The organism is Wolbachia endosymbiont of Rhagoletis cingulata (assembly GCF_048537655.1).
GTDB classification, from domain to species: Bacteria; Pseudomonadota; Alphaproteobacteria; order Rickettsiales; family Anaplasmataceae; genus Wolbachia; species Wolbachia pipientis.
This window is the reverse complement of record NZ_CP175927.1, coordinates 1499457-1556768: the sequence shown is the minus strand read 5'-3', so window position 1 is coordinate 1556768 and position 57312 is coordinate 1499457. Positions and strand designations below refer to the sequence as shown.

The following is a 57312-nucleotide window of genomic DNA, read 5'->3' as shown; positions in this document are numbered from 1 at the left end:
ATACCACACCAAGAAAAAAGCAATAATTAGAAAAATATAAGATAATCAATAGCTTACTGCAAAATGAAAAGCTAATACTACTTAATACATACTAAAAATTATGGTGATTTTTTGATGGGTTGTAAAGGGTATAAAAACATTAAAATTGATCATTTTTATTTCAAAAAAATGAAAAATTTGTAAATGTCGCTTGTATCGAGGATTAGAAGCATGCTATTAAAAACAGTAATACATTATGTATAAATAAGATGTTAAATTTACTGGCAAATAAGTAAAGTATTCATATAAATATAGCTAACCTAATATAGATTTACTGAAGCAAATTTATGATTATATTAAGTAATTTGAGTTGTTATGCTGTATTCGGTATTGAACTAGAGTTTTACATTGAAGGAATAGAAAAAGAATACTTATTTCTGAATAGCATCAAAAATAAAATAGCATCTCTTGAATTTTCTTGCGAGAAGGAGAATTCTACACATCAGTATGAGATAAAAAGTGGTTGTTATACGAACTCCTACAATTTAATTAAGCATTTTGAGTTAGCAAAACAATCACTTACTGAAACAGCACAAAAACTAGGTGGGAATGTTTCTTTTAAAGCAAAGCCTTATTTGGATAGAGCAGGCAGTGCATTAAATGTGCATGTTAATCTCGTGAATTCAAATAACGGTAACTTATTTTATATCAATGAGCAAAAGTACAGTGACTATCTGATTCATAGTATTGGTGGATTATGTGCAATGATGAAAAAACATATGTTGTTTTTTGCTCCAAATGATGATTCATATTTAAGATTTCAGTATCCGGATATTCACACTCCAACTACGATTAGTTGGGGAGTAAATAACAGAACTGCTGCGATAAGAATTCCCTATTTTGGCAACGATTCCAAAAGATGCCGCCTAGAGCACCGTGTTCCTGGAACAGATTGTAACCTTGAAAAAGTACTCACAGCAATAATTGAAGGTATAGTTTTTGGTATAGAGAACAAAATTGCTCCGCCAAATAGAGTGTATGGCATTGCATCTGATCCTCAATATAAGATGGAGAGTTTGATATAGCAACTACCTGTTAAACCCTAACCCATTAAACTCCTTTGAGGTAATTGGCCATTCTAGCACTTTCCTCACATCATTATTTACATTCCCATACTGTAATAGCAAGTCTGCAGCAGATAGTTTCTGCGTACTTTTAGATGATCCAAGCCCTATATTGGTAAGGTTGCTCGGTGGCTGCTCAGGAAGTGGATTACCAGATACATCCATGTGTTCAGGGAGAGATTTCATCTGATTCTTTATAGAGCTAGAGTTATTTTGTGCAGGATTTCTATCATCTGACATGTCAAGAATAATTTTCTCAGGTACTACCATAGTTTTTGTATAATCAGCAGAATGACTGCCTTCAGTGTTCTTAAATTCATCAAGAATTGGTTCGCCAAACGCATTTATAGGGCCACCAAGTGATCCTTTCTCCATGCGCTCTTCTGCTCTTTTCCTTATTATTTCTTCTGCTAGCTCAGTTTCAGTTCTTTTTGGTTCTTTTACGGTACCTTTTTCTTCACCTTCATCTCCTGAAACACCAGTAATTTCAGCAGGCTGTTCTTTTTTAGTTCTTATTTTATGAATCAGCGAAAGTAATAAGTAAGTAACTGCAGCAGCAGAAACGATAATGGCTATCTTTGCGGCAATGTGGATTGCTGTTAAAAATATTAAAGCTGATAAAGCTCCAGCTAATCCAGACACAATAACTTTATTTTTGCCTTTTGTTATATTTAGAATTGCCACCATAATAACCTCTCAAATACTGCTCTAGAATTATTATACAGAAATTTTCTTATACTTGCAATTTTGCAAAAATTTTAATTATTTGCGTAAAGTTTTAAAGCTACACAAGGATTAATTAATATGCAATGTATCTCGACTATAATATTGTACAAACGCACATATTCAGCTAACATTCAACATGCAGAGCTTACTCATAGAGCGAAACAGGGCGGTGGTATTATTACTTAAAGTAATTTTTATCTTCGGTTCATACGTTTATGTAAAAATGCCAAGGGAAAGCAATCCTGGTATACAGATTCCTATAATCAGCGTGTTTGTTGGACTTCCTGGGATTTCTGCTCAAGATAGTGAAAAGCTATTAGTGCTTCCTATAGAAAATGAACTAAGATCCATCGAAGGTGTAAGAGAATTGAGAGCTTTTGCAACTAATGATGGTGCTCACATGATACTCGAATTTGGAACAGAGTATGATAATAAAGAAGTGCTCGATAATGTCCGTTCAAAGCTTTCAAACATAAAATCGAAGTTACCTGTTGAAGCGGAATCTCCGATAATCAATGAAATAAACTTGAGCTTATTTCCGATACTCAATGTCGGCTTAATTGGTAATTTGCCAGAAAGAGCCTTAACTGAAATAGCACGCAAGCTAAAGAAAGAAATAGAATCTCTGCCAAATGTTCTCAAAGTTGAAGTGGCAGGTATGCGTAAAGAAACAGTGGAAGTGATAGTTGAGCCCACAGTTCTAACAAAATATAACATTCAATCAAACGAAATATTCCAAGCTATATCAAGCAATAACAGACTAGTGGGAGCTGGGTCACTGGAAAATGATACCGGTAAATATTCGATTAAAATATCAGGGTTATTAAAAGATATAGAAGATATTATGAATATTCCTATTAGATCTCAAGGCGATGCAGTTTTGAGAATCAAAGATATAGCAAAAGTATACCCTAGGTTTGAGGATCACCAAGGATTTGCTCGCATTAATGGATTACCTAGTGTCGTGCTAGGAATTTCAAAACGTAACGGAAAAAACATAATAGACACAGTAAATCAAGTAAAATACTTAATGGATAAGGCAAAAGATCAATTACCTGAAAATTTAAAAGTGGTGTACTTAAACGACCAGTCAAAAAACGTCCGCGATGTGCTTGATGACTTGGAAAACGGCATAATATTTGCTGTGTTGTTAATATTGATCATAATGATGCTTTCTATGGGAACAAGGATTGCTATTCTTGTGGCACTCTCGATACCCGGTTCCTTTCTCATTGGGATAATAGCTCTTTACTTTATGGGTATAACCTTAAATATCGTTGTGCTCTTCAGTTTAATTATGGCTGTTGGCATGCTGGTTGATGATGCAATTGTGATCAGCGAATATGCCGATAGAAAGATGATCTGCGGAATGGACAAAGTAGAAGCTTTTTACACTTCAGTTCGTGATATGTTTTATCCGGTTCTATCATCAACGTTAACTAAATTAGCAGTGTTTTTTCCTCTATTATTCTGGCCTGATACTGTTGGTAAATTCATGCAGTACACACCAATTACAATAATCCTAACTTTGACTGGATCGCTCATTATGGCTTTGGTTTTTATACCAACACTTGGTGCAATATTTGGTAAGCCTTCGATAACTTCAAAAAAAGAAATAAAAAAAATGAGTGCTATAGAAAGTGGTGAAATAAAAAATGCTGGGCCTATAATAAGAGCTTACGTACGCATGCTAGAGAAGGTTTTGGATCATCCTAAAAAATTCGTATGTGCTACTGTATTCGTTTTGTTTTCATTTAGTGTGCTGTACTTTACTTTTGGTCCTGGAGTAAAGTTTTTTCCGAAAGTGGATTCAGATAATATTTTAATCAGTGTTAAAGCAAAAGAAAGCTTATCAGCCAAAGAACGAGATCTGATACTCAAAGAAGTGGAAGAACGCATTTTGAGCATTGAAAAAGAAATTCATGTTTCTTATGCTAGATCAGGAGCATTTTCAGACAACGTTATCGCCAGAATACAACTAGAACTTATGGATTGGCGCTTCAGGCGCAAAGCTAAGCACATACTAAATGATATAAGGAGCAGTGTGCAAGACATGAAAGGAATAATAATTAATGTTCAAGAGGAAAAGCCAGGACCGTCGGCTGACAAGCCAATACAAATTAACCTCAGCGGGAGTGTATCCAGTTTGAATTTAGCAGCAGAGAAAATTCTAGAAATTATGAACCAACCTTCATCCGGGTTTATAAATATTCAAGATAGCAGATCAGCACCTGAAATAGAGTGGAATATGAGTGTTGATAAGAGTAAGGCTACAAGCTCTGAAGTAAGTGTTGCAACCATTGGCGATTTTATAAAGATGGTTACAAATGGAGTATTGATTGGAAAATATAGACCAAATAACACGGATGAAGAAATCGATATTGTACTCCGTTTCCCCAGAAAGGACCGCAATATGAAGACTATAGACAATCTTTTTATCAATACAGTTAATGGCCCGTATCCTATGAGCAACATAGTAAAATATGCTCCCGAAAAAAAGGTAAACAAACTAAACAGGATTGATGGATTACGCACAGTGACAATCTCTGCTGACGTTGATACTGGCTATCTTGTTGATGAAAGAGTAAAGTTCATTCAGAATTCTATTGCCCAGGATTGGGACAAGGGAGTAAAAATTGATTTTAAAGGCGACAAAGAAGATCAACAAAAATCAGGAGCATTTTTGTTAAAGGCTTTTATATTAGCGATTACACTAATGATATTGGTATTAGTGACACAGTTTAATAATGTATACCATACATTTATCGTAATGACAGCAGTGTTTTTATCCACAACATGTGTGTTTTTTGTTTTCTTTCTTATCCAACAAGTTTTCGTAGTTGTTATGTGTGGAGTGGGGATAATTGCTTTGGCAGGAATTATAGTGAATAATAACATACTATTGCTTGATGCCTTTCATCATCAAATTAAGGTACACAAAAATGACATCAAGCGATGTGTAATAAACGCTGCAATTTCTCGCGTTAGGCCAATATTGCTTACCGTTGCAACCACAGTTCTTGGTTTAATACCGATGATTACCAGGTTAAATATCAATTTTTTTACGCTACAAATCACATATGATGCTCCATCAAGCCAGTGGTGGGTTGACATTTCAACAACCATAGCAAGTGGAATATTGGCTGCAACGGTTTTAACTTTATTCTTTACTCCTGCGTTGCTTGTTATACAAAAACATGAAAAAACTTGACTTAAATTAGCAATCATTTAACATTTAAGATAGTGTTCTTTGCCCGTTGGAGCTATAATTATAACTAATTACATTGGATTTATTTATTATGATTGCTAATCGTAAAAGCAGTGTTAAGCAGAAAAGTAACAAGAATAACATAGTTGGAAGCCTTGATGTAATAAAAACAGCAGGAGAGCTTTCACTTCAAAAAGGTTTAGATTTTGATGTTGTAATAAAGGCACTAGAAAGTGCTATAGAAGCAGTGGCTCATCAAAAATATGGTAGCAAAAGTAAAATTGTAGTTGATATAGATAGAAACACAGGCAAAGTTACTTCATATAGAAAACTAAAAGTTATTGATGATGAATCAAATGAAAAAGAGAATACTGAGTGTGAATCAATTACGCTTACACAAGCTAAATTAATAAAAGGAGATGCAAAAGTTGGAGATACTGTTAGTGAATTGCTCTCTCTTAACACTGATCTTGCTTCAGCAAGAATTGCCCAGCAAAAGATTGCTCAAGTAATTAAAGATGAAGAGTCAAAAAAGCAATATGAGGAGTTTAAAGATAAAGTGGGAGAAATAAGGTATGGTATTGTTAAACAAGTAGAATATTCAGATCTTATTATAGACATAAATGGCACTAGGGCATATCTTCCATTGCGAAATTTAACTGGTGGTGAATCATTTCGTGAAGGTGATAAGGTTAAAGCTTACATACAGACTGTTAAGCGCTCTGATGATGGACGTCAAATTATTCTTTCTAGGACTCATGAAGGCTTTTTGGAGGCATTATTAAATCAAGAAATACCAGAAATTGCTGACGGATTAGTGACAATTAAAGGTATAGCTAGAGATGCTGGTTCAAGGTCTAAGGTTGCCGTTTTCTCTCCCGACAAGAACATTGATCCAGTAGGTGCTTGTGTTGGAGTTAAGGGAGATAGAATAAAAACTATTATACACGAATTAAATGGTGAAAAAATTGACGTTATAAATTACTCCTCAGATTTGGGTCAATTCGTTATTAAAGCCATTGCTCCTGCAGAAGTATCGAAGGTTATTATTGATGAAAATGAAAATTGCATAGAGTTAATAGTTGCTGAAGATCAATTGAGTTTAGCGATAGGAAAAAAGGGCCAGAATGTAAGATTAGCTTCAGAGCTTGTTGGATGGAAAATTGAGATATTAAGCACTCAGCAAGAATCAGAAAGGCGAAGTAAAGAACTTAGTCAATGTTCAGCTTTATTTGCTGAAGCTTTAAACTTAGAAGAGATTATGGGTCAGCTATTGGTAACAGAAGGTTTTTCAAGTGTAGAAGACATATCTAGCGCTTCAATTAAAGAGCTTGCTTCAATAGAGGGCTTTAATGAAGATATTGCAAACGAACTTCACAATAGAGCAAATAAGTACCTGAAAGCAGAAAATGATAGAAAAATAGAAGAGCTAAAAAGTTTAGGTATGGAGGATGATGTAATCAATTTAACTTTATCAATAGACAATAAAATTGCTCTTAGTAAGCATGATATTAAGACTTTAGAGGACATAGCAGATTTATCAAGTTATGAGTTTTGCAGCATACTCTCTTCCTCATCCGATAGCAAAGAAGATCTAAAAGATACAGTAGATTCAATAATCATAGAAGCACGTAAAAAGCTTGGATTAATATAATAAAATAATATGAATAATGAAGATATCAGTGATAAAAAATTAACGCTCCAAGGTTTAAGCAAGCTTAAATTAGACCTCAATTTAAACTCTTCAGCTAGCCCAAGTACTGGAGCTACAGTAGTAAAAAAAAGAAGAAAAAAATCTCATGATGCAGAAGAACATAATTTATTTGACGAGAGTAAATTATGTTCTTTAACAGAGAAAGAACAAATTTTTCGCATTAATGCTGTGCAGAATGCTGCTTTGCTGAAAGAAAGAAATCAGAGAGAAGAAAAAGAGAAAACAGCAAAAGAAGACAGCAATAAAGAGATTGACGAGAAAAATGAAGCGGACGCTTTATCTAAGGAAATAAATAAGCAAGTTTTAAGTAATACCCACTTAGTTGAACCAAAAGAAGATAGTATTGACCATGAGGACAACGATAAAAAGTCTTTTAAAGTCAACAAAGATATATATTCTAAGCATTCTAAACTGGTAATTGCACAGGCAATAGATGAAAAAACTGAACAACCCCCTGTATTTAAGCAAAGGTTTGGTATAAGAGGTAGAAAGTCAAAGTTTACTAAGGGTAAAAATATATCAAGAGAAGTTATTATACCAGACAAAATAACTATCAGGGAGTTATCTATTCGCATGGCAGAAGATAGCAAGAGTGTGCTAAAAATGTTCAAAGAAGAAGTCGGTGAGAGTTATAGAGTAGATGATCTGGTGGATCCAGATATAGCATGTGAAATAGTGGAAAAATTTAATCATACGGCTAAACGAGTGAGCGATACCAACAGAGAAAAAGATTTATTTTTTATAGAAGGCAGAGAAAGCCTGCCTAAAAAACCTAAACCACCAATCGTCACTTTTATGGGACACGTCGATCATGGTAAAACCTCATTGCTCGATGCATTTCGTGAATCTAATGTTGCAGAAAGAGAGTCAGGTGGCATAACTCAACACATAGGTGCTTATCAAATAACGACAAAAGATAAGCAAAAAATTACCTTTATTGATACACCAGGACATGAAGCGTTCACTGCGATGCGTGCACGTGGTGCCAATATTACTAATATAGTTGTAATAGTAGTTGCAGCTGACGATGGAATCATGAAACAAACAGTTGAAGCAATAAATCATGCAAAAGCAGCAAATGTTTCCATTATAGTTGCTATTAATAAAATTGATAAATCTGAGCCTGGTGATGTAGAAAAAATAATTAATAGTTTGCCTCAATATGATCTCATCCCTGAAGGGCTTGGTGGTGATGTTATGATTATGCCAGTATCAGCAAAAAAGAAAACTAATTTAGATAAACTAGAAGAGGCGATTTTGTTAATCGCTGAATTAATGAAGCTAGAAGCAATAGAAGATTGTCGAGCACTTGGATGGGTAATAGAATCCAAAATAGATAAAGCGAAAGGAATATCAGCCACATTGATAGTTGAGGAAGGAACGTTAAAGGTTGGTGATATATTGGTAGTTGGTACAACATACAGCAAAGTACGTAGTATGGTTAATCACCTCGGTCAAAGAGAAAAAGCAGCACTACCCTCCGCTCCAATTGAAATTACTGGTCTAAATGGTGTACCAAATGCTGGAGATAAATTTGTTGTTGTAAATTCTGAAAAGCAGGCGCGTGAAATTGTTGAATACAGGCTAGAGTTAATCAAGAAAAAGAAAGAAGATTTGGGCGACAATAATTTAGATATATTCAGTCGTAATAACAGCGAAACAGAAGAACTATCTGTAGTTTTAAAGTGCGATGTAACTGGTTCTATTGAAGCAATATCAAGTTCAATTGATAAACTCGGTAAAGACCAAGTGAAATTAAATATCCTACACAAAGCAGTAGGAGGGATAACAGATTCAGATGTGCTGCTTGCAGAAGCATCAAGTGCAGTAATTTTAGCTTTTAATGTAAAAGTGGACTCAAAAATAAGGGACTTGGCAAAACAAAAAGGTATAGAAATACATACTTATAACATAATATACGAGCTCATTGACGACATGAGAATGTATTTAACTAAAATGTTAAAGCCTGTTACACGAGAGGTTCGTGTTGGCTTTGCATCTGTGAGGCAAATATTTAACGTATCTAAAGCTGGTAATATCATTGGATGTTACGTAAGTGATGGAGTCATAAGAAAAGATTCTTTAATTAAGGTAATGCGTGGTGGCAAATTGGTGCATGAAGGAAAGTTAAAAGCACTACGTAGATTTAAAGATGATGTTAAAGAAGTAGGTGTAAACTTTGAATGCGGAGTATCACTAGAGGGTAATGTCGATATTAAAGTTGGAGATATTTTGGAAGCTTATCAATTAGTGCAAGAAGAAAGGGTGTTATAGTAGCTGGATATGAAAAAGGAAATTAGAAACCTAAAGATAGCATCGGTATTGCATAGAGCAATATCAAGAGTTCTAATGGAAGGTAAGGTGTTCAATAAAAATGTAGCGGTATCTGACGTAAAATTAAGTAAAGATTTGAAAAAAGCAGATGTATATATTGTGTTATCTTCATTGAATATTCAAGTAGCTGACTACTTAGATCCAGAAAAAAGACGCACTGGAGATCCTTCTGAGAATAATTGTGATATTAACACTGTTGTTAATGAAATGAACCAGTCTGCATGGTCAATACGTAAATCTATATTGTGTTATGTTGATTTGCGATTTATACCTGAGTTAGTTTTCAAGCCTGATTTAGCGTTCGATAATTTTGTTAATGTAAGCAAAATATTACATAATCACACTTAATTAATGTATTTCAACCATTACTTTTCATTAATGAGGTTGCACAGTTTAACAGGTTTGTGGCTTGTGCTATTTCCCAGTTTGAGCGGTATTCTTTTAGCCTCAACTTCTCTATCGTATCAGGTTCTTTTTCTCCTTGTTTTGTTTACTATAGGTGCATTTTTAATGAGACCCGCAGGGTGCATAATCAATGATATCTTCGATAGAAAAATAGATGCGCACGTTGAACGAACAAAATATAGGCCACTTGCAAGTGGTGCATTAAACATAAAGCAGGCTTTAGCTTTACTTTCACTGTTACTGTCTATTGCCCTGGTAATCTTATTATTAACTAATAAAACTACACTCATACTTGGAATAATCTCAATGTGTATGATAGCTACTTACCCTTTATTAAAGCGGTATGTTTGGTGGCCACAATTGTTCTTAGGGTTTACCTTCAATATGGGATCGCTCATGGGCTCAGCAGCAATAACAAACCAGATCAGTATAGAATCCTTGCTGTTTTATATAGGATGCGTCTTTTGGACACTTAGCTATGACACCATATACGCCCATCAAGATAAAAAAGATGATGAAAAACTCGGGATGAAATCTACCGCATTATATTTTGGTGATACAACAAAATCTTGGTTGAAAAGATTTTATTTAATATCTCTTATGACGTGGCTATATGCTGGTATCTTATCATCATTAAATAACATTTTTTATATTGCTCTACTTGCCGTAGGGTTCATATTTCACCGCCAATACAAAAATTTCAATCCTGACGATCCCAGTCAATGCATGTCCATATTTAAAAATAATTCCTACGTAGGGTTGCTTCTCTTTTTTGGCATCCTTTTAGATAGAATTATCACCTAGGTCTCAAGAGTTTTGGCTCTAATGAAGTCAATAAACTCAGGTACTCGCAGAAACGAAAATTGCTTGACAAACTCCGCCAGCCCTCTTATCATGAAACTGAAGCTATTGTATTTGCTTTCGCCAATCTGCAGATTAAAAGGTAAGGATTACTTAATGTATCGGCGTCTTATGTTCAATTTTTTGCAGTATATAGATACTGTATGTCTTTACAAAACTTCATCTACATCTAGATTTTTATCTAAATAAGCTGAACGCGCTTATAAAGCGTTACAAGACATCAAAAAATGCCAATACTCGACAGAGATAGTAAAAGACTAGCTAACTCGGGGATTCTTTGTCTTTTTTTCTGCTTAGTAAATTTCTTAAACATTTGCAGCGTAAGTTAGTTGCAATTAAAAGCGGCTGAATCTCGCTTGTCAAGCGTTTAAAACATAAAAAACGCCAATATTTTAAAGCGGATAATAACCCCAGGGCTTCTTTTGCCTTTTTTTTCATTTGGTAAATTTCTTAATATTTACAGCTAAACAACAACCGTCATCCCTAAGTATCCCGCTGCTTGTTAGCGGCTGAGATACCGCGAATGAATCGCGGTATGACGGTTCGCGGCAGGATGACGATAAGCTCGTCATCCCACTACTTGTTAGCGGCTAAGAGATACCGCGGCGGTATAGCTATAGGATGACAAAAAAAGGGCACTGTGACGAACTTAAATCACAATTATCAGTTAATGCGGCATTATAAAAAACGCCAAACTTTTTTCTGCTTTTATGCAAGAAGTCTAGTCCATATATTCCTCCCACTTCTCCGCGACTTTCCTTACTATTTCCTCACTCATCTCAATTTTCTTTCCCCACTCTCGTTTGGTTTCAGGCGGGATTTTATTTGTCGCATCAAATCCCATCTTACCTCCAAGTCCACTTTCAGGGGAAGCAAAGTCTAAATAATCAATAGGTGCATTTTCTATCATGATTGTATCACGCACAGGGTCCATCCTTGTTGACATTGCCCACATCACTTCCTTCCAATCACGTACATTTATATCATCATCAACAACGATAATAAACTTCGTGTATAAAAATTGCTTTAGAAAGGAAAGTATGCCCATAACAATTCTTTTTGCCTGCCCTGGATAGGATTTTTTTATCGACACTACCGCTATTCTATATGAGCAACCTTCCGGTGGCAGATAAAAGTCCACTATCTCTGGAAATTGATTGATAAGAATGGGCACAAAAATTTCGTTGAGTGCTTCACCAAGAATCGATGGTTCATCAGGTGGCTTGCCAGTGAAAGTGCTGAGATAAATTGGATTTTTGCGCATAGTAATTGCAGTAATATTAAATTCAGGAAATTGCTCAACAGAATTATAGTAGCCAGTGTGGTCTCCGTATGGCCCTTCGTCTTGATAGCTATCCAAACTCACATAGCCTTCCAGAACGATTTCTGCGTGAGCTGGCACTTGAAGTGGAATAGTCTTACAATTTACAAGCTCAAGCGGCTTCTTTCGCAGTAGTCCAGCAAATTGGTATTCTGACAATGTTTCTGGCACTGGAGTTACCGCAGCAATAATCGTTGCAGGATCACTACCGATCACAGCAGCAGCAGGAAATTTCATATCTCTGCCTTCTTCCTTCCAACGCTTATGGTGAGTTGCGCCACCTCTTTGTGCAAGCCAACGCATTAGTGTTGTTTTTTTATCTATAACCTGCATACGATATATTCCAAGATTAAAATTATCTTGCTTTTCTTTCGTGGGTCCTTTTGTTACCACAATCGGCCAGGTGATAAGTGGTGCAGGTTCATTTGGCCAGCATGTTTGAATGGGCAGTAGACTTAGGTCCACTTCATCTCCGGTTAGCACTACCTCTTGACATGGAGCCTTGCTCACGACTTTACTTCGCATCGATAACACGACTTTCAACAAAGGAAACATTTTTATAGCATCCTTAAAGTTTTTTGGCGGCTCAGGTGATTGCAAAAATGCTAAAAGTTTACCAAGATCTCTTAGTTCATCAGGATTTATGTTCAACCCCAATGCAATCCTCTTAATAGTACCAAATAAATTCACCAAAACTGGAATCGAATTTTTGCCATTTTCTGTGATAACATTTTCAAAAATGATCGCTGGCCCTTTGCTTGACAAAACTCTGCGATGAATTTCTGTCATTTCAAGAACTGTTGAAACTTCCTCCTTAATCCTAATCAGATCTTTTTTTTCTTCTAAGGCTTTGATGAAGTCGCGTAAGTTGTTGTACATATTCCAGTTTTTAAAATTTTAAGTTTATATCTAGTTTTCAAGCACTTTATTGAAATTTGACCTATGCACTGTCTAGCGAGCTTTCAGTTAATTTGAGATCAAATCTTCATATTGCTTACTAAGTTTGTATTTCCTTCCTCTATTGGAAAAATCTACAATCTTGATAAACCCCATTTCCACCCACTTTTTACAAAGTTGCGCACTGGTACGAGGCTTAAAATTAAATAGTTCGCCAACCTGACTAGCTGTAATAGCGGAAAACTCCTGGAAGAGCTCAAGAGCTTTGCGTTGTTTAGGATCAAGCTTACGTATAAGATCAGTCTGATCAGTGTGGTATTCTTCTTCATTTATACGTTGTAAAACGTTCTCAAATGAATTTGCCATACCTTCTACGAAATACTCCACCCACTTAGTGATATCTGCTTCAGCTCGTCCCATATAATAATTGTGCGATGGACCTACACTGATTGCCTCATAATAAGCTCCTAGATTCTTAGCATAATATTCTTCCAATGAATAAAGTCCTTTTAGGTCATACCCACCAAGGTGTAAAATTAATGTAGTCAACAATCTTGCAGTACGACCATTACCGTCATAGTAAGGGTGAATTGTTACAAATTGATAATGCGCAATACCTGCAATAATTGGGCAAGGCACTTGCTCACTGTTACGAATCCAATCAATCATACTGCTCATGAGCTTTGGTACATCCTTTGCTTCAGGTGGCATATAAATTATTTCACGTGTAAGACTATCGCGGATAACATTTTGACCATCACGATAAGGTGTTGATTTTATTTTAGATTTTCCACTTGCTATTACTAGAGCATGTAGTGTTTGAACAGCTTTCTCAGTAATGGGTATTCTCCTTGCTGCCCATTGTTCAACTTGAGTTAAAGCTGCATAATATCCTTTAACCTCATTTTCATCTCTCCTATATTTTGGAAAGTGGCTTTTACCACTTAAAACCTCTTCAATCTGTTTAGGTTCAAGTCGATTTCCTTCAATCATAGTAGAATAGTGTGTGGTATAAAGCCGTGCAGTTTCACGAAGAGACAAAAGCATTGATACAGTGAGCGGCAAATGTAACACTTTTTCTTTTGCTGCTTCAATCCTTATAAGACAACTAGCAATTTTAGAAGTAATCGTATAATTTGGCATCGGCATAATATCTGCATTACATTACTTCTATATTATGCTGATAAAATGCAGATAATACAACATTTACACGACGCCGACCATAAACAGCAATAAATTCGGCTGATTGAGAAAGAAGTTTGTCTTGTAGAATAGCTATTTCTTTTTCTCTACCAATTATTGGCTCGTTCATATGTCTATTCCGCGGAAAATTATACACAGCGGAAACAACTTAAATCTACGCTCCGCGCGCCTCTGCTACCAAGTCTTCTGATGAACTTTGTGGTAATGTGCTTGAGTTTTATTGTGTAAAGTTTGCATTTGAGGCAAAACTGGTTATAAAATACACTTGATATAAATGTTTTTATATATTAACATTAGATGCTTCTTTTAATATATAGATAAATGTGTACTAAAAGTTTTATATTGTAGGTTTTTAAATAAATTGTATGTCTAGAATATCGTTTTTATTAATTTTAATAATAGCAATAGCAAGCTTGCCGATAATAAACAATTGGCTTTCAAATCGCAGCCAAATGCTAAACGATGATTATATAGGTGAGAAATTAGATAATTATATAAGCAGAAATTTTGATAAGATCGTAAAAACTCTCAAAGAGGAGTCGATTAAAAGTAGTTACGCTGCTCGAGATAATGTAACCAAAAGTAAAATTTCACAATACAAGGATCAAATATTTGACCTTACTTATCCTTACTCCGGAAATGAAAATAGTAGTGTTATAGCTGTAGGCTTCCTTGACTATTCTTGTGGACATTGCAAAGCTATAAAGAATGATATAAAGCAGTTAATTAACGACGGCAAAATTAAGTATATCTTTAGGGATGCTCCAATACTTGGTAACGCTTCTTTAAAGGCAGCAAAAAGTGCTTTAGCTGTCTATTTTCTCGATAAAGAAAAATATTTCGATTTTCACCATGCTGCTTTAAGTCACAAAGGAGAATTTTCAGACGAAAGCATATTGGATATAGTGAAAAACATAGGGATTGATGAGGACGATTTTAATGATTCCATAAAAGATAACGCGGACAAAATTGAGCAAATGATAAACAACAGTAGGCTTCTAGTAAGAGATTTGGGAGTAGGTGGTACACCTTTTTTAATAATTGGAGATAGCCTGTTTGTAGGAGCAACTGATTTGAATGTATTACGCAAAAAAGTAGATGAATTAAGTCACAAGCAAGGCTAGTTACAGTTTGCCATAAAATTTTATTTTTTTGCTTGACAACTCAAATGAACCTGAGTATAGTAATTGTGGGTGTGACAGCAGTTTAACTCAGTAGTCTCATCCACTTTCCATAGCGTCATTTACTATGTGAAACGCTTTCAAATTACAACATTTTCTTCAACCAAACTATTTTACTTTCACAGGAGGACATATGTCATTCACAGAAATTAGATTTCCAGAAAATATATCTTATGGTTCCACTGGAGGACCGGAATTTTCCACTGACGTTGTAACAACTCACAATGGTTGTGAACAGCGCAACATCAATTGGTCTCATGCACGCACTAGATACAACATAGCTCACGGGGTCAGATCAAACGAGCAGCTACTAGAACTAATAACATTTTTTCATGCACGAAAAGGTAAAGCAATAGGGTTTCGTTTTAAGGATTGGTCGGATTTTATAGCCATCAACCAAGAGATTGGTATAGGAGATAACAAAAAAACGACTTTTCAGCTAATCAAAACTTATGTAAGTGGGGAAGATAAGCATATACGTATGATCAAAAAGCCAGTGCATGGGACAGTAAAGATTTATTTAAATGGTAAAGAAGAGAGTGAATATTCAGTAAATTATTCAACGGGAGAAATAACATTCATGAAACCGCCAGTAAAAGATGCAATAATCACTGCGAGCTTCGAATTTGATGTGCCCGTGCGCTTTGATACAGATTACTTAAACGCTTCTATTGATGACTATGGAAGCAATAGCTGGAATAATATCCCCTTGGTGGAAGTGAAATTTTAGTTATAAGCGAGCATAGATCCACATCATAGTAGGGCTACTAGTCTACCATAAATTGAAAAATTAAGCACCACTGAGGCTCTATACCTAAATGAGCCTCAGTATATGCAATTATTTTAAACTTTATCACCAGCTATATACTACAATGTTGCTGAGCTTTGCTAACATTTACACTTGAAGCTTGGGGAGATTCTAACTCAGTGCTTTTTTCTTCCTGCAAAATAGAAAGCTTCAACAACTCCTTTAGAGTTGATTTTGCAAGTGTTGTATCATCTTTGTTTAAGATGTAGTCTAGCATGCCGTTTTTCTGTAAGAGATTAACAAAATATCTATCTTCCTCATTAAGAACCTCTATCTTGTTAATACAAGATAATACTAAATCCGAATTCTTTGTTGCTAAAATTCCATTCAAAAAGATATCTAATTTTGTTTTATCTTCAGTTAAGTCTTCAGCTAACCTATTTCTGATATTCTCATTGTCAAACACAATGTACTCGAGGTACGAGGAAGGCTCAATAAGTATAAAGTCCTCTAAAGGCACTAGTTCTGGATAGGTGCCAGCGTAATCAAGTATGCCACACTCAGTAATACACCCTCCTTTTCTTATAACACAGCAATTGAGACGACCATGATACATTGATAACAAAGAAAAAAGACGTATTATACTTGTACCTCTATCTTTCATTTCCTCGAAAAGCTTCCTATCATTTATTAATTTGTGCAAAATGTAATCCATAGCAGGACCTGATTTGCGGAAACGAAACATATTATTCTCTTCAAAAATGGCCTCAGCTAATTCGATAGATTCTTTATCCTCATCTACAAAAGCTTTTTCATTTCTATTTAACTGTATGATCTCAGCTTTGCTATCTCTGCGTAGACCAGTTCTCCTTATTAACATCTCAAATATTTTTGTATTCATATATATCCTATATTAATTAAAGTAAATATTAATAATGTTTACTTTTTAAATAAAAATAAATGAAAATTTTAATAAAAATTAATTTTTTTTTAATAGAATAAAAATCTTTTATATTTGCTTGAGTACCAAAAGGGCTTTATTGGTGTAATGCGTTTTCTATTGCGCCTGGCTGCAGTGCCCAGCGTCAAGATCTGATGAACAATGTTCGCTTGCCAGCTTTCGCTTCAATATTTGCACAATTGTGCTAGATCCCCTGCATAACCTGCTTTAAAATCTCCTCCTGCTGCTGAGTGTGAACACTAACATAACCACATGCAGGAGATGCAGCAGCAGGTCTTGCGATACACTTAGGTCTTTTTGCTTGGATATCGAGATTAGATAACACTTCTTCTATCAATGGGTTGACAAAAAACCATCCTCCCATATTTTTTGGTTCTTCTTGACACCATATAATTTCAGCGTTTTTGTACTTTTCAAGTTCATTACTTAGTTTATCTGCAGGAAAAGGATAGAATTGCTCCAAACGTATTACTGCTATATCGTTTATTTTTTGTGCTTCACATATGTCGTAATAAACTTTACCACTGCATATTACAACTTTACGTATTTTATCATTCGAAACTAAACCTGTTCTACATTCTGGAATTACTGTGAGGAATTTTCCTTCAAAATCAGATAGGTTAGATACTGCTCTTTTGTGGCGCAGTAGCGATTTAGGTGTAAACACTACCAGAGGCTTACGAAAGTCTCTATGCATTTGTCTGCGTAAGACATGGAAGTAATTCGCCGGAGTGGAACAATTAACTACCTGCATATTATCCTCTGCGCAGAGTTGCAAAAATCTCTCTATACGTGCGGAGCTATGCTCAGGTCCCTGTCCTTCATAACCATGAGGCAGCAATAAAACTAGACCGCTTGATCGCAACCACTTTGTTTCTGCAGATGCGATAAACTGGTCGATCATAATTTGCGCACCGTTTGCAAAATCACCAAATTGTCCTTCCCAGAGCACCAGTGAATACGGAGAATCAAGACTATATCCATATTCAAAGCCCATTACAGCATACTCAGATAGTGCGCTATCTATGACCTCAAAGTGAGCTTGCTTTTCATTTATATTGTTTAGCGGAATAAATGCTTCTTCTGTTACCTGATCAACAAGCCTTGAATGACGGTGCGAGAAAGTTCCACGACCAGAGTCTTGTCCTGATAAACGCACTCCTATTCTTTCTGTGAGCAGTGATGCAAACGCAAGACTTTCGGCAGTTGCCCAGTCTATATTACTACCAAAATTTATGCTGTCTATTCTGCCATCGAGTATTTTTCTAACCTTATTGTTAATGTTAAAGTTACTTGGGATATTGCTATTTATACGCACACCTAATTTTTTCAGCTCATCTGGCGGAACACCAGAATCCGTGTAGTATTCGCTCAAATCGTTCAGCTTTGCTCTTCTTAATTTTGACCACACTCCACCGAACCAGTCAGCTTTTTTTGGAGTGTAAGCCGCTGATTCAGCAAGACTTTTATCTAATTCTGCCCTGAATTCACTGCGCAATTTATTTACTTCATCGCCATCTAATACTTTCTCTGCAGTCAATTTTTCTTCATACAATGTTCCAGGAGTTTTATGCTTTGATATCGCCTTATACATAAGTGGCTGAGTGAAATTCGGTTCATCACCTTCATTATGGCCATATTTGCGGTAGCACATTATGTCAATTACTACGTCCTTTTTAAATTTCTGCCTATATTCCATCGCCAGACTTGTAGCAAAACTCACAGCTTCCGGGTTATCTCCATTGACGTGAAACACTGGAGCTTCTATTGATTTTGCTATATCAGTGCAATAAAAAGAGGATCGTGCGCAACATGGGTTAGCAGTAAAACCAACTTGGTTATTAATGACAATGTGCACAATGCCATCCACTTTATAGCCTTCAATATTGCTTAAGGTTAAAGTTTCAGCAACCACTCCTTGACCGATGAAAGCCGCATCACCATGAATTGATATGCCAAGCACAGATCTTATATTCTGTTTTGCTCTTATTCTTCCAGCCAAAACCGGATTTACCGCTTCAAGGTGAGATGGATTAGGGCATAAACTTAAATGTATTTTTTTGCCACCTGAAAGTGCTCGATCAGAAGAGTAACCAAGGTGATATTTAACATCACCGGACACCTCAAGACCACTTGGGTATGCAAGATTGCCTTGAAATTCAGACAGCATTGCCGCATATTCTTTCCCCATCACTTTGGTTAGAACATTGAGTCGTCCGCGGTGAGCCATGCCAAGGACTATTTCTTCAATACCAAAAACCGTAGAATCACTAATGATTTTTTCAATTGCAACGATAGCTGATTCTCCACCTTCAATAGAAAAGCGTTTATATCCAGGAAATTTCATATGGAGAAATTGCTCGAACATCTCAGATTCGATCAAGTGCCTCAGTATTTCCTTTTTATCTTGTGAACTCAGCGTATAGGTTTGATTTTCGATCTTTTCCTGCAGCCACATCCTCTCCTCATAAGAGGAGATATGCATAAATTCAAAACCGATGTTCTTGCAGTAAATATCTCTATAGATTCCAGCGTCACTTGCCGGATATAGATTCGAATATTTCTGATAATCTACTTCCTTATTCACATTGGGTAATAACGGATTAAGATCCGCAAAAAAATGACCGTAAGATCTGAAAAAATTTGCTAAACTAGAAACTGAATCATCCACCTTAGTTACATGTTGTGCACCGCAGGTCTCCGCTTTATTAACTTCTAAATTGCTTGAAAAAATTCTATACCAATCCTCCCCGATTGATTTATCACCCTGCAAATAACGGCTATACATTTCTTCCACAAATTCTGCATTATCACCATAAAGGCAGCTTAAACTCGACATAATCACTATAAAAAGTATCAAATACTTATAAGTATAACTTAAGTTTTTTAAAAAAGAACTTTTTTAGTTTCTATACGTCATACCGCCGCGGTATCTCTTAACATAGATCCCGCTAACACGTAGCGGGATGACGATTGTCAGGGTGTCATCCCAGTGCGTGACACTGGTTCACTCTATAATGGCAGCGCCCCTATGGTGTCATCCCAGTGCCCAGACTACTTGGATCCAGAAAAAAGAATGGTGTCATCCGAGTAGCTGACACTGGGATCCAGAAGACTTAATTTCAACCAAGTGGCTGCATAATAAAGGCTAGATCCCAGTGTCACGCACTGGGATGACAAGGTATAAACCTTATCGTCACGCCGCCACGAACCGTCATACCGCGATTCATTCGCGGTATCTCAGCCGCTAACAAGAGATCCCGCTAACAAGCAGCGGGATGACAACAATCCTACGTCATGCCGCGGTATCTCTTAGCCGCTAACACGTAGCGGGATGACGATTGTCAGGCCAGCGCCCCTATAATGTCATCCGAGTAGCCGACACTGGGATCCAGATTGGATACTGAGTTGGTGAGTATAAAAGTATAGCTTCTACGTCATACCGTGATTTATTCACGGTATCTCACATAGATCCCGCTAACAAGCAGCGGGATGACAGCAATCCTACGTCATGCCGCGGTATCTCTTAGCCGCTAACACGTAGCGGGATGACGATTGTCAGGGTGTCATTCCAGCGCGTGAAGGTGGAATCTAGTTTCACTTTATTATGGTGTCATCCGAGTAGCCGACACTGGGATCCAGATTGGATACTGAGTTGGTGAGTATAAAAGTATAGCTTCTACGTCATACCGCCGCGAACCGTCATACCGTGATTTATTCACGGTATCTCACATAGATCCCGCTAACAAGCAGCGGGATGACAACAATCCTACGTCATGCCGCGGTATCTCTTAGCCGCTAACAAGCAGCGGGATGACGAATTACTTAACCATCATCTACACCGTCATACCGCGATTCATTCGCGGTATCTCTTAACATAGATCCCCTACTATACCTTAACATAGATCCCGCTAACAAGCAGCGGGATGACGAGCTTATCGTCACGCCGCCGCGAACCGTCATACCGCGATTCATTCGCGGTATCTCAAAGCATAGATCCCGCTAACACGTAGCGGGATGACGATTGTCGGTGAACTTAAGTTACTTTAGCCATAAATATTTAAGAAATTTACCAAACGAAAAAAAGGCAAAAGAAGCCCCGAGTAGCGAGTTTTGACTCTATATTACTGTAAGTGGCGCTGTAATAATGTGCTGACGCTTAGTTTAAGCGCGGTTTGGCTGAATGTAGAAAAAATTTAAAAGACATGCAGCCGCTATAATTTTATGTAATCCGCCAAAAAATACCCTGAGTTTTTTACTGAATTTTGTCATTGAGCCTGCAGGTCAAAAACAAGTTTTGAGTCATAAATACCCTTAATACTATAATAAGGGCGCTGGAGGAGTTTGTCAAGGAAGTTTTTTCGTTTCTATGAGCTACTTGGATGACGAGAAAGGAGCACTTACATATTTATGGCAACCTCATTACCTACGCTCAAAAAGTTTTTCAATATCACTGAGTTTCATTTCTATATAAGTTGGTCTTCCGTGGTTGCATTGCCCGGAATATGGGGTTTTTTCCATTTGTCTAAGCAGCACATTCATTTCTTCTAATCTCATTTTTCTACCCGCTCTAATTGATCCATAACAAGCGATAGTGGCCAATATTTTGTTCACTTTATCTTCTACTGGCAATGTATCTTCTATTTCCGTTAATCTATCGACTATATTAATTAGCATCTCTTTCACATCTATTGCTCCCAAAATTGCAGGGATTTCTTTTACTATCACTTTATTTTCTGGTTTGATCTCAATATCAAAACCCATTTCAAATAACTTATCTTTATAGATTTCAATCATCTCCATTCCGGCTTGATTTTTGATTTCAACCGTTTCAGGAAGAAGTAGTTTTTGTCTTTTTACACTTGATTTTTGTTTTAAGCATTCATATACTAGCCTTTCGTGGGCTGCATGCTGGTCGACTATAATCAATTTGTCTCTTACCTCGGCAATAATGTAAGTATTATAGACCTGACAGCGTGCAAACCCGAGCGGGTGGCTCTCTATCAAATCAACTTGCTCTAACACCTTTTTTTCTAGAACCATAGTCTCCGCTTGTGATGGAAATTTCTGTATGCCGGTATAATCAAACGATTTTGACTGTTCTGATAAGCCTTTTGCTTTTTCATTTGGAGAAGCAAATTCTTTTATTAGTTGATTTTTAAAAGGACTTGGTCTTTTTTCATAAAATTCTTTTTGAACATTAGGTTTATCAAAAGGATCCGGCAATGTTGAATCCATTTTCTGTTCATGCGCTGGAAAAGTGCCTATCCTTCTTGACAATGCTTTAATTAATCCTCTTGTCATTATCTCATATATGAGCTTCTTATTCTGAAACCTTACTTCTGACTTATTTGGATGCACATTTACATCTACTTGATCATAAGGTATCTCTAAATGTAACGCTGCAAAAGGATACCTATCGCTTGGAATAAAATCATGATATGCATACCTAACTGCGCCAATAAGTAAATTATCTTTAATTGGCCTTCCATTAACAAACGTATAGATCTGAGTGGACTTACCACGATTGACGGTCGGCTTACAGATGTGTCCCGTAAGTTTAATGCCGTCTTCTTCTTCATTGATCTCCAAAGAATTGCCCTGAAATTCTTCTTCTACTTCACACAATCTATGAAATAACGAAGTCTGCTTAGCGTATTTTAAGAGCTTTTTATTACCTGAAGTGAGAGTAAACCCTATATGATAGTTAATCATTGCTAGGTTGTTTACAATATCAACAATGCTTTGAGTTTCTGCTCTTTCAGTTTTTAGAAATTTTAGTCTATTTGGAGTGGCAAAAAATAAATCTCGTACTTCAATATGTGTGCCTTGTGATAAAGAGTAAGGAGTTTGCTCCCCTATTTTCTCTCCACCCTCATAACTTATAGACCATGCTTCATTTGCTTCTCTTGCCTTAGACGATAATTTTATCCTACTTACTGCTGCTATTGAAGGCAGAGCTTCTCCTCTAAAGCCAAGATGCTTGATTTCTATCAACTCATTGTCGCTCAATTTTGAAGTAGCATGGCGCATAAACGCAAGTTCTAAATCGTTTTTTTCTACTCCGTTACCATCATCTGTCACAATAATAAGGTTACGCCCACCACTTTCTATTTTAATCTCTATTTCTAAACTTCCAGCATCTATTGCATTTTCCACTAATTCCTTTACTACACTTGCTGGCCTTTCTATCACCTCCCCCGCTGCTATACGGTTTATGGTTTTTGTGTCTAAAAGAATTATTGCCATAGATTTATTATGAAACTGGTTTTTCTTTTACTTCTTTGGTCTGCTTCTCTCTCCACTTTTTTAACCTACCTGCAATTTCACTGTTAGAAATTGACAATATAGATACGGCGGTAATGGCAGCATTATGTGCTCCATTTTCCCCTATAGACATGGTTGCAACTGGAACACCCTTTGGCATTTGAACTATAGAGAGTAGGCTGTCCAGCCCATTTAATTGTTTACTATGCACAGGAACGCCGATAACTGGTAAACAAGTTAGTGACGCAACCATACCAGGTAAATGAGCTGCACCTCCTGCACCAGCTATAATAACCTTAAAACCTTCTTCTTGTGCAGATTTAGCAAAATTGAAGAGCCTTTCTGGTGTTCTATGTGCAGATATTATGAATATATCATGTGAAACTTCTAATGCTTTTAACATATCAACAGTATGGACCATAGTGGTGTAATCTGACTCACTTCCCATAATAACAGCAACATCTTTTTTTATTTTTGTCATATTCAACACAATTTTACTTACTAACTAAATAATGTTCCAGCTAAAAAGCAACAAATATTTAAATTATATTATAAATATAATATATAGAATTCTCGTTAAAATAGAAATTTTAAAAATTTAAATAAATATTTATATTAAGATATAGAGATATAAACTTCTTATGTAAGATAAATTTATAAAATAATTATTTTTGTATTTCAAGCTTTGTAATCTTAGCTTGTTCTTTCTATAAATGGTTTTTTCAGATAGACTGATGGTAAAATGGTAATTTAAAATTACTAGAAATTTGATAAAAATATTAATATATAATCAACTTAAAGTTTTAAATATTGATATCATATGATTATTGACAAGTTACATGATATTAATATCTTGGTATATTAAATATTATGTTATAATATTTAATAAAGTTAATTGATATGTGAGTGTAAGAATTATGGAAATAATATCGTTAAATAACTTAGACAGTGCAGGAATAAAAACAAAGTTGCTTTATATAATAAATAAAATTATAGAAAAAAATGCTTGGACTCAGGCTTTTGCAGCTGAGAAACTTGGTATTGATCAGCCAAAGGTATCGCAAATTAAAAATGGTAAAATAGATGGTTTTTCTTTAGAGCGATTGTTAGGATTTCTAAAAAAACTTGATCATGAGATAACAATCACGATGACAGAAAGCCAAGAAATAAAATCTGAGGCAGAAAAAGTAAAACATGAAGTTGAATCGCAATAGATACAAAGTTGACAACTTGTTTTTTGTGATATAGTATAAAACTTATTAAGGTAGTATCTTATGGCTGAGTCTATTGTAGAAAAGTGTATAGAACGGGTAAGTAACCGTTTCAAATTGGTTCTGTTGGCAAGTCAAAGAACACATGATTTAAATACAGGGGCAAGTAATCCAATTCAAGCAGCTAAGTTTAAAGGTCATAAAAATACCATAGTTTCCTTACATGAAATAGCAGGAAAACAGGTGGATACTCATGAGCTGTTTAGCCTTTTGGTAGGTAGATGCAAGGAATACATGAAAGGAAATATGAATAATGTTTACAGCAGTAATACAAGTAAGCTAGCGAATTTATTAAATTTTTCTGATAACACAGATCTTGATGCAAGTCAAGAAAGCCAAGATTATGAAGTGGATGGTGAAATAGATGATGAAATAAATGATCAAGATGGCGATGAAGAAGTATCCGTTTAGAAATCTACTGAAGTCACATAGTCTTTAAATGATTTGCATTGCTATCTATACACTGTTGTTCTGTATGAGTGTAATGTTGTGTTGCATAGTGTCTAAGTCAAATGATGTGTACAATAAGGTTTTAGCGTTCAATAATTTCTCAACGCAAGTAGTTGTACTTATAACAGCAATATCAATCATTCTGAATAATTTTTTTTTAATTGATATAGCATTGTTGTATGCTAGCGTTAGCTTTATATCAACTATAGCACTAATGAGATTAATGTTGTTTTGATAATTTATGATAGGATCCATTTTCATATTTTTAGGTATTTGTTTGATAATTATTTCAAATATAGGGGTGATCAGATTTCCTGATTTCTATACTAGGTTACATGCAGCAGGTATTACAGATTCTAGCGGTGCAACGTTATTGTTAATTGGTTTTGCTTTGCAGAATGGATTTTCAATCAATACTGTTAAAATAGTATTATTAATTTTTATAATATGGGTAGCTAACTCAACTAATAGCTATATTTTAGCGCGCACTCATTATAAAGTTAAGAAAAAAACTGTTAAAGAAGGCTAAGGTGTTAGAAATATTAAATGTAGTGTTACTTTTGTTGTTACTAACAGTTACGGTTTTTATAGTTTTCTCGCGACATTTAGTCGTAAGTGCTGTTCTAATGTGTGTATTTAGTTCACTGATTGCGCTTATATACTTAATTATGAATGCACCTGATGTTGCAATTACTGAAGCTTCTGTTGGTGCGGGGCTCAGTACAGTTTTTACGTTTGCAGCACTCTCCTTGATAAAGAATCATAAAGTAAATCTATCTCATAACCCTATAACGCTTTTTTTTATGTTATTTCTGGCTGTATGTTTGTCATATTTTATGATTCAATTGCCAGATTTTGGCAGCCACAATGCTCCGATCCACTTGCATGTTGCTCCTTATTATGTGGAAAATACCGAAAAAGCTACCGGTATTCCTAATATAGTGACAGCTATTTTGGCAAGCTTTCGTGGTTATGACACGTTTGGAGAAACTATAGTAGTTTTTACTGCTGCGCTTTGTATAACGTTGATATTAAAAGAAGAAAAAGAAAATGATTAAAGATCCGATATTAAATGCAGTAACATTTTTGATGATACCTTTTATCATTTTATTTGGTTTATACATACAATTTCACGGTGATTACACTCCGGGTGGAGGTTTTCAAGCAGGAATAATTATTGCCTCCGGGATAATATTATATTCAATGCTATTTGGTGTATCTACAACTCTAAAAGCAATACCTTATTCTGTGATTAGATTGACTAACGTGTTAGGTATTTTAATTTATGGAGGAACGGGCGTTGCAACAACTTTACTTGGCCAAAATTTTTTATCTTATGATATCTTGTTAACCAATAATAGAACCGGTCAAAAATTAGGTATTTTTTTGGTGGAATTAGGTGTAGCATTTACTGTCTGCTCCTCTATGTTAATTATATATATAAATTTTGCTCGTAGGAAAAAACAATGACTTTATATAATTATACGATTATTATTATATTAATGGTGCTAGGTTTATATATTATTATAAACGATAAAAATTTAATCAAGAAAATGATAGGGGTAAGCGTCTTCCAAGCATCTGTTTTGTTATTTTACATATCTCTAGGATATATAAAAAGTTCCTTGCCTCCTATATTGGTTTCAAATTTTTATTCATATAGCAATCCTATACCCCATGTTTTAATGCTTACTGCTATAGTGGTTGGAATTGCAACATTTTCAGTTGGATTATCCATAGCAGTAAAAATGGAAGAAAAGTATGGAACAATTGATTAAGACAAGTGTACATAAATTAACAGTATCTTAAACTATATGAAGTAACAAATAGCCACAAGTTAAAAGTAAAATTATAGACTTGCTCGTTGTAAGTTTGTTTGTTAATAAGAAATAAAATTATAAACTATAAAGGTAATGATGTCAACTATTAATGATGCAGAAGATAAGAAAAAAATTATCAAAGATCTGGTAACTAAGAGTATAAAAAAGGGTGGTTTTATCACCTTTGATGATATAAATGATAAATTATCAGATGAAAATTTTTCGTCTGACTTTATAGATGATGCTATATCTTTATTGCAGGATTCCGGAATTAATGTGCTTGAAAGTAGCGAAGATGAAGAAGATATTCCTTCCAACAGTGATGATAGTAAACTTGATGATGATGACACATCGCCAAATGTTACTGCAACTTTAGTACAAAATGATGATCCAGTGAGGATTTATTTACAAGACATGAGCTCCGTAAAGCTTTTATCAAGGGCAGATGAAATCGAGATAGCAAAAAAAATTGAATCTGAAAAGCATAACATGTTACGTGCAATAATTGAAACATCAGTAACATTAAAGGTGATAAAAGTATGGCGTGATGATTTAAGTAATGGAGCTCTCTTACTGAGAGAAATTATAGATCTGGATGCAATTTATAACTCTGATTTTAATGTGGTACCCAAAGAAGAAAGTGAAGAGAGTGAAGAAAGTGCTGAAGATGTTGAGGATTCTGAGGATGTTTCTGAAGATGCTGAGTACTGTAGTGATGATGAGAAAGATAGTAAAAAAAGTGATGATGAGAAAGACGGTAATAATGAAGATATAAGTTCAGTCAATTTAAATGTTTCTATTCTTGAAATGGAAAGTGACTTATTGCCAAAGGTCATAGTTGCATTGGATGAGATAATTACTTTAACAAATGAAGCGTTGATATTAAGAAAAAATTCTAAAAATTTCTCTAATGAGCTAGAAAATTTGTATAATCAAATATGGTCTATAGCATTACAAATTAAGTTAAGTGATGCTGCTGTTGCCAGAATTACACAAGAACTTTATAAGATAAATAGATCCATTACGCTTGAAGAGGCTAATCTTATTGCTGAGGCTAGAAAATACGATATCGATAGAGAAAGTTTCTATAAAGTTTATGATGACGTGCTTTTAAAGCACGAATTGAAAAAGATAAGTCTTTTAAAGATCAATGAAAATCAGTCCTCTTTTACAGGTGAATTAAAAAACAAATTTTTAAGGTTTATAGACGATAACTCTGAACATATAGCTAGTACCTTGAACGGTATTAAGCAGCATATACAGGAAGATAACGTACAAGAATTTAAGGAGCTAATCAAGAGAATACAAAAACACGAACGAGAAGTCTCTGAAGCAAAGCAAGAAATGATTAAGGCTAACTTAAGGCTAGTAGTTTCCATTGCTAAGAAGTATTCAAAAAGAGGCCTTGATCTGCTTGATTTGATACAAGAAGGCAATATTGGTCTTATGAAGGCCGTGGATAAGTTTGATTACAAACGTGGATATAAATTTTCAACTTATGGCACTTGGTGGGTAAGACAATCAATCACTAGAGCAATACCTGAGCAGTCTAAAGTAGTTAGAATACCAGTTCATATGGTGGAAATTATCAGTAAAATCAACAGAGCATTAAGAAAGATGACTCATGAGATGGGAAGAGAGCCGACGTTAGAGGAATTGAGTGTAGAACTGACAATGCCACTGGAAAGAATACGCAAAGTTATGAAAATAGCAAGGGATCCAGTAAGTCTTGAAGCTCCAACAGGAAAAGATGATAGTAGTACCTTTGGTGATTGTATAGAAGACAAGCGAGTCTCCAGGCCAGAGGATGCTGCAATACTTGCTGACTTGCGTGGCATTACAACCAATGTTCTTGCAACTTTAACACCAAAGGAAGAAAGAATTTTAAGAATGCGTTTTGGCCTTGGTAAAGATGGGAAGGAACATACCTTAGAAGAAGTAGGAAAAATTTTTAATGTAACACGTGAGAGAATTAGGCAAATAGAGGCAAAAGCACTGCGCAAGTTGAAACATCCAAGCCGTGCTAGAAAACTTAGAGGGTTCTTTTAAGTATACGTGTCAAGTTAAGAAGAAGCTGATTTTGCCCGGAAAAAGTGGAGAGCAAGTTAGGCCAAAGTTGTATAATTTCACCGCTATTTTTCTTTTTCTATGAATCTAATGAAACAACATGCTAATCTACGGTAAATATTATGACAAACAAAAATGACAATTCTAATTCAAAGTATAGAAATTTTTATGTTCTGGGTGATAGCTTATCCGATAATGGCGCAATCATTGGAATTTTAAATAATTTATCCTTTGCAAAAAGCGTAAAATTTGATGATCCTTTTTATCAAGGAAGATCTTTTAGCAATGGCCCTACTGCTGTTGAATATATAGCAAAATATTTAGATTTAGATGAATTTAAACCTGGGTGGAGTTATTCATTTTTTGGGAGATGCCACGAACAGCAAGGTCAGAATTACGCAGTTTCATATGCAACAGCATCTGAAATTTTTGACCCTATTTTTTCTTATTTCTTCAATAAATTTCGTTTAGCTAACCAGCTAGATGCGGTAATTAAACATCATCCAGATATAGGTAAAGAAGATTTATTTTGCATCATAATCGGCGGAAATGATGTTATGGTTGCCACTGCTTATGACGATACTAAAGCGGAAGAAGTGTTGGAACAAGCAGTGAGTGAAATATGTAATGCACTTAAGGTTCTAAATGAACATGGTGTTAAGCATGTAGTTGTTGCAAATGCACCTGAAGTTGGCTCAATACCAGCTTTTAATAGAGATGAAGAAGCAAGGGAACTAGCTACAAAGCTCACGGAGAGTTTCAATGCAAAACTGGCTAAAGGCTTAGATTATATGAAGAAAAGTACAAATCTTGAAATAAAAGCATTTGATCTTAACTCTAAAATGAGAAGTATGTTTAGCGAATACAAGAGCAAAGGTTTAAATTGTCAAGATGCATGCACATCGAACATTGCAGACCAAGTTGGGAGATTTAAAGAAAATATAAAAATACTCTTAAAGTTGATATTTAAAGGGGAACTTGACGTTCACTATAACCCTGGGTGTAGCAAAGAAACACTAAAGGATTATTTCTTTTTTGATTATTTCCATCCAACTGCGGAACTTCATCATGAAGTTGGTAATGAAGTGTATGAGTTGATTTGACACAGTTTTTTGAACATATCCTTTTAAATAGTAACCAGACTGCATTCTGTGATTTTTAGCAAAACACGATCTTTCATTTGAGCTTTCTTCAATTTAAAATAAATACAGAAAATTGCTGCCTATAGCTAAACTGACTTAGATTTACCGATAATTTGAAAAACCGTCATCCCGCTACTATATAGTTATTGATATATATTTTCTTTTAAGCTCTTGGTTTTGATCGATAAATGTAATCATTTCATCTTCTAAAGTTTTAATTTGATTACGTAAAATTGCAAGAAGTTCCTCTATTTGTTTGATTATAGATGTATCAGTTACCTGTTGGATTTGGGTTTTTTGTATTTTTGCTATTTCTACAAGTTGGTTTCTACGAGATAATTTTTGTTTCAAGCAATCAATATTACCATTACTAACTGTTAAAGGAGTAACACGCATATCTGTATTATTAATATAACGTGAGATGATACTGCAGTCTATTTTATCAGTTTTTGTAGTAATACCAAGGCTTTTAGCATAGTCTCTCCCACCTTGGTTGAATGACGTACACCTCAAAACCATTGCTTAGTAAAGTATAGGCACATAATTTTTCGTATCCACCAGTTGCCTCAAGACCAATTTTGGTTACATTATGCAAACGTAAAAAGTCCAGCATTTCATCAATGGATTGTACATTGTTTTCAAATATTTTATAATGCTCAAGTGGGTGAATGTGGAGATCTAATTTACTTTTGCTAACATCAATGCCAGCAATAATGTTTGATGAATTCATAATTCCTCCGTAATAATAACATATACTGCATTTTCCAGCCTTATATACGAGCCTAAAAGCTCAATCAGTTGTTCGGAACTTTCAGTATAATAAACCAGAGAAGAGAACCTTGCTGAACAACGATTCTTATAATCAAGGGGCGTGACGATTCCTCTTCTCTGTGTGTCTTTAATCTCACTACTTTGATATTTATAAAGACTTGTTCTTAACATATAAGGGAAGTGTCCTCTAGGTGAGATTGTGGAGCATTCGTTGCAGCATTTGGCTGTTCAATTACGCTAGTTGATTCTTTAGGTATACTATTTCCTTCAAAATTTCCATCTTTTTATTATGTTCTCTTTAGCATTTTGAGAGTGAATTATTCTAGTTTTGATATTTAAACGTTTTGTATCTGCTGTAATGATTTCACTTCCAGTTTGCTATTCTTTACATATTGAATTGCAAGCACTAACGCTTTACTTCCGGAAGCTGTGGTGCTGTAAGCTATATTTTGCAAAATAGCAGTTCTCCTGATATCTTTGCTGTCTGAGACTGACTTTACACCTTTTGAAGTATTAATCACTAGATTTATTTTTCCATCTTTGAGCATATCAACTATGTGGGGTCTGCCTTCTCTTACTTTATTTACAGCTTGTGCAGCAATGCCGTTATTGTTCAGATACGAAGCTGTGCCTTTGGTGGCATATATTTCAAAACTCAGTTCTTTCAACATTCGTGCAACTGGCAATATATACTTTTTATCATCATCTTTTACTGAAACCAGAGCTGTTCCTTCTGTTGGTAACTTGTATCCTGCAGCCATGTGCGTTTTTGCAAGTGCAGCTTCAAATGATGAGTCAATTCCCATCACTTCTCCTGTTGATTTCATTTCAGGACCAAGTAAAGTATCAACTCCTGCAAAGCGGGTAAATGGAAAAACAGCAGCTTTAACTGCAAAATGATTGAAAGGCTTGTTTTCCTGATTCAATTTTTTACCCAAAATAACCTGAGTGGCAAGCTTTGCAATAGGAATATTGATTACCTTGGAAATAAAAGGAACGGTTCGACTAGCCCTTAAATTCACTTCAAGTATGTATACATCACTAGACCTCTTGCATAACTCGATTTCTGAAGGCAATTTTGTCGTCAAAGCTTGTCTGCGCTCCTCAAATACATTCGAGTATTCTGTGGTGCTCATCTGCACTTTTCCTAAAGATTTCTCATCACAAACAGGTTCTGCAAGAGGTCTATTCTCTTGAACAGCAAACTGAATGTTTATCAGACCTTTCACTTTTAATGCTAATGCTATTCTCTCAGTTTGGAGCTCGATCTCTTTTATTACTTCGTCACTCAATGTATTTGTCGGTATTGAGCATGTTGAATCACCAGAGTGGATACCAGCTTCTTCAATATGCTCCATGACCGCTGCAATGAAAACTTTTTCCCCATCACATACAGCATCAACGTCAACCTCAACTGCATTGACTAAAAATTTATCAAGAAGCAGCGAACCATGCTCAAAGATTTTAGTTTGATCTAAGACGTACTCTTTAAAGCTCTGAGTATCGTGTCTAATCGACATAGACTGACCGCCGAGGACATATGATGGCCTGACTACTAGTGGAAACCCCACCTTTTCTGCGTTGGTTAACGCTTCTTCTACTGAATGGCAGATAGAATTTTCAGGTTGTTTTAAATTAAGTTGCAAAGCAAGGTTTTTAAACCTCATGCGATCTTCTGCAAGGTCAATAGAATCAAACGAAGTTCCCAGAATTTTGAAACCTCTCTCGTTAAGCACTTTGGCTAACTTTAAAGGTGTTTGACCGCCTATTTGAACTATTACACCAACCAGTGTGCCATTTTCTTGCTCTTTACTTAGTATTTCAAGCACATCCTCTGCAATGAGTGGTGCAAAATATAAACGATCAGCGGTATCGTAGTCAGTTGAGACAGTTTCGGGATTACAGTTGATCATTATTGTTTCATACCCCATTTCTTTGGCGGCAGAAGCTGCATGTACGCATGCATAATCAAACTCAATACCTTGACCAATGCGATTTGGACCACTTCCTAAAATGACAACCTTTTCTCGGTCAGAAATATTCGCCTCACATTCCGTTTTATTTTCAACATCACCCTCATAGCAGCCATACATATAAGCAGTGCTCGATTCAAATTCAGCTGCACAGGTGTCTACGCGTTTATAAACTTGTTTAATGCCAAATTTTTTTCTTATTTCTTCGATTTGTTTTACTCGATCTCCAGCGTGTAACGCTGGCTGGATCCCAGTGTCACGCACTGGGATGACATTAGAGGGTACTGGAATGACAGAGGTAGGTCTATTACTTAACTTTGCTAATCTTGCATCTGAAAATCCCATTTTTTTCAGCTCTAACATTTCGTACGCAGTTCCAGGAAATCCATTTTCCTTGATTTTTTGTTCAGTTAATATAATTTGCTGTATATTTTGCAGAAACCATAAGTCATATCCTGTAATCGAATTTATTTCTTCTATGCTAATTCCGTGGCGCATTGCGTCAGCAGCAATCAGTAATCTGTTTGGTAGCAATTTTGCTAATTGAGATTTTATGTGATCAATATCAATGTTCTCAGGAAATACTTCATCAAGTCCTGTAAAATCAGTTTCAAGTGAACGGAAAGCTTTCTGTAGTGACTCATTAAAAGTGCGGCCTATAGACATCACTTCTCCCACTGATTTCATGGAGGTTGATAATTCACAATTCGTCCCCTTAAATTTCTCAAACTCAAATCGAGGAATTTTAGTGACGATATAATCAATCACTGGTTCGAATGCTGCTGGTATTATTGGAGCACAGTCGTTACGTATTTCGTCGAGCGAATAGCCAATAGCAAGTTTAGTTACAACTTTTGCAATAGGATAGCCTGTTGCTTTCGAAGCAAGTGCAGAAGAGCGAGAAACCCTTGGATTCATCTCAATCACAACGAGGCTTCCATCTTCTTTAGGATTCACTGCAAATTGAACATTTGCACCACCGGCACTAACATCAATTTCTCTCAGCACTGCTATAGATGCATTTCTCATCTGTTGGTATTCTACGTCACGCAGAGTCAAAGCAGGAGCAACCGTAATACTATCTCCGGTGTGCACTCCCATCGGATCAACATTTTCTATCGAACAGACTATTATGCAGTTATCTTTACAATCGCGGATAACTTCCATTTCATACTCTTTCCAGCCGATAATTGATTCATCTATCTGAACTTCATTTATTGGCGAAATTTTGAGAGCACTTTCTGCGATATTGAAAAACTCCTCTTTATTATATGCTATGCCACTACCTGCACCACCAAGAGTGAATGATGAACGAATGATTGCTGGTAATCCAACGTAATCCAAAGCCTTTTTTATTTGTTCTTGATTTTTTATAATGATACTTTTGGGGTATTTCAGTCCTATTCTATCCATGGACTGACGGAATAACTCTCTATCCTCTGCTTTTTTTATTGCTTCTCTATTTACCCCTATTAATTCTACGTTGTATTTGTCTAACACTCCATCATCTGCAAGTTTTATTGCACAATTGAGCGCTGTTTGCCCGCCCATTGTTGGCAATATTGCGTCTGGCCTCTCCTTAATTATAATTTTCTCTATGATTTCAGGCAGTACCGGCTCAATATACGTCGCATCAGAAAACTCAGGATCTGTCATTATAGTTGCGGGGTTGGAGTTAACCAAAATGACTTTATAACCTTCGCTTTTTAATACTTTACAGCTTTGCGTTCCGGAATAATCAAACTCGCATGCCTGACCTATAACTATTGGGCCTGCTCCTATTACTAATATAGATTCTATATCTGTGCGTTTCGGCATAATTACAATAACGGTCTCTATTCAAGTAATGTTACCAATCTTTCCTGTATATGTGAATTTTTATTAAACCTATTAGCTAATTACTTTTAGGCTTGACGCATAACTGTACGAACATTGCAATTTGCGTGGCAGATTCCAGTGCTTGACACACAGCTGTACAAACATTCATTTTTGAAGGTAAATTGCACAGCAAATGATGTCATTCAAGTAGCTGACACTGGTTCCTTTATGACGGCAGTGCCCAGAGGTGTCATCCCAGTCTGGGATCCAGAAAACTTAACTTTAAATAAGTGGCTGCATAATAAAGACTAGATTCCAGACTGGAATGACACCATAGAGGCACTGGGATGACATCCTTCCTAGTGGAGATTACTCTCAAATCACAATGTTCATACAATTGTGGGCTTAACGGTATCTTTGCAGATACTATGGTAATTTATTCGGGAGATTTGCTGAGCGGTAAGATTTTTCCTGATATGCTGCAGTCTTCAGAAGCTAATTCCACAAATTTATCTGTTAGTTTATCAGGTGACACCAATTCAGATCCAGGAAATGCCTGCTCACTACCCACAGGTCCTTCCGTGTATACAGCATTTACACATAATTTTGTATGTTTTGTCTCAGATGCATATATCTGCACCATTATTTCTAGTGCAACTTTACTTGCAGCATACGGCATCCAATATGGATAAGAGGAAGGAGAAAGTGTCACTTCTGAGGTCATGAATATCGCTCTTCCAGCATTAGACTTTTTTAGCATTGGATCTAAGTTTTTTAGTAAGTACCAATTGGCAGTAAAATTTGTATTCATTACGTTCTGTAGCTCTTCAATCTCACAGTCATGAATGGGGTTCAGTTTGCCTAAAATTCCAGCACACGCAACTAATATATCAAGTGCTCCAGATTCTGATAATTTCAGGCTTTCTATCATGTTTGTCAGTATCTTTACATTCTCAAAGTCTAAAAGATCAAGCTGAATTAGTTTCACAGAGCCTTCTTTAAATTCTTCAAGCTCTTCAATTTCATTATATAGTGGCTTGAGATTATCAAGAGATCTTGAAATCAGAATCACACATGCACCTTCTCTTATAAACCTTTTTGCAACAGCAGAGCCTACTCCACCTGAAGCTCCGGTGATTAAAGCTACTTTACCTTCTAACTTACCCATTTCTTTCTCCTTAGCGAGATTCATTGAAATATTTTAGCTGAAAATTGAATTTTGCTCCATATATAAAAATCAAACTTAGCATATAAAAAAATAGTAATGACACTACCACACCACCTAAACTTCCATATATCAAATCCAGTTGGTCAAAGGAAGCTTTTAAGTATTGCTTAAAAGCTGAAGCAGAAATCGTCCAAAGAATAACAGCTACACAAGATCCAGGAAATACGTCTGATAAATTTTGTTTTATGTTTGGCAACATAAAATATAGCCAAGAGACTACTGTGAAAAGTACAAATTCAATAAGTAAATACCTAGTATAACTTAGTCCCTGATAGGAAAAATCAATTAGCATTGGTACTAGTGTAGAAAACACTATAGTTAGAGTTATAATAAGCGTGATTACTAAAAATTGTAATATACTTAGTACTCTTCTTAATATATAAGGCGGCGAAACCGGAACTTTATAGGCCTTATTGAGTATTGTTCTAAGCCCTTCAATTGTCGATGAAGCGGTCCAAACAGCACCTACAATTGCTAAAGTTAGTAAGCTTTGCGGCGGGCCTGATATTATCTCCCTAATACGCGGCATCAAAGATGATAAAATATCCTGTGGCATGTTATCAATGATAAATACCCAGCCAATGTTGTACTGGTCTAAAAAATTTGCAAATGTTGACGCCACAGCCATTAAAACGATGAGAAAAGGAAATATTGATAACAGAATTAAAAATGATAAATACCCTGCATGCTCCACTCCATCATTATAAATTGTGTCAATCAAAGCACGATAAAGACAATAAACGATGCTGTAAAATTTCTGTGGCACTGTAATATAAACGAACCAAGAAAAGTATTCTAAATGAAATAAAGGATACTTTTAAGCAAAAAAATCCTCACCATTTACTTAAATTTAATCAAAATGGTAGATAATCCAGCATTAAATAGAAATTATCGGAGGCATAATGAAAAATTTTCTTCTACTTGTGGCATTAATTCTCTCCTTTGCATTTGATGCAAATGCTCCTCCTACTACTTTTGTTGATACAAATGATACAACATCATCGGTGATATGCAAGATAATAGGCTATACTCATGGCATAGGTGGACCAATGATCACAATAGTGATAATAGGTGCAGCGTTGCTTGCAATATTCGGCAGAATGCCGTGGCCAGCGCTTTTTGCACTCGGTGCATTTACTGCTGTGTTTTTTGGCGCTCCTGTAGTCGTTTCAAAAATAACACCAGGAGGTGTGATTTGTCAAAACGGTGCAGTAGCGAATAAGCCATAGAAATTATTGGAGGCATAATGAAAAATTTTCTTCTACTTGTGGCGTTAATTCTCTTCTTTGCATTTGATAATGCTTTTGCTAGCAGTGTTACTGATGACGCAACGTCAAATACAATATGCAAAATAGTAGGCTATACTCACGGCATAGGTGGACCGATGATCACAATAGTAATAATTGGTGCAGCATTGCTTGCAATATTTGGCAGAATGCCGTGGCCAGCGCTTTTTGCACTCGGTGCATTTACTGCTGTGTTTTTTGGTGCGCCTGTAGTTGTTTCAAAAATAGTACCAGGCGGTGTGATTTGTAAAAATGGTGCAACTGCTTGCCCTGATGGTAAAGTATGGAATGCAACAACAAATACATGCAACTAGGCACTAAAATTTCAGAAAAACATTAGCTAAATGGTGCTCCTTAAAGGAGCACCATTATTCCACAATTGTATAAATGTTGTCCAAGTGAATAACACTGAGATCCGGGAATTTTTATAAACTGATAGGATGACAAATTTACTAGAACCCTCACCATTTACTTAAATTTAATCAAAGCGATAGATAATCAAACATGAAACAGAAATTATAGGAGGCGTAATGAAAAATTTTCTTCTACTTGTGGCGTTAATTCTCTCCTTTGCGTTTGATGCAAATGCTAATACTAGTGGTGGCACCACCAACACCGTTTTTGTTGATGAAAGTGATATAACATCATCAGTGATATGCAAGATAATAGGCTATACTCACGGCATAGGTGGGCCGATGATCACAATAGTGATAATAGGTGCAGCTTTGCTTGCGATATTTGGCAGAATGCCATGGCCAGCGCTTTTTGCACTCGGTGCATTTACTGCTGTGTTTTTTGGCGCTCCTGTAGTCGTTTCAAAAATAACACCAGGAGGTGTGATTTGTGAAGACGGTGCAGTAGTGAATAATCCATAGAAATTATAGAAGGCGTAAACGTAGTTTTCTTTACTTGAAAGTGGTAAGTTTTACCACTTTCAGTGTCTATAACTACCTAATAAATTCTCTTTCTGTAATCATATCAGTTAAAGTCTGGATTCCAGCGCCACGCGCTAGAATGACAAGGCTGATCGTCATGTCACCGCGAACCGTCATACCGCGATTCATTCGCGGTATCTCAGCCGCTAACAAGTAGCGGGATGACGGTTGTCGTTTAGCCATAAATATTTAAGAAATTTACCAAACGAAAAAAAAGGCAAAAGAAGCCCTGGTCATTGTCTATTTTCAGTATTGGCGTTTTTTAAGTCTTAAACACTGCAATTTAGCTGCTTTTGAATGCAACTCACCTTAGTTTGAATGTTTAAGAAATTTACTAAGCAGAAAAAAAGGCAAAAGAAACCCCGTGTTAGCTAGTTGTCACTCTCTAATCCTGCAAAATCGGCGTACTATACTGTCTTAAACGACTTATAAGCGCGTTTCAGCTTATATAGGTAAAAACCCAGAAATGTTGTGAAGACATAAGGTGCACATAGTGCAAAAAATTAAAAATAAGACGCCAACTACGTTGTTTTCTTGCTGTTTAATCTGCACAGATGAAGATAACTGAATACCTTCAGTATCATGATAAGGGGGCTGGCGAGGTTTGTCAAGGAAGTTTTGCATTTAATTCATTTGATAATTCAAAAAACTTGAAAGAATAAAGATAGCTATTGAAATTATCTTGATTTACATCAGTTATCCAAGTTTGACATTGAATACTTAACACTTCCTCCATTAACGCCTTTCTGTAATGTTTATCCAGATGAGACATTATATCATCAAGTAGAAGAAGTGGTGCCTTATTGTAATGAATACACCTTGCTTTTACACTGGATAAAATAATAGAAAGCAGTAATAACTTTTGTTCTCCAGTGGAGCACAGATTTATTGGTACGTTTCTTTTTTGACAAAAAACCCGAAAATTATCGTTATGCACACCAAAGGTTACTCTACCAGTCAATGAATCTTTTTCTCTGTTTTCCTTTAGACGATTCTGAAAATATTCTGCAGTATCGTCCAAAGTTAGCTGGCTGCTGAATTTCAAACTTGCCTTCGGAAAAAACTCACTGGAATGGTTATCAATTGTGTCTTGTAGTGTCTTTAAAACAGACGATCGCATACGTAAAATACTAACTGCATTAACGGCCATTATGTTTTCAAGACTAGAGAGCCAATTTTCGTCCAAGGTGTTCTCTCTCAACAGTTTACTTCGCTCACGTTTAGCTTTTCTGTGTTTCATGTAGCAGCAAGTGTAATTTTCCTCAAACAGTGAGACTATACGGTCTAAAAATTTTAATCTGTCACTTGGAGAATTAAGAAGAACATAGTCCATTTGTGGAATCAGCCATATTACATTGGATATCTTATACAAAGATGAATAACTCGATTGCGTTTTTCCATCAATTTGTATTAGTTTCTTATCAAAACTCTTTGCGATACCAATTGAATTAAAATCCATTCCATTAAAAAAATCATAGTGCACTACCCAATCTTCATTACTGAATCTATTTTGTATCTCACTGGCTTTTGCTTTTTTCATTCCATTGCTTTTAGCAAGCAACGAGATTGCTTCAAGTATATTAGTTTTACCAATACCGTTTTTGCCAGTTATTACAACTGAGCTATCATCTGAATCCAGTTCAAAGTTTGAGTGGCTACGAAAATTATGTAATTTCAGCTTTTTTATGTAGCAATGGGTAGCCATTAACCTATTCTTTAGTTTATATTCTCTTTACTTCTTCCAGAACCTCATCAACATGTCCACTAACTTTTACATTTTTCCAGATCTTCACTATTTTACCTTTTTTATCTATTAAAAAAGTAGTGCGTTCTATTCCCATATACTTTTTGCCAAACATACTTTTCTCTACCCAAACACCATATTTTCCCAACATTTCAGCATTCTCATCAGAAACTAAAGAAAACGGCAGAGAATATTTTGCTTTGAAGTTAGTGTGACACTTAACACTATCTTTTGATACACCAATTATCACTGTGTCAAGGAAAGAAAAATCATCTATTTTATCTCTAAAGCCTTTTGCCTCCATTGTACAACCCGGAGTATCGTCTTTAGGATAAAAATAAAGAACTACATTTTTTTTATCAAAAAATTCACTCAGTGATAAATTTTCACCAGAATCTGCTGGCAAGCTAAAATCGGGTGCATTATTTCCTACTGCTAATTCCATACCTTGCTCCATTAATAACACTTCCATCTATAGTAGTATATTGTAGTCAGAGTATCAAATTTTATATATAGCTAACAGATAAGATTCTTGATGGGGGCTTATTGATGAATTTCTGCCTACCTTCTCGGCTTGCCGCTCTTGATAAAGTGTGGTTTTCGTCTGATGTAAGGCCATATCAAATAGATCCTATTAAAAATCAATCGAATCTTCACATGTTTGTTCTTCATAAAAGAAGTTCAATGTTATCGTAGTACCAAGTTTTGCTTCACTTTTAATGTCAAAAGTTCCACCCATTAACTCTACTAATTTCTTGCTTAGCGGCAATCCGATGCCCGTACCTTCGTTTCTATACCCCGAATCTGCTTGGCCAAAAACAGACATAACTTTATATATGTCCTGCTGCATTATTCCTATTCCATTGTCATGAAACTCAATAGTTAATAAGTTTTTTTCTATATTTTCTTTTATCACCATTCTTATTAAACCATCTTTGGGAGTAAACTTGATTGAGTTTGATAATAAATTTATTATAACTTGTTTCATTCTCTTGGGATCTGCAATGACTAATAATTGTTTATTAGTCATCTCTTTTTTTAAATTAATCCCGGCTTCTTTTAATTTAGGCAATAGCATATTTACACATGAATCTATTATTTTGTTCAGGTTAAACTTCACTTTTTCTACTGTTAAACTACTTGATTCAGCTTTTGAAAAATCTAACACATCATTAATTAAGGCAAGTAAGTGTGTCCCTGCATTATATATATCGTCTGCATACTCCTTGTATTGAGAGTTATCCATTGAACCTAAAGTTTCATTTTTGATCAACTCTGCAAATCCAATAATAGCATTAAGAGGTGTGCGTAATTCATGTGTAACGCTTGCAAAAAACTTTAGCTTGTTTGCATTTTCTTGCTCTAATGTCTCTTTTATCTGCTGTAATTCAATGTTAGTTTTATGTTGCTTGGCTAGCATTTGGGTATTAGAAAAGTGCAAATAGAACATTATTAATATTAAGATTATTAATAATAGGCCCAAAAATGTTAAAAACAGGCCATATGCTATAACATAAGAATTATTGTAGTTTCGAAGAATCTTCAAAAAAAACGACGGTTTAACGCTATTTTCATGGAATATAGGGAAAATAGAAGTTAATGTATTTCCTGTAGTATAAAATATTTCTTGGTTACTTAATAGTTTATCAATTTCATCGTTTGTAAGTAACTGTTCATAATCATAATCTTGAGTGTTAAAATTACTGAATATTATTCTGCCGTTTTGATCATACAGTATTAAGCTGAAATCCTTTACTTTGCTCACTGATTGTAATAATTCAGCACGTAGTTTTACTAGTTGGTTTATGTAGTCAAAATTTTTGTATTTAATGTGATGCTTTTCTATTAGTAAATAATGGTATTTTTTTATTATGCCATTTTCCAGTACGCTTTTTAAGTTTACACTTGAATCACGGTAAGAAGAAAGGAAATTACTCCTTAGTAAATGATTACAATATATCACACTGAATAAAATCATAAAGATCGATGAGAGTAATACAATAACTTTTGTGTATTTGTTTTTCTTCAACGCAGAAAACATCAATTTACCTAGCTTATACATATCCTTCTTATTGTGAAACAACGGTTTTTATGTTATTAATAATAAAATTTAGCATATAATATTTTATGACAATTTCTCCTATTTTGCCAGTTTATTCTCCTGTTAATATAAATTTTTCTCATGGCAAAGGTATCTACCTATATGATGTTGATGGTGAGCGCTACGTAGATTTTCACTCCGGAATAGCCGTTAGTAGCTTAGGTCACACTAATTCGCGATTAATTAGTGCTCTTAAATTGCAAGGAGAAAAATTATGGCATATATCAAATACCTATAATATACCTGCTGCCAATAATTTTGCAGAAAAATTAATAAACAATAGTTTCGCTGACACTGTATTTTTCTCAAATTCTGGATCAGAGGCAGTAGAATGTGGACTTAAGATTGCTAGGATCTATCAAAATGGAAAAGGCAATAAAAATCGTCACAGAATTTTAACATTTCATGGTGAATTTCATGGAAGAACCTTTTTAACTTGTGCTACAAACGATAAACAGAAATTTTCTGAATTACTAAATCCCTACATTGATTGGTGTGATAACATCGAGCCCAATATTGAGAGCGTAAAGAAAGCAATTTCAAGTGGTATAGGCGTTATATTAATAGAACCAATACAAGGGCAAGGTGGTATCAAAGTAATGAATGAAGTCTTTATGAAAGAACTAAGAAGGCTGTGTGATGAAAATGACATATTGTTATTTTTTGATTGCGTACAATGCGGTGCTGGTAGGACAGGAAAATTATTCGCATACGAACATATAGGAGTGGAACCTGATATATGTGCTCTTGCAAAGGGAATAGGCGGGGGGTTTCCGCTGGGGGCTTGTCTTGCAACTGAAAATGCTGCTAAATATATGGCGGTCGGTATGCACGGTTCCACTTTTGGTGGCAATCCGCTTGCAACCTCAGTAGGTAATGCTGTGCTCGAAGAATTGCTCAGCCCCGGCTTTTTGAAAAATGTTGAAATTAGAGGTAAATACTTAAAAAATAAACTAGAAGACTTAGCAAGTAAATTTCCAATAATAGAGGAAGTAAGAGGGAAAGGGTTAATGCTTGGAATAAAAGTGAAAGCAGACAATCAAAAGTTTGCAGAAGAGTTAAGTCATCGCGGCTTGCTTACTGTTGGGGTAACATCAGATAACGTTGTGAGAATTTTACCTCCACTCATTATCACTGAAAAAGAGATTGATGAAGGCATCGAGATTTTGACTCAATATTTATCTGAGAAATCTTCTGATTAGATACTTGCATTAATATGAACGACAATCTGGTATGCTTAGGAATTATTACCTCTCCTCACGGAATTAAAGGAGCTGTTAAAGTAAAAACCTTTACTGAAAAGCCTGAAAATATCTCCTTATATGGTAAGCTAATAAGTGGTGATGAGAATTATAAAATAGACTCAGTATCCGTCATAGGTGATAATTTAGTAATAGCTACAATAAGCGGAGTAAATTCCCGTAATGAAGCAGAGCTTTTAAGGAATAAGAAGCTATATATAGAAAGAAGCAAGTTACCAGAGCTAAATGATGAGGATGAATTTTACCAAAGTGACCTTGTAGATATGGAAGTAAGGCTGAAAAGTAATGAATTATATGGCTATGTAAAATCTGTGTATAATTTCGGCTCAGGGGATATATTAGAAATTTTAGTTATCAGCACAAAAAAACGTATTATGCTGTCTTTCACTAAAGAGATATTTCCACATATAAATATAAAGGGGAGGTATATAGTATTAAATATACCAGAATTTATTGACTAATAAAGACTTTGATATTTATATAAAGCTATTTATAATTATAAGATCAAATTGAAAATGTAATTATGGCAGAAAGAGCTAACGATATCAGACCAGGTCAGGTGTTGGAACATAACGGCGGATTATTTTTGGTTGTAGGTATTATGCATACTCAACCTGGTAAAGGTGGTGCATACATACAAGCCGAAATGAAAAACATCAAAACCGGAGCAAAACAGTATGAAAGATTTCGTTCTGATGCAACAATCAGAAGGGCAATTTTAGATGAAGAGGAATATGTTTACCTTTTCACTGAAGGAAACATTGTAAATCTTATGCATCCAAGTAATTACGAGCAAATCACTATAAATTTGGACTTATTGGGAGAAAAAAAAATTTATTTACAGGATAACATGAAAATTAAAGTTGTAGCTTATCAAGACAAAATAATTTCTGCGCATGTGCCTGATTATGTTACACTTGCTGTGAAAGAAACAGAGTCTGTTATTAAAGGACAAACTGCTACTGCTTCTTATAAGCCTGCAATTTTGGAAAACGGAATGCGCGTTAACGTGCCTCAATTTATAAAAGAAGAGGATAAAATTGTAGTATATACTCCAGGTGACAGCTATTATGAAAGAGTGAAAGAGTAAAAGGAAGAATGTCCCTCTCATCACCACGAATTAATGTGATGCTTGATTCTGTGCGTAATGCTTCCAAGCAGCTTATGCGCGATTTTAATGAATTGCAAATTTCTAATGTTAAATCAGCAGACTTTATTAATAAAACTTATTCAAAATCCAAGCAAACCATATACGATTGCTTGCACGACTACAAACGAGACTATGGTTTTATTTTTGAAGATGATACTGATCAAGAAGTAAAAGATAACACTTATACCTGGTTTATTATGCCTATAGAGGGCAGGGAGAACTTTTCTAGTTGCATGGTTTATTTTGCAGTATCAGTCTGTCTCATTCATAAAAATAAAGTTGTGGCAGCTGTAATTGATGCTCCGGCTCTTAGAGAAACTTTTTGGGCAGAAGAAAAGAAAGGTGCTTTTCTTGAGGATTTTAGATCTCGTCATGTAAAAATGCGAGTGAAAAGCCGTGAAGGGGGTCTAATAGATGTAAGTGGTAATTTGTTAAATAAATTGCTGCCTGGCAATAGTAATGTACGCTCCATAGGTTCAACAATTTTAGGCTTTGCATACCTTGCGGCAGGAAGGCACAGTGGAATAATTTACTCTGGAGTTAACAAATATAAAGCCTTGCTCGGTAGACTTTTTCTGCAAGAAAGCGGTGGAAGGCTAACGGAAGACAACGGGCTAATCATTGCTGGAGATATAAAACTATAGCTAAAGTAATTTATGTTTACCTACAATTTGATAAGCGTAAAACTCGTCATTCCGCTACTTGTTAGCGGAATCCATGCTGAGATACCGCGAATAAATCGCGGTATGACGTAGGGCTGTACTAGCTATAGCATAAACAGGCTACAGAGATAGACAACTTTTCGAAAACTTTTACAAGAGATTCTGTTAAATGCTCTATCATTTCATCGGTATGATAAGGTGTAGGGGTAATACGGAAACGCTCAGTTCCTCTTGGAACTGTCGGGTAATTTATATGTTGAACATATATTCCATACTCATCAAATAATAATTTTGATGCTTCTTTGGATAACTCTGAGTTGCCAATTATTATTGGAATTATATGAGTTTCTGTTGGAATGAAGTTAATTCCTGCATTTCTCAGTGAGTTTTTTACTTTTTCAACGACTTGCTTTTGCTTTTCCCTTTCAATGTTGCTCGATTTTAGGTGCTCAACGCTTGCCTTTGCTGCCGCTGCTAAAACAGGCGACATAGCAGTGGTAAAAATAAATCCTGGAGCGGAACTTCTTATTACATCTACCAAGCTCTTTGAAGACGCTATATACCCACCCATCACTCCAAAAGCCTTTGATAGTGTACCTTGAATAACGGTTATTCTATCCATCAGACCTTCTCTTTCTGCAATTCCGCCACCATGTGAACCATACATGCCAACTGCGTGCACCTCATCCAAATAGGTAATTGCATTATGTTGATCTGCCAGGTCGCATATTTCTTTAAGCGGAGCTACATCACCATCCATTGAATATACGGATTCAAGTGCTATTATTTTTGGTGTCTTTTTGTCTATAGACTTGAGTAACTGCTCTAGATGATTAACATCATTGTGTTTAAATATATGTTTTGGCCTTTTTCCTGATTTTATGCCTTCTATCATCGAAGAATGGTTCTTCTCGTCTGAAAAAATTACTACGCCCGGAATAACAGACGATAAAGTGCTAAGTGTTGTCTGGTTAGCGAGGTAGCCACAAGCAAAAGTTAAAGCAGCCTCTTTTTTATGCAAACAAGCTAAGGATTTTTCAAGTTCAACAACCTCTTTTGTTGTACCAGATATATTTCTTGTTCCTCCAGCACCAACAGATGAATTTTGGATAGCGGCAATTACACTCTCATTTTGTGACATTCCCAAATAGTTATTACTGCACCAGACTATTACTTCCCTATTTCTTTCATAGTCCATAATGTGGGGGAGCCTACCTGGTAATGACGCAAAGTGCGTAAATTCACGGTAGCGCCCCTCATCTTTTATATCTTTTATTTTATTCAAGAATATTTCTTCGTAGTTTACCAAGTCCTTATTTACCGATAATTAACATAATTATAATAAATTATTAAATGGTAAACTACTATATTTATTATACATGTACGGCAGTAGGTACTTTCCCCGTGTTGAAAGGTTTGTCAACCTTGTTGTTTTCAACTTGGCTTTTAGGTGTACAGCAGTATATAATTGCAGCGGCAACCAGACAACAAGCTCCAACTGCTATTCCTGCAGCTAGCATTTCCAAATAAACTGCAATAGCTACTCCTGAAACAACTCCAGCTACTGCTAACGTCCATGTAGCTATGGTAGGCCACTTACTCTTTTGCGTATTTTGTGTTGCAGTAATAGAGGTTGATTGATTGTTTATAGCACTAGTTTTTTCTACTGCTGCAGGCTTTTCCTTACTGTTAATAACACCTCCAATTGTAGACACATTGTCAGCATTCGAAGAAACTTCACTTACCCCCAACTTCTTTTCACAACCCGTAATTTTTGGAGTTGTGGTAAGTGTACTATTGCTTCCGGTATTATTAGAACTTGTAGATTGGTCTCCTGAATTTGGCAAATCGTTGTTCAGTGAAATATTAACATTACCTTGTTTTGTATTATGGTTTTTAATTTCTTTTTTAATTTCTTCTACTTTACCCTTAAAGGGACCGTCTTTATTTTTTACATATTGTAGTACAAGAGTAGGAGAGTTACTTTTTAGAATATTTTCGAGTTCTTCTCTTGAGTTAGTACTGGTTTTGCTTATAAGTCCATCAATCTTTTTCTTAACAGGACTGGCAAGTTGCTTAACACCTTTTTTTCCGCTGCCTTTTTTGATTTCACCCTCCTCAAAATTATTAATTAAAGGCTCCTGCGTTGAAACCCCTGTGTTATTTAAGATAGCATTTTCTTCCTCCCCTGCAAGAACATTTTTTTCTGTCTGTTGACTGCCAGCACTTTTGGATTTTGGGTTTCTTTGACTGCTTGGTTGATTGTTATTCTCTTCATTTACTACAGCCGTATCGCCTTTTATAACAGGTGATACTGCATTATCACTGCTGCTTCTTTTATTAACTTGTGTATTCGCTTGTGTCTGTATATTTGCTTTACTGGAAGTATTGATTAATTTACTACTTTCTAACAAATTTCTAATTAGATATAGATGACTCAAAGTATCTCTATTTTTTTGATACTCATTACGAGTCATACTTGGAAAAAGTTCCATACTTATTTTTTCAAGCTGTTCTGCAATTACTGGTAAAGCTTTCTCAAATTCTTCCTTGCATATTGCCTGAAGAGCTGCGAATTTTAGGTCAACATGCTGACATAAGGGTACAACAACTCCATAACTAGCTTCTTTTATTGCATTTCTCAGTATATTTTGTATGGTTTGCCTGACTACTTGCTGTTTATTATTGAGTATGCTTTGATAAATTTGAACATGAGCTAGAACACTGACTATAATGTCTTGACTTTCAGTATTAGACAATGCAATCAGAATTGATTCATATATTTCATCAAACTCGTTGTTTTTAGATTTATGATCAAGATAATTAATAACATCATTGCTGCATTTAGCACATTTTTCACACAAGTGCTCGATAAATGCAATATTACCAGCATCCAATGCAGTTTTCAGAATTAAATCATAAATTTCTTTTCTGCCACGAGCTCCTATGTTTTTCAGGATTTGTTGCCTTAGTATTGTAATAACTTTATCATCTGCAAATGCTTGTTCATATACATCGTAAATGGCACGATCTGCACTATTAGTGTATCGTTTGCACAGGTATTCAATGACAGATGTGTGTTCCTGGCTTATCGCAGTTTCTAACAAGGTAGCAAAGCTCTTTTTTAATAACTCTTCTGTTGAGGCTTTTTTAGTTAGCTCATTAATATATCTTTCAAATGCATCTAGCACTATCGTGATGAATTCTTCATTTTTGATCAGAGATGCTGTTTCAAGCGCACCATACAAAGGATTAGGTTTACTTGTTTTTAACACCTGTCCAAAATCTCTTAAAACGTATTCGACAAAAACTGTCTCTAGTAATTCTTGCTCTTTTCTTAGTGCTATAACTGAGAAAAAGTCAATCTTATTAGGTTCGACAAGTTGTATAGCTTGACCTTTTAATCTTCCATAAACTCCATCAGTACCATGGAATTTTTCTATAAAAGCTTCAATATATTTTTGACCACCAACAAGTACAGGTAAAAGACTTAAATTTTCTTCAGCAAAAAGAAAATCCTGATATTGCTCTACTAGCTTGTCATTAGCTGCAATTGCCAATAATACCAATTCTTTTACTGAATAATCACACTCAAAATTCTCCTGATCAAATTTATACTGTGATAGTACATTTGAGTATATATGTTGATGATCGCTTCTATCTTGTAAATCTAAGTTAAGTTGTTGCTCACAAAAACTCTTTAAATTTACATTATCCAGCGTAATAGACCTGCCTTCATAATCTTCAATATTTTGTACAACCTTGTCTAGTTCTTCACAATTATCTTCTTGTATAGCTTGATTTAGGATATTTGTTATTTCAGCGAAAGTTAAACTTTTAGGAATGGTATCAAATGAACCTTCATCTTTTGATTCTACGGTAAACGACCTATCACAACCATCAGGAAAGTTTGCAAGTATTGCATTCTCTAAACTTAGATCTTCAGAGGGTGTGCTACATGGAGTAGCTGGTATCTCTTGACTTTCGCTATCTAAAACTTCAAACTCTTCTTCAATACCTGAATCTTCAGAATCTGGTTTTTCAAAACCATGCCAACTTTTGATTAATCTTTCAGAATTTGATTGGCCCTGTGAAGTTGTATCCTGTGATACAAAGTCTCTAAAATTGGAACCAAACATGTTTTACCTCCTAACTAGCAGCTAAGCTAAGTATAGCATTAAACAGAAATCTTGCCAAGCAAATTATTCAATCTCTTAGCAAACAGACTTACATCATCCATCTCTTCACCTTCCACGATGCAAGCTTGGTAAAATAATAAATGAATCATGTCTTCCAATGTTGGGTTTTCACCACTTTCAGCATAAGATTTCATTATACTCTTTATTACAGGATGCTTAGTATTAATTTCAAGCACCTTTGGCGTGCGGTAATTTAGCTGCTTTTGTTCACGCAAAAAACGCTCCATGCGAAGATCCATAGCACCTTCATCAACCGCTAGGCATACGGGACTATCAGTCAATTTTTTGGAAATTTTTACGCTTTTTACTGAATCTCCAAGCACTGTGGTAAAATATTGCAGTATAGTTTCCTCAGTTTTTTCTTCATTCGATTTATTTTCTTCATCTGTCTTATCTTCTTCTGAAGAGAATTTTTCCAAATCAACATCTGCACGGGTTACAGACTTGATTTTCTGATCTTTGTATTCATGAATTACACTAGTCCAAAAGTCATCAACTGGATCAACAAATAGGAGCACTTCTAGTCCTTTACTGACGAATCCCTCAAGTTGCGGACTGTTTTTCACTGAATCCAAGCTATTTCCAGTGAGATAATAGATATGCTCCTGCTCAGGCTTCATTCTGCTTATATAGTCATCAATGCTGACTAATTTCTCATCACCAGTGCTATGAAATCTGCAAATCGAGAGCAGCGCTTCTCTCTCATCAGTTGGCATAGCTTCACAAAGACCCTCTTTTAATACTGCACCAAAATTGGTCCAGAATTTTGTGTACTCCTCTAAATTCTCTTTTGCCTTTTTACCGAGCTCTGATATCGCGCGTTTAGTGAGGGATTTCCTGATTTGCTCAACAACACGATTATTCTGCAACGTTTCTCTGCTGATATTAAGAGGTAAGTCCGGTGAATCAACAATACCTTTCAAGAAACGTAAATACTGCGGTATGATCTGTACATTATCTTCAGTGATAAATACTTTATTTACATATAACTTAACAGAGCAACGTCTATCTGGATGGAATAAATCAAAAGGTTTTATAGAAGGAACATAAAGCAAATTTGTATATTCTATTGCACCTTCATTTTTATTATGCAATATCATCCAGGGCTCCCCGCCAACGTGGGCAACACTGCGGAAAAAATCGTTGTGCTCCTCTTGAGTAACGTCATTTTTTGGCTTAGTCCAAATTGCAGCCTTACTGTTTAACTTTTCACTTTTTCCTTCTTCGTCTATAAATTCAACAGGAAAATTTATGTGATCAGAGTAAGTAGTGACAATATTTTCAACACGAAATTTATCTAAAAACTCGTTTTCTTCAGGATGCATAATGAGCGTAATTTTGGTTCCGCGAGGGACTTGATTATCTGACTTGCTGATTGAATATTCCCCATCTCCTTTGGATTGCCAGATCCAAGACTCCTCTTCTCCAGCTTTTCTCGATTCTACTATTACTTCTGATGCAACCATAAAGCTTGAGTAAAAACCAACACCAAACTTCCCAATCAGCTCCACAGTTTGGCTTGAATCCTTGCTATTCTTAATCGCATCCAAGAACTTTTGCGTACCAGAGCTTGCAATTGTACCAAGATTGTCTATTAAATCCTGTCTATTCATTCCAATGCCATTATCAGTGATATATAGCTCGTTCTTATCTTTATTGGAGCTGATAGTGATTTTTAATTCGTCACTCAAATCTAGCAAATTAGGGTTTAGTTGAGATTCATAGCGCAACTTATCACATGCATCTGATGCATTTGATATTAATTCACGCAGAAAAATGTCTTTATTGGTGTAAAGTGAATGAATCACTATATTCAGTACTTTCCCTACCTCAGCGTCAAATTTTAAATTTTCAGTTTCTTGTACATTATGCATTTTGAGCTCCATTATTTGCCTACTACCCTAATAATTTAAGTATTGAATCACGATCTTTCAAGGTCACGTACACCAAAATTAATGTGGGTGTAGTTATTATGACACCCAATTTATGGGATCTCTTGCATAACAAACTTTTGGCAGCGCATTGGATGAAACGAAAAACTTCCTTGACACCCTTCGCCAGCCCCCTTATCATGAAACTGAAGCTATTTATTTATCTTCGCAATCTCTGCAGTGGATTAATGACAAAAAAACTTAATGTATTTGGCGTAAATCATGCTTAATTTTTTGCACTATGTGCACCTCATGTCTTTATCAAATTTCTAGCTACACAAGCTGAAATACGCTATTTAAAACATCAAAAAACGCCAACTTAAAAAATGGATAGTGAATAATTAGCTACCCTAGGGTTTCTTTGCCTTTTTTTCTGTTTAGTAAATTTCTTAACGTTTATAATTTAGATTAGTTGCGGCTTAAAAGCGGCTGAGTCACGGTTATTAAGCGTTTAGAATAAAAAAACGCCATACTTGAAAGTATAATGTAAGTAACTAGCCAACCATCGGGCTTTTTTTGCCTTTTTTTTCGTTTGGTAAATTTTTTAATACTTAGATTAGTTGCAATTTAAGAGACCAGAAATGGTCAGTGCTTGGCACTGGAATAACGTCCTCCTTTGTTATCCCAGTGCCCAGACACTGGGATCCAGGAAACTTAATTGCAAGTAATGCATTGGATTTGGTGAGTATGGGTTTTATGTTATAGAATGAAACACTTTTGGTGAATTTGTAAAGAAAACTGGATCCCAGTGTTTGGGCACTGGGATGACAAGGTATAAACCTTATCGTCATGCCGCCGCGAACCGTCATACCGCGATTCATTCGCGGTATCTCAGCCGCTAACAAGAGATCCCGCTAACAAGTAGCGGGATGACGGTTGTCGTTCAGCCACAAACATTAAGAAATTTACCAAACGAAAAAAAAGGCAAAAGAAGCCCTGGGGTTATTATCCGCTTTAAAATATTGGCGTTTTTTATGTTTTAAACGCTTGACAAGCGAGATTCAGCCGCTTTTAATTGCAACTAACCTACGCTGCAAATGTTTAAGAAATTTACTAAGCAGAAAAAAAGACAAAGAATCCCCGAGTTAGCTAGTCTTTTACTATCTCTGTCGAGTATTGGCATTTTTTGATGTCTTGTAACGCTTTATAAGCGCGTTCAGCTTATTTAGATAAAAATCTAGATGTAGATGAAGTTTTGTAAAGACATACAGTATCTATATACTGCAAAAAATTGAACATAAGACGCCGATACATTAAGTAATCCTTACCTTTTAATCTGCAGATTGGCGAAAGCAAATACAATAGCTTCAGTTTCATGATAAGAGGGCTGGCGGAGTTTGTCAAGCAAGTTTTTTCGTTTCTATTCCCAATAAAAGTTTGTTATATGGTTATGCAAGAAGTCTAATGAATCGCGGTATGACGTCTTAGCTATAGATGCTGGTTTGTGTGATTTCAAGAGAAGTTTAGTAGATAAGTTGTGTTTTAAACCAGATTCGGTATTTTAAACTGAACATTTTCAGTAATACCACCTGGCATAACTGAAATTTTTACACTCAGGTTTACTTTTAGGTAGTCTATTAATTCATCAACTAATATGTCAGGAGCGGAAGCACCTGCGGTGATTCCTATCTTTTCTACGCCCTGAAACCAGCTTTTATTCACACAGCTGTAATTATCAATCAAGTAGGCTCTTTTTCCTCTGGCAGTGCACAGATCTAATAAGCGGTTTGAATTTGAGCTATTTTTACTTCCTACAACTAATACCATGTCTACAATTTCAGCTAGCTTTTTAACAGCATTTTGTCTGTTTTGCGTTGCATAGCATATGTCCTTTGAATCTGGACCTGTTATGCCTGGAAACCTTAATTTCAAGGCAGCAATAATGTCACGGGTATCGTCGATGCTTAACGTAGTTTGTGTAACATAAGACAAATTATCTGGATCTTTAACCTTTAAATCATATACATCCTGCAAAGTTTGCACTAAAGTGATAGGATTGTTTACTCTTCCCCTAATTCCCTTAACTTCTGGATGGTTTTCATGCCCAATGAGAATTAATTCTTTACCACTGTTTTCATACCTTTTTGCTTCTTTATGCACTTTGTTGACTAAAGGACATGTTGCATCAATCACTTGAATACCCTTTCTTTTTGCCTCATCTTCTATATTTTTTGATACTCCGTGCGCGCTGAAGATCAGTATTCCTTCATTATCTTCAATTTCCTCGATACTGCTTACAAAAACCACTCCTTGTTTCTTAAAGTCCTCTACTATATATTTATTGTGAACAATTTCGTGTAGCACATAAACTTGGCGCTCGTTTTTGTATTTTTCTAAAGTAATAGCTAATATGTCCACAGCTCTTTTTACCCCGGCACAAAAACCTCGTGGTTCAGCTAAGATGATTTCCATTTTTGTCAAATCAAGTAAATATGCAAGCATTACTTAAAAATAAGCTCCGCTCACTGTGTTTTATAGTACCATTATTTATATTTTATATAATAATTATTTTTCGCATATTCTCTTTAACATTTGATCAACTTACTACTTCAGAAAATTTTAGAAAAGATAATATAGTACATAAACAACCTGATATTTTAGATAGAAATGGAGTGGTAATAGCAACAAATGTGCCCACAACATCACTATATATAGATGCAACCAAAGTAAAGAATCCGGAAAGTATAGCAGCACAACTGTGTTCTACTTTGCATGACCTCGAATACAAGAACTTATATAGAGTACTTACTTCAGAAAAGAAATTTGCTTGGATAAAGCGGCACTTGACTCCAAAAGAATTACTAGCGATCAAAAACGCTGGTGTACCAGGAGTAAATTTTGATGACGACATAAAGCGTATATATCCTCACAGTAATTTATTTTCACACGTGCTTGGTTACACTGACATAGATGGCAATGGTATTGCAGGAGTTGAGGCGTATATAAGTAAAAACAATGAGCAAGAAAAGCCCATAATACTATCCTTAGATACACGAGTGCAAAGCATAGTGCATGAAGAGCTAACTAAAGCTGTAAGCAGATATCAGGCACTTGGCGGAGTAGGAATTGTTTTAAATGTGAGAAATAGTGAAGTTATCTCGATGGTCAGCCTACCTGATTTTAATCCCAACTTACAGAATAAGGCAGAAGACGTACAAAAGTTTAATCGCGCCAGTCTTGGGGTATATGAGATGGGGTCGGTATTAAAATACTTTACAATAGCCGCAGCGCTTGATGCGAACGCTACAAAAACTAGCGATTTATATGACGTATCAACACCAATCACCATCGGAAAGTATAAAATTCAGGATTTTCATAAATCTAAAATTCCAAAAATTACTGTGCAAGATATATTTGTAAAATCATCCAACATTGGTGCAGCAAAAATTGCAGTCAAACTAGGTATTGAAAAACAGGTAGAATACTTTAAAGCTATGAAGCTATTTTCTCCTTTGAAAATAGAAATACCAGAAAAATCCACACCGATAATCCCGGATAAATGGAGTGAAACCACTTTAATAACAGCATCTTATGGTTATGGCATAGCTGTAACTCCTATACATCTTGCACAAACTGCAGCAGCATTAATCAACAATGGGATATTTCATAACGCAACCTTGATGTTGAATAAAAGAAGTATAGGAGAGCAAATTATCTCAAGAAGAACTTCCAGGGAAATGAGAAAATTATTACGTGCAGCAGTAACAGATGGCACTGGCAGAAAAGCAAAAATAAAGGCATATTCAATAGGAGGAAAAACTGGATCGGCGGAAAAAGTTGTAGATGGTAAATATAGCAAAGATGCAAACATAGCATCATTTATAGGAGTGCTAACTATGCTTGACCCAAGGTACATAGTGCTAATTGCTATTGATGAGCCTCAAGGGATGCACCATACCGGGGGAATAATTGCTGCGCCTATAGTAAAGAACATTATAAATAGAATAGCGCCTATACTAAATGTTACACCTGAGATGTAAAATTATGATTGCTTTACTACAACTTCAAATTTATCATCACCAAAATCCTTATTAATATACCAAGAACCATCATCTTTAGTTACAAATTCAAGACCTTTAAGGTCTTTTTTTATTGTCTTTCCATTTTGACCATCAATAGCGATATTAATATCGAATGTAATAATGTCTAGATTTATCATAGCTTCTTTCCCGCTGCACGAATTTAGACTGAACTTGCCTAACATGACATCATTAAAACTCACTTCCCCTGTATAGACATCACACTGACCGTCCACACAACACGTAGTTTCAATATAGAAAAGATCTGACATACAAAATACCTTAAAAAAAAGAACTAAACATATATGGCCACTACACCACACCGCTAACAAGTAGTAAAGCGTCGATAAACCTAAGTTACTTTAGCTACGTAGCCATAATACAGCTAGAAATGTAAAATTCAACAGTTAATTGTGTGATTAATAGAGAAGTCTTATTTAGTACACCTTATAGGAATGGCTGTTTAGTTTTTTTGTTAATCTTTTTTACCATGCTGTCAATCATATGCTTTATCCCTTGATATACAGAGTATGTACTTTCGTCGCTACGCATATAAGCAGAACAGGAAAATACATTATGTTCTTCGTCTTCTATTGATAACTCTGTATCGCATTTTATGTGCTCGCCGCCAAGCCTTTCTATCAACTGTTCTCTGTCATCTCCTATAGTTACCTTAACCTTACTTTCTTCTTTACCTATCTTGCTACTTAAAATTGAAACAATGATGGCTGGAGATATGCATATCGCTCCTATTGGCTTTTTTGTAACAAAAAATTCTGAAACTAATCTTTCAAATTCAGGCATTACTGTCACCATGTCTTTACTTTCAGCTAAGTCAGATAAATTTTTCGCAACCCCGTATCCACCAGGTACAACTAGCATGTCAAAATTTTCAGCTTTGGCTTCTTTTAAGTCATATATTTCGCCTCTTGCGATTCTTGCTGCTTCCACAAGTACATTCCTTTTTTCTTTTGTTGCCTCTTTTGTTCTATGATTCATAACTTGTGTGATATTGATATCAGGTGCAAAGCATTTAACATCCACTTCCTGCTGATCAAGCACAAGCAAACTTAAAACCGCTTCTCTTACCTCTGCACCGTCAAGGTGACCACACCCTGATAAGACCACAGCAGCTTTTAATTTTTTTTCACCCATAAAGTACCTTGATTTCATATAATCTAGATATTTTAATACAAATTCTATATTTGGAAAGGGGTATGTTATATCAATTATAATATAATTAATGATTAGTATGTATAATTAGGCATATTTATAATCAACGAAGCTGAATATGGAATCTAGCAATAGTATGTTTTTTGACACTGACTATCCAGAACTAAGAAAAGCTATTTCAGATATAATAGAAAGTATTGCACAATCCTCACAAGAGGGGAAAAAAGAGTTATTTACAACCCTATCAGAACAAGTTAAAGGGATGAACCTCAAAGATTTAGGTTTAGCGATTAATGACCAAGGCTTGCAAAAGGAGGTCAACAAAGAATTATTTATAAAATTCATTGAAGAAGCGCTTGAAGGTTTAACTTCTGAAAATGTTGACTCAAAAATAATAGAAGAGGCGTTAAAATCTGTTAATCAGCAAGCAATAAGTAATGTTATAAATAATAATAAAGGTCCACTGGACAATCTAGTCAATTATTTTAAATCAGCATCTGCAAATAAAAAAATTGGAATAGCTTCTGCCGTAATGGTATTAGGAGCAGCATTTTCTCCACTTATTGTGCTTGCTACATTAATAGCACTTGTAGGTATTGGAGCACGTTATGCAGGAATAGGTATAGTAAAGGCAGGGGAAAAAATAAAAGAAGGTGCGATTGATGCAGGAAAAGCAGTGAAAAGTTTATCTAAAAATTTAGGGGATAAATTGCCTGAGGTTGGGCCAAAAAAAGATAACTTTAGTAAATTATACAACAGTTTGGCTCAAGAGATTATAGGCTATAATATGTCCGAAGAAGGTGAAAAAATAAAAAACGCCCAGAGTAAAGCAAAGGTCATAGGCATGCTTCAAAATGAAGGGCAGCGATCTGCTATACAAGAGTTAGTAAAGAATGGAACTATTCAAAATTTTTCAGAAGATGACATGAAAAAGCTTAGAGAAAAAGGTACTAGTACTTATGAAAGTGATAAGGAAGCACTTGAGGAACTTATGGAGAAATTTCAATCTAAAATTATGGCCATTGGTGAGGGTAAAATAGAGGAGGTAGAAAAAATGGTTAATGATAAAGTTAACCAAATGAAGTCACCAGTTCCTCAATTAGATAGTCCAAGTTCTGAACAAGCGAGTACAGGAGAAACCAAAACCCTCTGATGGCTTGGAGAGGGAGGGAATGGAAAAGGTAGAGATCTATTCTTTTTTATCCACTTTTTTGAGCAATCCACTTCCACATCTAACACACATCTCAGTGATTATAATATCCAATTTTTGATCATGTTTTTCTACAGGTAAATCTTTACAATATTGTTTCTCATAGGCTACACCTATAAATATTTTTCCAAGTGGCCGCAGTTTTTCTATCATTGTATCATACCAACCACC

52 protein-coding genes (1 of these 52 cut by a window edge) are annotated in these 57312 nt (G+C 35.4%); 27 read left to right on the top strand and 25 right to left on the bottom strand.

The features are described 5' to 3' along the window. Window positions 1-326 precede the first annotated feature (326 nt). A complete protein-coding gene (locus ACJZL3_RS07180) occupies window positions 327-1064 on the top strand; it encodes a glutamine synthetase (protein WP_010963182.1) in 738 nt (245 codons plus the stop codon). Window positions 1065-1067: 3 nt separating this feature from the next. Here the strand turns inward: ACJZL3_RS07180 and ACJZL3_RS07175 are convergent, their stop codons facing one another. Then, window positions 1068-1790, bottom strand: a complete 723-nt coding sequence (locus ACJZL3_RS07175) for a hypothetical protein (RefSeq protein ID WP_138264854.1) — start codon at window positions 1788-1790, stop codon at window positions 1068-1070. A gap of 175 nt (window positions 1791-1965) precedes the next feature. Between ACJZL3_RS07175 and ACJZL3_RS07170 the strand changes: the two genes are divergently transcribed. The 5 genes from ACJZL3_RS07170 (at window position 1966) to ubiA (ending at window position 10294) form a co-directional block, all read left to right on the top strand. Beyond that, the gene (locus ACJZL3_RS07170) at window positions 1966-5040 is read left to right on the top strand and encodes an efflux RND transporter permease subunit (RefSeq protein WP_419198778.1); all 3075 of its coding nucleotides are present in this window, start codon (window positions 1966-1968) and stop codon (window positions 5038-5040) included. Window positions 5041-5128: 88 nt separating this feature from the next. Continuing rightward, the gene (gene nusA, locus ACJZL3_RS07165) at window positions 5129-6691 is read left to right on the top strand and encodes a transcription termination factor NusA (RefSeq protein ID WP_419198777.1); all 1563 of its coding nucleotides are present in this window, start codon (window positions 5129-5131) and stop codon (window positions 6689-6691) included. A gap of 9 nt (window positions 6692-6700) precedes the next feature. Continuing rightward, window positions 6701-9025, top strand: coding sequence for a translation initiation factor IF-2 (gene infB, locus ACJZL3_RS07160; RefSeq protein WP_070357031.1), 2325 nt, complete (start codon window positions 6701-6703; stop codon window positions 9023-9025). 9 nt (window positions 9026-9034) lie between these two features. Further along, a complete protein-coding gene (locus ACJZL3_RS07155; RefSeq protein WP_006279769.1) occupies window positions 9035-9433 on the top strand; it encodes a ribosome-binding factor A in 399 nt (132 codons plus the stop codon). A gap of 3 nt (window positions 9434-9436) precedes the next feature. Then, window positions 9437-10294, top strand: a complete 858-nt coding sequence (gene ubiA / locus ACJZL3_RS07150; protein ID WP_010963177.1) for a 4-hydroxybenzoate octaprenyltransferase — start codon at window positions 9437-9439, stop codon at window positions 10292-10294. 778 nt (window positions 10295-11072) lie between these two features. Here ubiA and ACJZL3_RS07145 read toward each other — a convergent pair. The 3 genes from ACJZL3_RS07145 to ACJZL3_RS07135 all read right to left on the bottom strand — a co-directional run bounded on the left by ACJZL3_RS07145 (window position 11073) and on the right by ACJZL3_RS07135 (window position 13881). Beyond that, window positions 11073-12551 (bottom strand): UbiD family decarboxylase, encoded by a 1479-nt coding sequence (locus ACJZL3_RS07145; RefSeq protein ID WP_038198474.1) that lies wholly within the window; start codon window positions 12549-12551, stop codon window positions 11073-11075. 87 nt (window positions 12552-12638) lie between these two features. Next, entirely contained in the window at window positions 12639-13712 is a 1074-nt protein-coding gene (locus tag ACJZL3_RS07140; protein ID WP_419198776.1) for a Fic family protein, read from the bottom strand. Between the two features lie 16 nt (window positions 13713-13728). Continuing rightward, entirely contained in the window at window positions 13729-13881 is a 153-nt protein-coding gene (locus ACJZL3_RS07135) for a hypothetical protein (RefSeq protein ID WP_010081826.1), read from the bottom strand. A 256-nt stretch (window positions 13882-14137) separates the two neighbouring features. On the opposite strand from ACJZL3_RS07135, the gene ACJZL3_RS07130 reads away from it, so the two are divergent. Together ACJZL3_RS07130 and ACJZL3_RS07125 are read left to right on the top strand one after the other, a co-directional pair. Further along, a complete protein-coding gene (locus ACJZL3_RS07130; protein ID WP_010963174.1) occupies window positions 14138-14896 on the top strand; it encodes a DsbA family protein in 759 nt (252 codons plus the stop codon). A gap of 190 nt (window positions 14897-15086) precedes the next feature. Continuing rightward, a complete protein-coding gene (locus ACJZL3_RS07125; RefSeq protein WP_419198775.1) occupies window positions 15087-15683 on the top strand; it encodes a TIGR02217 family protein in 597 nt (198 codons plus the stop codon). 130 nt (window positions 15684-15813) lie between these two features. Here the strand turns inward: ACJZL3_RS07125 and ACJZL3_RS07120 are convergent, their stop codons facing one another. From ACJZL3_RS07120 to purE, 4 genes are all read right to left on the bottom strand, one after another. Further along, on the bottom strand, window positions 15814-16602 hold the full coding sequence (locus ACJZL3_RS07120; RefSeq protein WP_038198464.1) for a hypothetical protein: 789 nt from the start codon (window positions 16600-16602) through the stop codon (window positions 15814-15816). A gap of 244 nt (window positions 16603-16846) precedes the next feature. Further along, the gene (locus ACJZL3_RS07115; protein WP_419198774.1) at window positions 16847-19501 is read right to left on the bottom strand and encodes a 2-oxoglutarate dehydrogenase E1 component; all 2655 of its coding nucleotides are present in this window, start codon (window positions 19499-19501) and stop codon (window positions 16847-16849) included. Between the two features lie 1583 nt (window positions 19502-21084). Further along, window positions 21085-22911 (bottom strand): DNA mismatch repair endonuclease MutL, encoded by a 1827-nt coding sequence (gene mutL / locus ACJZL3_RS07110; protein ID WP_419198773.1) that lies wholly within the window; start codon window positions 22909-22911, stop codon window positions 21085-21087. 7 nt (window positions 22912-22918) lie between these two features. Next, window positions 22919-23410, bottom strand: coding sequence for a 5-(carboxyamino)imidazole ribonucleotide mutase (purE, locus tag ACJZL3_RS07105; protein WP_179943748.1), 492 nt, complete (start codon window positions 23408-23410; stop codon window positions 22919-22921). Window positions 23411-23846: 436 nt separating this feature from the next. Between purE and ACJZL3_RS07100 the strand changes: the two genes are divergently transcribed. The 9 genes from ACJZL3_RS07100 (at window position 23847) to ACJZL3_RS07060 (ending at window position 29640) form a co-directional block, all read left to right on the top strand. Continuing rightward, complete coding sequence (locus ACJZL3_RS07100; protein WP_010081926.1) at window positions 23847-24143, top strand: helix-turn-helix domain-containing protein; 297 nt, start codon at window positions 23847-23849, stop codon at window positions 24141-24143. A 60-nt stretch (window positions 24144-24203) separates the two neighbouring features. After that, window positions 24204-24611 (top strand): DNA-directed RNA polymerase subunit omega, encoded by a 408-nt coding sequence (rpoZ, locus tag ACJZL3_RS07095; protein ID WP_007548528.1) that lies wholly within the window; start codon window positions 24204-24206, stop codon window positions 24609-24611. A 28-nt stretch (window positions 24612-24639) separates the two neighbouring features. Beyond that, complete coding sequence (locus ACJZL3_RS07090; protein ID WP_007548527.1) at window positions 24640-24885, top strand: monovalent cation/H+ antiporter complex subunit F; 246 nt, start codon at window positions 24640-24642, stop codon at window positions 24883-24885. A gap of 6 nt (window positions 24886-24891) precedes the next feature. After that, window positions 24892-25179, top strand: coding sequence for a monovalent cation/H(+) antiporter subunit G (mnhG, locus tag ACJZL3_RS07085; RefSeq protein ID WP_006279703.1), 288 nt, complete (start codon window positions 24892-24894; stop codon window positions 25177-25179). 1 nt (window position 25180) lies between these two features. Then, on the top strand, window positions 25181-25708 hold the full coding sequence (locus ACJZL3_RS07080; RefSeq protein WP_015589497.1) for a DUF4040 domain-containing protein: 528 nt from the start codon (window positions 25181-25183) through the stop codon (window positions 25706-25708). After that, window positions 25701-26120, top strand: coding sequence for a Na(+)/H(+) antiporter subunit B (locus ACJZL3_RS07075; RefSeq protein WP_006279705.1), 420 nt, complete (start codon window positions 25701-25703; stop codon window positions 26118-26120). The genes ACJZL3_RS07080 and ACJZL3_RS07075 overlap by 8 nt, the downstream gene beginning before the upstream one ends. Then, window positions 26117-26428 (top strand): cation:proton antiporter subunit C, encoded by a 312-nt coding sequence (locus ACJZL3_RS07070; RefSeq protein ID WP_419198772.1) that lies wholly within the window; start codon window positions 26117-26119, stop codon window positions 26426-26428. The genes ACJZL3_RS07075 and ACJZL3_RS07070 overlap by 4 nt, the downstream gene beginning before the upstream one ends. Window positions 26429-26566: 138 nt before the next feature. Continuing rightward, window positions 26567-28519 carry an RNA polymerase sigma factor RpoD gene (rpoD, locus tag ACJZL3_RS07065; protein WP_012673419.1) on the top strand — a complete coding sequence of 651 codons (1953 nt, stop codon included), beginning with the start codon at window positions 26567-26569 and terminating at the stop codon, window positions 28517-28519. A gap of 140 nt (window positions 28520-28659) precedes the next feature. Beyond that, complete coding sequence (locus tag ACJZL3_RS07060; RefSeq protein WP_010082050.1) at window positions 28660-29640, top strand: SGNH/GDSL hydrolase family protein; 981 nt, start codon at window positions 28660-28662, stop codon at window positions 29638-29640. 174 nt (window positions 29641-29814) lie between these two features. Here ACJZL3_RS07060 and ACJZL3_RS07055 read toward each other — a convergent pair whose 3' ends face one another. From ACJZL3_RS07055 to carB, 4 genes are all read right to left on the bottom strand, one after another. Beyond that, a complete protein-coding gene (locus tag ACJZL3_RS07055; protein WP_227738615.1) occupies window positions 29815-30198 on the bottom strand; it encodes a hypothetical protein in 384 nt (127 codons plus the stop codon). Beyond that, a complete protein-coding gene (locus tag ACJZL3_RS07050; RefSeq protein ID WP_010082049.1) occupies window positions 30149-30409 on the bottom strand; it encodes an IS110 family transposase in 261 nt (86 codons plus the stop codon). Before ACJZL3_RS07050 ends, ACJZL3_RS07055 begins: the two co-directional genes overlap by 50 nt. Continuing rightward, window positions 30406-30621, bottom strand: coding sequence for a hypothetical protein (locus ACJZL3_RS07045; protein WP_080717592.1), 216 nt, complete (start codon window positions 30619-30621; stop codon window positions 30406-30408). Before ACJZL3_RS07045 ends, ACJZL3_RS07050 begins: the two co-directional genes overlap by 4 nt. A gap of 164 nt (window positions 30622-30785) precedes the next feature. After that, window positions 30786-34241, bottom strand: a complete 3456-nt coding sequence (gene carB, locus ACJZL3_RS07040; RefSeq protein WP_138265033.1) for a carbamoyl-phosphate synthase large subunit — start codon at window positions 34239-34241, stop codon at window positions 30786-30788. 138 nt (window positions 34242-34379) lie between these two features. On the opposite strand from carB, the gene ACJZL3_RS07035 reads away from it, so the two are divergent. Then, a complete protein-coding gene (locus ACJZL3_RS07035; RefSeq protein ID WP_167471214.1) occupies window positions 34380-34553 on the top strand; it encodes a hypothetical protein in 174 nt (57 codons plus the stop codon). A gap of 124 nt (window positions 34554-34677) precedes the next feature. Here ACJZL3_RS07035 and ACJZL3_RS07030 read toward each other — a convergent pair whose 3' ends face one another. Both ACJZL3_RS07030 and ACJZL3_RS07025 read right to left on the bottom strand, forming a co-directional pair. Next, window positions 34678-35433, bottom strand: a complete 756-nt coding sequence (locus tag ACJZL3_RS07030) for an SDR family oxidoreductase (protein ID WP_022626173.1) — start codon at window positions 35431-35433, stop codon at window positions 34678-34680. After that, complete coding sequence (locus tag ACJZL3_RS07025; protein ID WP_095742838.1) at window positions 35420-36235, bottom strand: YihY/virulence factor BrkB family protein; 816 nt, start codon at window positions 36233-36235, stop codon at window positions 35420-35422. The genes ACJZL3_RS07030 and ACJZL3_RS07025 overlap by 14 nt, the downstream gene beginning before the upstream one ends. Window positions 36236-36371: 136 nt before the next feature. Between ACJZL3_RS07025 and ACJZL3_RS07020 the strand changes: the two genes are divergently transcribed. The 3 genes from ACJZL3_RS07020 (at window position 36372) to ACJZL3_RS07010 (ending at window position 37630) form a co-directional block, all read left to right on the top strand. Next, window positions 36372-36698, top strand: a complete 327-nt coding sequence (locus ACJZL3_RS07020; protein WP_010081966.1) for a TrbC/VirB2 family protein — start codon at window positions 36372-36374, stop codon at window positions 36696-36698. A 17-nt stretch (window positions 36699-36715) separates the two neighbouring features. Next, window positions 36716-37069, top strand: coding sequence for a TrbC/VirB2 family protein (locus ACJZL3_RS07015; protein WP_010081965.1), 354 nt, complete (start codon window positions 36716-36718; stop codon window positions 37067-37069). Between the two features lie 216 nt (window positions 37070-37285). Continuing rightward, window positions 37286-37630, top strand: a complete 345-nt coding sequence (locus tag ACJZL3_RS07010) for a TrbC/VirB2 family protein (RefSeq protein WP_038198436.1) — start codon at window positions 37286-37288, stop codon at window positions 37628-37630. Window positions 37631-38297: 667 nt separating this feature from the next. On the opposite strand, the gene recF is transcribed toward ACJZL3_RS07010, so the two are convergent. The 3 genes from recF to ACJZL3_RS06995 form a co-directional block, all read right to left on the bottom strand. Next, a complete protein-coding gene (gene recF, locus ACJZL3_RS07005) occupies window positions 38298-39395 on the bottom strand; it encodes a DNA replication/repair protein RecF (RefSeq protein ID WP_138264925.1) in 1098 nt (365 codons plus the stop codon). A 16-nt stretch (window positions 39396-39411) separates the two neighbouring features. Next, window positions 39412-39879, bottom strand: a complete 468-nt coding sequence (bcp, locus tag ACJZL3_RS07000; protein WP_010963157.1) for a thioredoxin-dependent thiol peroxidase — start codon at window positions 39877-39879, stop codon at window positions 39412-39414. A 189-nt stretch (window positions 39880-40068) separates the two neighbouring features. Next, complete coding sequence (locus ACJZL3_RS06995; RefSeq protein ID WP_038198431.1) at window positions 40069-41496, bottom strand: sensor histidine kinase; 1428 nt, start codon at window positions 41494-41496, stop codon at window positions 40069-40071. Window positions 41497-41561: 65 nt separating this feature from the next. Between ACJZL3_RS06995 and ACJZL3_RS06990 the strand changes: the two genes are divergently transcribed. The 4 genes from ACJZL3_RS06990 (at window position 41562) to ACJZL3_RS06975 (ending at window position 44591) form a co-directional block, all read left to right on the top strand. After that, window positions 41562-42737, top strand: a complete 1176-nt coding sequence (locus ACJZL3_RS06990) for an aspartate aminotransferase family protein (RefSeq protein WP_419198771.1) — start codon at window positions 41562-41564, stop codon at window positions 42735-42737. Window positions 42738-42751: 14 nt separating this feature from the next. Next, entirely contained in the window at window positions 42752-43258 is a 507-nt protein-coding gene (gene rimM, locus ACJZL3_RS06985; RefSeq protein WP_006279718.1) for a ribosome maturation factor RimM, read from the top strand. Between the two features lie 62 nt (window positions 43259-43320). Next, window positions 43321-43887 (top strand): elongation factor P, encoded by a 567-nt coding sequence (efp, locus tag ACJZL3_RS06980; protein ID WP_419198770.1) that lies wholly within the window; start codon window positions 43321-43323, stop codon window positions 43885-43887. A gap of 8 nt (window positions 43888-43895) precedes the next feature. After that, entirely contained in the window at window positions 43896-44591 is a 696-nt protein-coding gene (locus tag ACJZL3_RS06975) for an inositol monophosphatase family protein (RefSeq protein ID WP_006279720.1), read from the top strand. Window positions 44592-44709: 118 nt separating this feature from the next. On the opposite strand, the gene hemA is transcribed toward ACJZL3_RS06975, so the two are convergent. The 5 genes from hemA to ispH form a co-directional block, all read right to left on the bottom strand. Then, entirely contained in the window at window positions 44710-45918 is a 1209-nt protein-coding gene (gene hemA / locus ACJZL3_RS06970; protein WP_419198769.1) for a 5-aminolevulinate synthase, read from the bottom strand. Between the two features lie 64 nt (window positions 45919-45982). After that, the gene (locus ACJZL3_RS06965; protein WP_419198768.1) at window positions 45983-48748 is read right to left on the bottom strand and encodes a host RNA manipulator TomO; all 2766 of its coding nucleotides are present in this window, start codon (window positions 48746-48748) and stop codon (window positions 45983-45985) included. Window positions 48749-48786: 38 nt separating this feature from the next. Then, a complete protein-coding gene (htpG, locus tag ACJZL3_RS06960) occupies window positions 48787-50682 on the bottom strand; it encodes a molecular chaperone HtpG (protein ID WP_095742876.1) in 1896 nt (631 codons plus the stop codon). A 608-nt stretch (window positions 50683-51290) separates the two neighbouring features. After that, entirely contained in the window at window positions 51291-51560 is a 270-nt protein-coding gene (locus ACJZL3_RS06955; protein ID WP_244663114.1) for a hypothetical protein, read from the bottom strand. 661 nt (window positions 51561-52221) lie between these two features. After that, complete coding sequence (ispH, locus tag ACJZL3_RS06950) at window positions 52222-53151, bottom strand: 4-hydroxy-3-methylbut-2-enyl diphosphate reductase (RefSeq protein ID WP_419198973.1); 930 nt, start codon at window positions 53149-53151, stop codon at window positions 52222-52224. Between the two features lie 20 nt (window positions 53152-53171). Between ispH and ACJZL3_RS06945 the strand changes: the two genes are divergently transcribed. Next, window positions 53172-54719, top strand: a complete 1548-nt coding sequence (locus ACJZL3_RS06945) for a peptidoglycan D,D-transpeptidase FtsI family protein (RefSeq protein WP_070357019.1) — start codon at window positions 53172-53174, stop codon at window positions 54717-54719. 2 nt (window positions 54720-54721) lie between these two features. Here the strand turns inward: ACJZL3_RS06945 and ACJZL3_RS06940 are convergent, their stop codons facing one another. Together ACJZL3_RS06940 and elbB are read right to left on the bottom strand one after the other, a co-directional pair. Beyond that, window positions 54722-55030: a hypothetical protein gene (locus tag ACJZL3_RS06940; protein ID WP_010081942.1), complete on the bottom strand. Its 309-nt coding sequence runs from the start codon at window positions 55028-55030 to the stop codon at window positions 54722-54724. A gap of 175 nt (window positions 55031-55205) precedes the next feature. Then, window positions 55206-55931 carry an isoprenoid biosynthesis glyoxalase ElbB gene (gene elbB, locus ACJZL3_RS06935; RefSeq protein ID WP_006279595.1) on the bottom strand — a complete coding sequence of 242 codons (726 nt, stop codon included), beginning with the start codon at window positions 55929-55931 and terminating at the stop codon, window positions 55206-55208. Between the two features lie 118 nt (window positions 55932-56049). On the opposite strand from elbB, the gene ACJZL3_RS06930 reads away from it, so the two are divergent. After that, window positions 56050-57084, top strand: a complete 1035-nt coding sequence (locus ACJZL3_RS06930; protein WP_070357017.1) for a hypothetical protein — start codon at window positions 56050-56052, stop codon at window positions 57082-57084. Window positions 57085-57120: 36 nt separating this feature from the next. Here the strand turns inward: ACJZL3_RS06930 and ACJZL3_RS06925 are convergent, their stop codons facing one another. Further along, a protein-coding gene (locus ACJZL3_RS06925) for a 5-formyltetrahydrofolate cyclo-ligase (RefSeq protein WP_010963143.1) crosses the window boundary here: on the bottom strand, window positions 57121-57312 show its final stretch. 360 nt of this gene lie beyond the right edge of the window; only the last 192 of its 552 coding nucleotides appear in the window; the start codon falls outside the window, past its right edge; its stop codon occupies window positions 57121-57123.

Coding starts and splice junctions, on each gene's coding strand:
- ACJZL3_RS07060 (WP_010082050.1), top strand. CDS start 28,660: ATGACAAACAAAAATGACAATTCTAATTCAAAGTATAGAAATTTTTAT.
- ACJZL3_RS07010 (WP_038198436.1), top strand. CDS start 37,286: ATGAAAAATTTTCTTCTACTTGTGGCGTTAATTCTCTCCTTTGCGTTT.
- ACJZL3_RS07180 (WP_010963182.1), top strand. CDS start 327: ATGATTATATTAAGTAATTTGAGTTGTTATGCTGTATTCGGTATTGAA.
- ACJZL3_RS06955 (WP_244663114.1), bottom strand. CDS start 51,560: ATGAATCGCGGTATGACGGTTCGCGGCGGCATGACGATAAGGTTTATA.
- rpoD (WP_012673419.1), top strand. CDS start 26,567: ATGTCAACTATTAATGATGCAGAAGATAAGAAAAAAATTATCAAAGAT.
- ACJZL3_RS06930 (WP_070357017.1), top strand. CDS start 56,050: ATGGAATCTAGCAATAGTATGTTTTTTGACACTGACTATCCAGAACTA.
- ACJZL3_RS06990 (WP_419198771.1), top strand. CDS start 41,562: ATGACAATTTCTCCTATTTTGCCAGTTTATTCTCCTGTTAATATAAAT.
- bcp (WP_010963157.1), bottom strand. CDS start 39,879: ATGGAATTAGCAGTAGGAAATAATGCACCCGATTTTAGCTTGCCAGCA.
- ACJZL3_RS07140 (WP_419198776.1), bottom strand. CDS start 13,712: ATGCCAAATTATACGATTACTTCTAAAATTGCTAGTTGTCTTATAAGG.
- ispH (WP_419198973.1), bottom strand. CDS start 53,151: ATGGAAATCATCTTAGCTGAACCACGAGGTTTTTGTGCCGGGGTAAAA.
- ACJZL3_RS06995 (WP_038198431.1), bottom strand. CDS start 41,496: ATGTATAAGCTAGGTAAATTGATGTTTTCTGCGTTGAAGAAAAACAAA.
- ACJZL3_RS07090 (WP_007548527.1), top strand. CDS start 24,640: ATGATTTGCATTGCTATCTATACACTGTTGTTCTGTATGAGTGTAATG.
- ACJZL3_RS07045 (WP_080717592.1), bottom strand. CDS start 30,621: ATGTTAAGAACAAGTCTTTATAAATATCAAAGTAGTGAGATTAAAGAC.
- ACJZL3_RS07175 (WP_138264854.1), bottom strand. CDS start 1,790: ATGGTGGCAATTCTAAATATAACAAAAGGCAAAAATAAAGTTATTGTG.
- ACJZL3_RS06940 (WP_010081942.1), bottom strand. CDS start 55,030: ATGTCAGATCTTTTCTATATTGAAACTACGTGTTGTGTGGACGGTCAG.
- ACJZL3_RS07015 (WP_010081965.1), top strand. CDS start 36,716: ATGAAAAATTTTCTTCTACTTGTGGCGTTAATTCTCTTCTTTGCATTT.
- ubiA (WP_010963177.1), top strand. CDS start 9,437: ATGTATTTCAACCATTACTTTTCATTAATGAGGTTGCACAGTTTAACA.
- ACJZL3_RS07030 (WP_022626173.1), bottom strand. CDS start 35,433: ATGAATCTCGCTAAGGAGAAAGAAATGGGTAAGTTAGAAGGTAAAGTA.
- ACJZL3_RS07155 (WP_006279769.1), top strand. CDS start 9,035: ATGAAAAAGGAAATTAGAAACCTAAAGATAGCATCGGTATTGCATAGA.
- carB (WP_138265033.1), bottom strand. CDS start 34,241: ATGCCGAAACGCACAGATATAGAATCTATATTAGTAATAGGAGCAGGC.
- ACJZL3_RS07130 (WP_010963174.1), top strand. CDS start 14,138: ATGTCTAGAATATCGTTTTTATTAATTTTAATAATAGCAATAGCAAGC.
- ACJZL3_RS07135 (WP_010081826.1), bottom strand. CDS start 13,881: ATGAACGAGCCAATAATTGGTAGAGAAAAAGAAATAGCTATTCTACAA.
- ACJZL3_RS07145 (WP_038198474.1), bottom strand. CDS start 12,551: ATGTACAACAACTTACGCGACTTCATCAAAGCCTTAGAAGAAAAAAAA.
- ACJZL3_RS07075 (WP_006279705.1), top strand. CDS start 25,701: ATGATTAAAGATCCGATATTAAATGCAGTAACATTTTTGATGATACCT.
- ACJZL3_RS06975 (WP_006279720.1), top strand. CDS start 43,896: ATGTCCCTCTCATCACCACGAATTAATGTGATGCTTGATTCTGTGCGT.
- ACJZL3_RS07115 (WP_419198774.1), bottom strand. CDS start 19,501: ATGTCGAGTTTAAGCTGCCTTTATGGTGATAATGCAGAATTTGTGGAA.
- ACJZL3_RS07055 (WP_227738615.1), bottom strand. CDS start 30,198: ATGGTTTTGAGGTGTACGTCATTCAACCAAGGTGGGAGAGACTATGCT.
- htpG (WP_095742876.1), bottom strand. CDS start 50,682: ATGCATAATGTACAAGAAACTGAAAATTTAAAATTTGACGCTGAGGTA.
- mnhG (WP_006279703.1), top strand. CDS start 24,892: ATGATAGGATCCATTTTCATATTTTTAGGTATTTGTTTGATAATTATT.
- recF (WP_138264925.1), bottom strand. CDS start 39,395: ATGGCTACCCATTGCTACATAAAAAAGCTGAAATTACATAATTTTCGT.
- ACJZL3_RS07125 (WP_419198775.1), top strand. CDS start 15,087: ATGTCATTCACAGAAATTAGATTTCCAGAAAATATATCTTATGGTTCC.
- nusA (WP_419198777.1), top strand. CDS start 5,129: ATGATTGCTAATCGTAAAAGCAGTGTTAAGCAGAAAAGTAACAAGAAT.
- ACJZL3_RS07120 (WP_038198464.1), bottom strand. CDS start 16,602: ATGAATACAAAAATATTTGAGATGTTAATAAGGAGAACTGGTCTACGC.
- ACJZL3_RS07070 (WP_419198772.1), top strand. CDS start 26,117: ATGACTTTATATAATTATACGATTATTATTATATTAATGGTGCTAGGT.
- purE (WP_179943748.1), bottom strand. CDS start 23,410: ATGACAAAAATAAAAAAAGATGTTGCTGTTATTATGGGAAGTGAGTCA.
- ACJZL3_RS07170 (WP_419198778.1), top strand. CDS start 1,966: ATGCAGAGCTTACTCATAGAGCGAAACAGGGCGGTGGTATTATTACTT.
- rpoZ (WP_007548528.1), top strand. CDS start 24,204: ATGGCTGAGTCTATTGTAGAAAAGTGTATAGAACGGGTAAGTAACCGT.
- ACJZL3_RS06965 (WP_419198768.1), bottom strand. CDS start 48,748: ATGTTTGGTTCCAATTTTAGAGACTTTGTATCACAGGATACAACTTCA.
- ACJZL3_RS07050 (WP_010082049.1), bottom strand. CDS start 30,409: ATGAATTCATCAAACATTATTGCTGGCATTGATGTTAGCAAAAGTAAA.
- efp (WP_419198770.1), top strand. CDS start 43,321: ATGGCAGAAAGAGCTAACGATATCAGACCAGGTCAGGTGTTGGAACAT.
- ACJZL3_RS07100 (WP_010081926.1), top strand. CDS start 23,847: ATGGAAATAATATCGTTAAATAACTTAGACAGTGCAGGAATAAAAACA.
- infB (WP_070357031.1), top strand. CDS start 6,701: ATGAATAATGAAGATATCAGTGATAAAAAATTAACGCTCCAAGGTTTA.
- elbB (WP_006279595.1), bottom strand. CDS start 55,931: ATGAAATCAAGGTACTTTATGGGTGAAAAAAAATTAAAAGCTGCTGTG.
- ACJZL3_RS07020 (WP_010081966.1), top strand. CDS start 36,372: ATGAAAAATTTTCTTCTACTTGTGGCATTAATTCTCTCCTTTGCATTT.
- mutL (WP_419198773.1), bottom strand. CDS start 22,911: ATGGCAATAATTCTTTTAGACACAAAAACCATAAACCGTATAGCAGCG.
- ACJZL3_RS06945 (WP_070357019.1), top strand. CDS start 53,172: ATGCAAGCATTACTTAAAAATAAGCTCCGCTCACTGTGTTTTATAGTA.
- rimM (WP_006279718.1), top strand. CDS start 42,752: ATGAACGACAATCTGGTATGCTTAGGAATTATTACCTCTCCTCACGGA.